Genomic DNA, 53,940 nt, shown 5'->3' with positions numbered 1-53,940 from the left:
CGTCAAAGCGAATCCGAAGCTCCGGGTTGAACTTGCGGAGGGGCAAGCGCTCTCACCGGCGCTGAACGGCTACATCGGAATCTTGTCAGTACTGATCCTTGTCGTCTCCGGTTTCATCTTGATGGCGAACTTCGACTTGTATTTACGTAAACATGCTGTTCAATTTGCGATTATGCGGACGCTTGGAGCAACGACCCGGCAATTGTTTCAGCTGTTCTTCGTTCAATCTGGATTGATTGTCTTAGCCGGAATGATGCTTACGATTCTAGGCAGTATTTTCTTCCCGTTACTCGGTCAACTCGTATGGCCGACAGAGGGTAAAATGATCGTCTCCCTCATGATTGAACAGGGAGCGTTTTTGATGCTCATCACGATCGGTAGTGCTTTGTTGATTCTGCTGTTGCTTGCGAGTACGGCTTATCGAAAACGGGATGTGTTACCACTCCACGTCTTGCGAGAAAATCTGAAAACGGCGTCACGACCGACTCGACGAAAACGTCTCGTCCTGTTCAGTAGTGGATTGACTGTCAGTTTGGTGTTGTTCGCTGAAGTGATTTCCAGTACGGATGGGTCACGGGCAATCGCCTGGCTCGGTGCAACCGTCGCCTTTTTACTGACGATGTACCTTGCGACGCCACTCCTCTTGAAGGGAGTGCTCCAGCGAGCGGAACCGATTGTTCGTCGGTTAGCGGGACCGACGAGTTTCGTTGCCTTCCGGGGCGTGTTACCGCAACTACGGAAAAATGCTTGGTTGATGCTGATCGTTCAAGTATTGATGATCATCGTCGTCATCGGCTCGACGTTCCTTGAGACGGTGCAACAAAACGAGCGGAAGTACATCATCAGCCAATATCCGACAGAAGTCGTCCTAAAGAGTCGTTTGGATGAAGGATCGCAAGGAAACCCGTTGCAATTGATTCGACAAATTGAAACCGACCTACCTGGCGCAAGAGCGACCTTCCTGTCGTCTCGCAATTCCTTCGAATACCAGTCGCCTCAAGAAGATGTCTCGATCGAATACGAAGTGACGGATTATCGTCGTCTTGATGTCTTAGCGGGAGAGCAGACGAGTGACACAGAAGGAATCATCGTCTCACGCGCCTTTGCTAAAACACACAGTCTTCAAAAAGGCGATATGTTGCCAATCGGGCGATGGGACGGGGAACAAGAACGAAACGTTTCGGTCGGTCAATTCCGAATCGTTGGAATTGAAAAGAAGATAGCACCAGACGTCCTCGTGGATTGGCGGAACGAGCAACTGCGGCAACCAAACGATCACATCTTGAATGTCTTTATCGACGTTCCGTCCGAGTTAACGAAGGCGCAAGTGACCACAACATTATTAGAGATCACAGAAAGTTATCCGACATTGCAAGTGAATCGACTATCTGACGCACTTCGCGATGCGGAGCAACAAACGACGGAACGCTGGTTCGTCTTCTTGATTGCGCTTGTCGTCATGAGTGGATCCGTCTGGTTCGGACTTGCAAACGCCTTACTCAGTTTCGTGAGTGGAAAACGAGGTGAATACGCATTGCTACGAACGATTGCGTTGACACGGAACAAGCTCCGTCAGCTTACACTCCTTCAAATGCTCTTATTCATTGGGAGCGGCATCACCTTTGGACTGATCAGTGGTCTTGGTGCGACCTTCTTCGTGACACGGATTGATGATGCGGGATCATTTTACTTCAACGTACCGACGATTGCCGGAACCATTGTCGGTTTAATAGTGCTTGTCATAAGCATCGCTTGGTTCGTCACCCGACGAAAGCAGGAAAACATCGTTCACGAATTGAAACAGTAAGTAAGGGCACGTGAACCGGGGGGATCGAAATGCGAAAAACGATCGGGGCGATTCTATTACTCGTAATAATTAGCGGTGTCGGCTGGTGGATGATCGCAGATGAACGGGATGCGACCTATGAACAGATTGTTGAAGTACAAGTCGTTCGACACGTGACGAAGCAGTTCGGACGCGATGATATCGCATCGGTCAAACCGTACTTCGTAGCGTCGGAATCATCGAAATCACGACGTCATCAGATTGCCGTTCAGCTGAAGTCGGCACCGACGGGAGAATACCGGATGTATCGTGTACTTCAAAATAAAGTCGAGTACATCGGTCGATCACGGACCGTTCGACCGAATTAATAGTAGACGTCACATCCGTTTGGGGGAATATAGGTGAAAACGAAAGCCGAACGCATCGCGTTCATTCAAGAAGAAAAGCGTCAACTCATCAAACCACGTTTGTACAGCTCGTTGCTGTACGGCGTCAGTATCTTATTAGTCGTCGCCAATCGTGACGTATACTGGCCATTGTTCTTTTTACTTGTGGCATTGGTCTGGATTGCGCGGATTCACTCACAAGAAGTCGAACGTGATATGGCATTAACGGTAGAACCACAGATGAAGAAAATCATTCAATGGCAGTATGTGACCGATTTTCTGTTCGTGATCTTAATGGGATTATTCTTCCCGCTGATCATCGTATTCGACTTGCCATTCTTCCTCAGTTTTGCCGTCTATGTCGTCCTTGCGATTGTTTTGCTCGTATCCGATATGTTGCTTGAACGAAACGGAAAACGTCTCGATGCTGAGCATCCGACGAAGAAGGAACTGCGGACGTATCCGAAATCGTGGAAAAAGATCTAATCCGTGGAGCCGGTCGATGAACCGGCTCCTTTTTGAGCATTCCGGTCGCCTCAGCTTGTTCGACTGCCGTATGATGAAGGGGCACATGAAGAAGGAGGTCCTCGAATGCTTGCAATCATCATTGGATTTATTATCGGTCTACTCGTACCGGTTCAAACGAGTGTCAATACACGACTACGGAGCGTCGTGGGATCGCCGTTCCTCGCTTCACTGATTTCCTTTTCGATCGGCTCACTCTTCTTACTGATTCTCGTGTTGCTCGTCGATGGGAATCTCACAGGTCTTACGGCTACTGCCGATGAACCGTTCTGGATTTGGGGTGGGGGGTTGCTCGGCGTCATCTATTTGACTGGGAACATCTTGTTGTTTCCGCGACTCGGAGGCGTCCAAACGGTCATCATGCCCATTTTCGGTCAGGTCATCATGGGACTGTTGATCGATCATTTCGGATTGTTTGAGTCAACGGTCACCTCACTTTCGCTGACACGAGTCATCGGCGCAGTGCTTGTGTTACTCGGTGTCGTCGGGACGGTCGCGCTAGGTGACTATTTCGCACGACGGCGCAAGCAACAGGTGACATCATCAGAAAACTCGTTGCTTGTCTGGCGTCTGCTCGGAATTCTGACGGGTATGATGAGTGCTGCCCAGACGGCGATCAATGGTCATCTCGGAAGTGTTCTCGGGTCAGCCGTCAAAGGAGCCTTGATTTCATTCGTCATCGGTACAATCACCTTGTTATTGCTGAATCTGATCCTCCGAACGAAGTGGCACATCGATCGTTCGCAATCCTTACCTGCTTGGATCTGGATCGGGGGATTGATCGGTGCACTGTTCGTTGCCGGGAATGCTTTCATCGTTCCACTCGTTGGTACAGGGCTCGCCGTCGTCATCGTTACGATTGGTTTACTGACCGGCAGCCTATTGATTGATCGTTTCGGTTGGTTCGGTGCAAAAAAACAACCGGTCACCGGTGTGCAAATCGTCAGTCTACTTGTCATGCTAGCTGGTATCGTGTTGATCCGCATTTAAAAACAGTTCGTTCGAACGTAAGGTTGCATACGTTGAGAACGAGCTGTTTTCAATCATTTCTTAAAAAACACAGGAAATGATTTCCTGATAGAGGAATTGAGGTAAACTGAAGCAAGAATCATCAAATAGAAAGTAGATGCGAGGGGAAACGAATGGATCAATCTGATATCGAACGACGATTACAGGAAGATTTGGAATTACAACAAATGCTAGATATCGTAGAACGACTAGATCTACCGGATTGGTGGATCTGTGCCGGTGTCTTACGTTCGAAGATTTGGAACATCGAACGACAGGCGACATCGGACATCGATATCGTCTATTTTGATCCTACTGATCTTTCGGAAGCCACGGAAAAACGTCATGAAGAACAGTTACGAAAATTATTGAATTTGCCGTGGTCTGTTAAAAATCAAACGCGAATGCATCTCGTCAATGGATTACCACCTTATCAGTCCGTAACGGATGCGATTTCGCGGTTCCCTGAGACCGTCACGGCAATCGGCGTAACGAGACGACCCGATTTTGAACTCTATCTTCCATACGGTGCAAGTGACTTTACTCATCGGATCATTCGACCGACGCCACCTTTTCAAATCGGTACCGCGCGTCATTCGATTTTTCAGCGACGAGTGATCGAAAAAGGATGGCAAGACGACCCAGGTCTACAAATATGTAAATGAAACAAGAAGGAGCTTATGTGATGAAACGAATCAGTTATAAAAAAACGATACCGCTTATACTAGTAGGACTCCTCTGTATCAGCGGGTGCGCACCGGAAAAGAATGTCGAGGTGAAAGAAAAGATTCACGTTGATGGTACGAGTTTGTTCGACAGTGGCTCCTATCCGACTGCTGTAGAGACGGCCGAACATCAGTTTAAATATGACTTGAGTGACAAGTCCACCTATACGTTAAAGCAAGACGATTTCCGAGTGGACGCTCGGTTCGGTGACTATAATTTACTGCTAGCAAGCGTCATCGATGGACGATTCGATTCGCTGATGATTTATGAAAAGAAGTCGAACTGGATGTTAAGCAGTTCTATGGATCTCATTCGGGATCAATCCACGAAAGGCGAGTCGATCGAAGGGAGTCTAGCGTGGGAAGGAAACAAGAAAAAAATGACGACGAAACTTGTTACGAATCGTCATTATACGGTAATTGAGACACGACTGAAAAGTGAGCAGATTCCGGCACGATTTGGAAAACGGGTACGTACCATCAACGGATTGAAGGTACACGTTCAAAAGCAAGGGAAACAGCTCAATCTTGCCTACCAAAACGGAAAAGACGTAATGTGGATCGTCAGTGATCGACCGGAAGAGACAACCATGCGATTGATTCAGAAATCACTAGACAGTCCGATTGACTCGCTTCTCACCGAGTAGAAAAAAAGAATGACGCGTCTTTTCACGCCCTTTCCTCAGGCGAGACACAAGACCCGCTTACCTGCTTTATTCAAGCAGGTAAGCGGGTCTTGTTTGTCTCTGACAGCGCAAAAATGCGCTTTTTCCTGTAGGAGTGGCGTGAAACGCGTCATTCTTTATTTACGCGATAAGGGTAGCAGATGATTGTTCTGCCACCCTTATCTTTGTAGAGACTGACTTTTGAGTCAGCCCCCTTATACTTACGAACGATAGACGGACTTGAGGTAATCCGCGATACGTTGCCAAGCCTGAAGCGCCGCGTCTAAGTCACCGTGGTGTGTAAAGGCATGAGCTTGACCAGCGAATTCCTGGTGTTCAACAGCGACACCTGCCGACTGAAGGCGTTTTGCATACTGCCGCGCCTCCTGCGCCAGCGAGTCGTGCTCCGCCGTCAGGACGAGCGTCTGTGGTAACGCATCGAGTTGAGCCGCATAGAGTGGCGAAGCGAGGTGGTGGTATGCGTCTTCCGATCGCGCGATGTACATCGCATTGAACTGCCGTGCTTGCTCAGCCGGTATCGCTTCCTCGAAGAACGGTTTGTCCGCGGGGTCCGTCGCGAGATCAAGCGGAGGATAGTCCAGAATTTGAGTGATGAGCGGCACAGGATCTGTCTGCTCAGCGTTCCATAACGATACGGCAGTCGCGAGATTGCCACCGGCACTATGCCCTCCGATTGCGATACGTGAAGCATCGAGGCGTAGCGTATCAGCATGTTGGAAAATCCACTGAACGACTTCATAGGCGACGTGGACCGGAGTGGGAAATGGATGCTCCGGCGCTAACGGATACTCAATATTGAGAACATGACAGTTGGCGGTCTCAGCGAGAAACAAATTCCATGGTTCATCCATCTCTGGCGTTCCGGTGATGAAACCACCGCCATGAAAACTGATGAATCCAGGTAACGGTTCTACTGCATCGATTGGCGAGTGGCACAACACTCGAACGTCTCCGACTGAAGTCGGCACTTGTAGCGTAGTCGTGGTCGCTTGCGGTGAATGAGGAGGTGTGACTTGAGGACGTTCCTCATCTGAGCGGATTTGTTTGGCAAGGTCAATCATCTCTTGGCGATTCATCGAATTCCTCCTTTAGGTCTATCTTCATCATACCGAACGGATGGGAGAATTTCTCTTCTAGATTCGTTTTCTTTAGTTGCAGGAAAAAACAGCCAGAGTTTGATACACTTTTGAAAGAAACTAGAAATCGAAAGGATGGAACAGATGCCAACACTTTACATGACGCGTCATGGCGAGACGGAATGGAACTTAGAAAAACGAATGCAAGGCTGGGAAGACTCTCCCTTGACAGCAAAGGGCAGGCAAAATGCGCGGGACCTTGGTCACCGCTTACGTGAAATGCACCTGGATCACCTCTATATCAGTCCGATTGGTCGCGTCCGAGAAACAGTTCGAATGATGGATCTCGATCCAGCGATTCCGGTCACCATCGACGATCGATTGCGTGAAATGCACATGGGAGCCTGGGAAGGGAGGACAGCAGCGGAAATTGAAGTCGCGCATCCACTTGCTCATGCTGCATTTTGGCAAACGCCGCATACGTACATACCGGAGAGTGGAGAATCCTTTGACGCGGTCCGCGAGCGCATCCTATCATTTTTGGAACAACTGGCTGACCATAAAGAAGACGAAAACATCTTAATCGTCACGCATGGCATCTTCCTTAACATCTTGCTGACACATCTTCAACGTAAGCCGTTCGCGACATTATGGGATCCGCCGTTCATTCATGGAACGAGTTTGACGATCGTCGAATATACGGATGGGGAAGCCATAATCCGATTAGAAGCTGACATGTCGCACGTCTTGACGGACTAAAAACAGCGGACTTTTTCTCGGTCCGCTGTTCTCCTTATCGTGATTTCGTCAAATAAATCAAAATCGCGCCTTCTTGTTTTCTGACCTTTAGGTGAGGGGAGGATAACGTGTCGATCGAGCGACCGATGATCGATTCTCCTGTCGTGTAGCGTTTGAGTAATAAGGGATAGAACGAAACATTCATCTGTTTCTGATCATTGAATTGACCGCTGTCAGTCTGGAGATTTTGAGGTAAGGTGTACGCCGTTTTCGTCTCAGGAATACCATTCTTCGCATCAAGCGAATACGTAAAGGCATGCGAATTATTGAGCAGGTTCAAATCATATGTCAACTGGAACGGCGTGCGATCGTATGTACCGGCAGGAATCGATTTGTCAATCAGCACCTCTGGTGGTTTTGTATCGTCAAATTGGACCGCTTTGAGCTGAAGTGGGCGATCGAGTGTACCAGTCAAGAAAAATGTCCGCTGTTGCTGCGACTCGTCCTTTGCGGTAGAGGGTGTAATCGAAAAGGAAGACTTCTTAATCTTGACGGTTTCTTTTGGAAGGACAGTTGCTTCCGTTGTGCAACCAGCAAGCAACAAGGGAAGGGTGAATAAAAGCGCATATTTCATGACGTGTTCCTCTTTTCCATAGTCATAGTAAATCGGGATAAAATTAAATATTCAAAAAATTAGAAATGATACCTAGATTATACCAACTATGTTCTCGCTAAATAAAGGAGGAAATCATGAACGGCAAATGGTTATTAGCAACCGTCCTGCTCGTCGGTTGTGCCTCGACGGGTGAAGAGGCCGAATCGACGGCAAAATCGTTATACGTCGCACCGAACGGCAGTGACGAAAATACCGGCACGTTGAAGCATCCGTTTAAAACGATCCGACAAGCGACGCAAAAAGCGACTGCGGGTACGACGGTCTACTTGCGAAAGGGAACGTATCACGAGGCACTGAACGTTAGACAGAGCGGAACGAGAGAACGCCCGATCTCCTTCCGAAACTATCAAGACGAGCAGGTCACGTTAAGCGGGAAAAACATCAAAGATCGGGACGCCACCTTACCAATCATCCAGATCAAGGATCGGAAATACGTAACAATTCAAGGTCTGACGATCGAAGCCGTTCAGTCGAAACGAACGGACGCGACACCGATCGGTATTTTGATTACAGGATCAGGATCACACATCACGTTGAAGAACAATACGGTCCGCCACATCAAAACGCTCGCGAAAGATGGGAATGCACACGGAATCGCCGTCTACGGAACGGGAGCGATTCGTCACCTGACGATCACCGGCAACCGAGTCGAGCAGAATCGCCTCGGTTTTAGTGAAGCTCTCGTCTTAAACGGAAACGTCAAACATTTCCGTGTGACGAAGAACGTCTTACGGGATAACGACAACATCGGCATTGATTTGATCGGATATGAAGGAATCGCTCGATCGAAGAAAGACGACTACGTCCGTGAAGGCGTCGTGTCGGAAAATCGTGTCTACCGGACGTCAAGCTACGGGAATCCTGCTTACGGGAAGGAATACAATGCAGCCGGCATCTATGTCGATGGTGGGAAAAACCTAACAATTGAGAAGAATCTCGTCGAAGCGAGTGACATCGGGATTGAGGTAACGAGTGAACATGCCGGACGGTACGCAGAAGATGTCATCGTCCGCCAGAATGATGTACGGAAAAACGTCTACACCGGGATTGCGATCGGTGGGTATGACACGAAGCGGGGCGGTACAAAACATGTCCGGATCGAGCAAAATCAGCTGATCGGGAATGATACGAAAGGGCTCGAGGGTGGTCAATTGCTCGTCCAGCATGACGTCCATGATAACACGATCATCAGAAACACATTCGACGGTCCTTTAAGTGTCGCCCATTACTTCAAGACGAGTTCGGGGAACCAGTTTGAAAAAAATACGTTCAAGCATACAAAACGTTTCATGTGGCGCGAGGCCTCCTATAAAACGGAACAAAGCTTCTTGAAAGCCGTTCGAAAGGTGGAATGAGAATGAAGCGATCGGAACGATTACTCGCTTACTGGATCCGGATTCCGAGACGCTGGCGACTCGGAATATTGACCGCCTTGATGTTAACAATTTGGACGGTGGAAGGCGTTCGTTTTTTAACAAGCTCAGCATTACGCCTACCAACCGTTACCGATGCAATCATCTTTCTCGTTCCGGCGATTCTATTGTTTGTGGTATGGAAAACAAAGAGCGCAAAATCACCTCTGAATTAATCGATAAAAACAAGGAATTCGTCTAGGTATTCTTGAAAAAAGGAGAGAACTTCAAATTAGTAAGGAGGAAGAAAGATGACGAAACTAACGATTCAAGCCGTGATTGATCGTCCGGTCGAGACCGTGTGGGAGATCTGGAACGCACCGGAAGACATCAAACGCTGGAACGCAGCGTCTGACGATTGGCATACGACGGCGTCAACGAATGATTTGACGGTCGGTGGTCAATTCACGAATCGAATGGAAGCAAAAGACGGTAGCGTGGGTTTTGATTTCACGGGTACATATGAGGCGATCGTTCCTTATGAGCGCATTGCGTATGTCCTTGAGGATGGTCGTCAGGTGACGATCGACTTTTCTCGGAACGGGGAACAAACCGAAGTCGTCGAATCATTTGATGCCGAAACGATTAACCCGCCTGAGATGCAACAAGCGGGTTGGCAGGCGATTCTTGATCGGTTCAAGGCGTATGCTGAGTCGAAGTAAGTCGTTCGCTTCGTAACTTCCGACCACGGCGATCCGTCAGGGCAGGAATACCGCCGCTCTCATAGCGCCGGACCCAGTTATACAATTGTTGATACGACACATCATGCCGCCCGGCGATGCGTTGGTAGTCCTTTGCGGCCGCCAAACAATCGAGGACGGCATTCATGCGTTGTTCAAGAGTGTTGATGGACATGAACGTTTTCCTCCTCATTAAATCGCCCTGGATTCGTCCATGGCATTAAACTAGTGCACATACAATCGATGGAAGCCATTGAATCAAAGAAAAATTGACGCGTCTCCTGTTGATTCGTTTTGACGATCAGTCGTTTTTCTAGTGTTGGTAAATGTACGAGAAACGAAATCTGATATTCAAGAGGTGGCAAGGGGATAGCAACAGATCGTTTTTGCAAGTGGATAGCTGCTGAATTCGCAGTGACGTATAAGATGTGTCGCTTCCATTCCTGTTCGTTGAAAAGTGAATCCATCTTCGTAATAAAAACTTGACCAGAGATGAAATGCATCGGACGACCTCCTTTCTTATAATGTGTATATCCTGTACATGTTTATTAAAAACCTATATTTCAAATATTACAAAAAAACCACCTCCAAAAGAGAGGTGGTTAACGTTACCCTGCTAGTTCAAGCATTTGGACGAACGCGACGTCCGGATCCGTCGTCTCGAATCGGTTCAACCAATCCTTGAAGTCACCTTCGTACAAAATACGACCTTGATGAAGGAAGATGACATGGGCATCGGTATGCAATAGATCGTGTAATTGATGCGTCGAGAAGAGGCACGTTTGACCGTTTGCGGTCATCTGCTCGAAGCGTCGCATGATATGGAGGCGGGTTGCCGGATCAACGCCACTTGTCGGCTCGTCAAAGATGTAGAGCGAACGTGGTACTGTCGTCAACAGGGTCACGAACAACCATTTCTTTTCCCCAGCGGACATCTTACCAATTTTCATTTCCCACAGATGAGCGAATAAATCGAGCTCTCGCGGCTGTTTCAGATGACGCGTATAGGTCTCTTGCTTGCGATGTGCTTTCAAACGAGCGAGCCGACCGACGAAGACAGCGACATCCTTACCCTTTAGTTCATCCGAGTAATAGATGAATTGCGTCAAATAGAGAATGTCCGAGATATCGGGTAAGTCCAGTTCTCCGGACGTGATCGGTAAGGCACCGGTCATGCAATCAAACAGTGTCGTTTTCCCGGCACCGTTCATCCCGATCAAGACGTTCAGTTTCCCGGGAACAAGCGAAAAGGAGACATCGTGTAACAGATCAGGTGATTTCGGATAGTTGAAGCGTACGTGTTGAACGTGCATCTGAATCCTCCTATCGGGTCAGTAATGACATGAGATTAAAGCGTTTGACAGAGAATAGACCAAGTAACAGATAAACAACGAGTACGACGGTCAAGATAAGTAACGATGCTCCCGTAACGTGCTCAGAGACGGCAAGACCAAGTGTTTTCATGACATAAAAAGGATTCAAGTAACTGTACCAGCGATCCGGTTGGCTATTCGCGAACAAGAACAGTGGATACATGACGATGTTGATTAATGTCGACATGCTCGAAATCTTTGCTGGAAGCATCGTCAAGGCAATGCTTGCAAAAGCAAGCGGGATGCTGAGCAACAAGACAAGATAAGCGAGTAACAACGTCAAAGGTGAGAAGAAGCCGAATACGAGCATCAGAATCGTCGTAAAGACCGTCAAACTAACGGCTGCAAACACGAGCTGAACGAGTACGAGTGCGAGAATACAACCGATCTTACTACCGGAAATCATGATATACGTCTTCATCAAGCCATGTTCCCGCATCCGGGCAAGTTGGAGACCAATGCCATTCACATAAATCGAAAGTAAGATATAACCCCAAAAGAGCGCGAGGAACGACAGGAAACTGCTCTCGGTGAAGTCGAGACGTGACCCGAAGACAAAGGCGAGAATCAACGGGAAAATCAACGACCAAAAGACCGGAATCTTATCGGTCAGCATGATTTTTAAGTAGAGTATGAAGTAGCTAGGAATCGAATACATATGTGCCTCCCGTCAAAAAATGATCAAAATATGATCCTGTATGTTTTTATACGATAGAAATGGAGAAAAGTTCCTGATGAAGTAAGTTGTTAATAAAAGTAACAATACCAGAAACGTACAAATATTGTAAACTGAAGCAAAGAACAGGAGGTGTCACGATGGACTATCTATTAACTTCAGGTGGGGTACAGAATCCATCGATTCATAAAGCGTTACGTGAGATGCTCGGAAAACCGATTGAAGAATGCCGTGCCATTGCAATCACGACAGCTTCCTACGCATTAGGCAGAGGAACGGACCTCGCTGTCAACTTCATTCAAGGAAAAGATGAGGCACCGATGGTCGATTTAGGATGGAAGTCAGTCGGTCTGTTGGAATTATCAGCGGTTTCGGTGATTGATCCAGCAATTTGGCAACCAGCGGTTGAACAAGCAGATGTCATCCTCGTTAATGGTGGTGATCCACTCTTTCTACATCACTGGTTCGTCGAATCGGGCTTCGATCGACTATTACCGCAACTGACCGGTGTTTATGTCGGGATGAGCGCTGGTAGCATGGTGCTTACGCCACGAATCGGAACGGATTTCGTTGGGTGGAAAAAGACGCCGGAGCAATCGGACGCAACGCTTGGTCTCGTTGATTTTTCAATCTTCCCGCATCTCGATCATCCGCAGTTACCAGACAATCACTTACAAGCTGCCAAGTCTTGGGCTGATATATTAACGAATCCAGCTTACGCAATCGACGACGCGACAGCGATCCGTGTCATCGGTTCGAACGTAGATGTAATTTCTGAAGGAACGTGGGTCCAGTTGCGATGAGGACGATCTATTTCGTTCGCCATTGCGAATCGATCAAAACAGGCAGTGATCGATGGCGGGGATTAACAGATGCAGGTCAGGAACAAGCGCAAGAACTCGTAGCGTTCTTTCAAGCGCTGCCGATTGACGCCATTTATTCGAGTCCGATGCAACGAGCGATGGACTCCGTTAGCCCGCTTGCTAAGCAACGAGATTTGAGAATCTACGAGGCAGCGTTTCAGGAACGGCGTTTTCAGGAAACAGACGAACGTTTATCACCTGAACGGCTAGAAGAACTGTTGAAGCGATCATTCCAAAATGACGATTACGCGCAAAGTGGTGGAGAGTCGAATCAAATAGCACGCAATCGTGTTCTAGTAGCCATCGATCATCTACGTAAAACCCACCCGCACCACCGAGTGGTCATCGCGACGCATGGACTTTTATTGTCGTTAGTGCTCGAACACTACACTGGACGACCAGCAAATGAGTGGCTTAACACGATGGCGAGTCCAGCAATCCATCAACTGACATTCGATGCAGGCGGGAAAACGTCTCATGAACAACTATTGTAAAATGATTAAATCTGCCTGCTGAAGATGAAACCGAGAAAGAGCAGTAGTAACACACCAAACGGAACGGCACAAGCGAGACTGACATATTTGAGGATTCCCGGTTCGCGTCGTTTGATGGCGACGATCCCGAGTCCGATTCCAAACAGATAAATGACAAGTCCGATTGGTATCGTAAGCATCGAGTTCGGTCCGAACGACCAGTTGAGCGGTGGGAAAATCATATAAGCGATGAGCAGACCGAACAGACTAAAGAAGATAGAAGCTTTAGCGTATGTCATATGAGAACTCCTTTTAATTAAGTATGTGAACAAGAATTCGGATTTAAAACGAGAATTCCTGCTTAATTTGATGATTTTCCCGTTTGCCTTTTGAAGGAACGGGAACTATATCTAAAAGATACTATCTTTTAGATATAGGAGGGACCGATGCCAAAAGAAAACATGACCCGTTATGCGATTCTTGGACTTCTTGCAAGCGGATGTACGTCTGGTTATGAGATGAAACACACGATCGATACGAGCTTGAATCACTTTTGGAAAATTAGCTTCGGACAAGTCTATCCGACGCTGAAACGGTTAGAGGCGGAAGGATTGATCGTTGAAGAGGTCACGGATGGGGAACGGAAACAATTCGCCCTGACGAAAAACGGGCATGCGGAGCTCGCGCGGTGGGTCGCTGAACCGTCCGTCGAACTGCCGGTGCAGCGGAACGACCTGTTGTTGAAGCTGTACTTCGCTCGACATGCTTCAAAAGAGGTCACCTTGCAGAAAATTCAGGAGCACGCGCGATTGCTCGAAGAACGGCTTGAGACGTATCAAGCGATCGATACGATGATTCGTTCCTATCCTGACTCGAATGATGCCGTCTATTGGTTATTGACGCTTGATTATGGCATTCGAAAGACACGGGCGTTACTCGACTGGTGTGACGCTTCCCTTGAGACCCTTGAAGGAGGAAATTGACATGAAACGGATCATTGCGACTCCGAACAAAGACGTCGTCGTGTTCATCATCGGTTTACGGATTAATCGTCTGCGTTCCGTCCGGCAATGGTTGCCGACGGTCCAGGCGATGGGACCGATGCTACAAGAGTGTTATGCAAACGATGTCGGTCTGATTTCGCATGAGTCACTTGTCGGTTGGCGTTCCGTGACGTTGATTCAGTATTGGCGTTCAACGGAAGAATTGATGGCATATGCCCATGGTTCCCGTCACTTGACGGCGTGGAAACGATTTAATCAGAAGGCACGGACATCAGAAGCGGTCGGGATCTTCCATGAGACGTTCGAAGTCAGCAATTATGAGTCGATGTATGTCAATCTTCCAACCCGAGGTCTAGCGAAAGCACTCGGAGAGTCGGCGATCAAGCCGCATCAAGAACAAGCAAAAGGGCGCTTAGCCGAGCGGCAATCACAAGAGACGATCTGAATAGACAAAAGACGGGTGCCGAGGCATCCGTCTTTTTATGTCGCGACTGGTTCGAGCATCTCCCCGCAGTTTTGGCAAATATGATCGAGTGTTTTCGTACACGGTTCGCAAAACGTACAAGCGTGCGAGCACTGATAGACCATCGTTTCAATCGTTTCTTGACACCGGACACAGGTTGATTCCATATGTATCACCTCCTGTAATTAGTATAAGAAAAGCATTTTGACGAGCACAGTAGGAGAACATAGTGAAAGGCTATATTTTCCTTTGATTCCATGTTAATTTGAAGAAAGTGGTTTTTAATTAAAAGGAGGATGGAAAATGGACCAGATTGATCAACAGATTGTCCGGATCTTGCAGGACGATGCACGTATCCCGTGGTCGGAACTCGGACGACAGATCGGGTTATCGGCACCTGCCGTCATCGAACGAGTCCGAAAAATGGAGGACGCGGGAATCATCGAAGGATTCCGCGCTGTCATTAATCCGGAAGCACTCGCGCAAGGGTTACTCGCGATCGTCATGTTCGAAGAGACACGCTGCGCAGGTTTGATTGAATTTTGTAAAGGACATCCAGAAGTCGTCGAGTGTCACCGCCTGACTGGGAGCTACAACTTCATGGTCAAGTTGCAAACGGCGTCCGTTACAACACTGGAACGTTTTCTCGATGACGCATCGGTCTACAGGAAACCATCGACCTGGATTCGACTGTCGACACCGGTGCCTTTTACGGGATATACGATATGATAGAAGATAAGACACTTTATTATTCCATTAATGATATAAAATGAAAACTTAAGTTAAAGATAAATAATTTCTTCTGTTGATTCTAATAACTGGTCTAGTTGTAAGTGAATTAAATTCCACTTGTCATCAATATGTTTTTGAACATAAGCATTCATTTTATAAGATTTATCATAACCATTCCATTTGATTTGCTTGAAGCTATATTTCGCAAAAATTATCCATTGAGGATAATTAATTGCTAATGGACTTTGTGTTAGATATACTTTTCCGGCATTTGCAGTAGTTGCAAATAAATGGGCAGTAAACAGCATTGTTTGGAGTTTAGGTTTTTTATTAGTGAGAGTATCAATAGGAATAGATTCTGTAAGTGACTTACCACTATTTAGATTTTTTATTAAATATAGAATTCGAACTAAAACTTCAATGATTAATACAGGGATTGACATTGATAAAAAATGAGAAAAATCATAACCACTTGCATACATTGATCTGCTAATTTGTCCTATAGTATATTTCTGCTTACCAAATTCGCCTATCTGTAAAAGTTGTATTAATGGCATTAATGGTGCAGGAATACCCGATTTTGTACATATATCAGATTTAAGGTGACCAAAAACTCTTACAATAGCTTCAAAAATATTCATTCCTAAGATATTTTTTTCTTCGGAGTTTATTGATTGAATAATTAACTTTCCGTTTTTATCTATAGAAGTCATTTCACTGTGCAAAATATCTCTAACACCGAATATGAAACCTAGAATCGGATCATGTCCCAAAGTTTGAAATCTATGAGTTCTTGGACCTAAACCATCTACTTTTTCTGCCAAAGATTTTGAATGAGATGAATCATATGGAACCCAATTGTTTTGTTCAAGCGTTCTAATTTCTTTATTTGTTAAAGAGTTTGATATAGTTTCTTTGATGTAGTTTGATAGTGGTCCACCTTTAACTGCTTTTTCTCCTAAAAAACCAGGACGTTTCGGCATTTGTATAAGGAGAATATCTACTAATGCAGATGTTACTCCTGTTAATCCTGCAATTGCCCAATCAATCTTATCAAGTCGATGTAAAGCTTTAAAATCTCCTCGTAATTGATCTAAAGAATTTTTTACTCCAGAAATTTCTTCAGCGGATAAAATTAAAGAAATATCAAGTTTATCATGACCATTTTCATCCACTTCAGTAATTAATTCTTCCCATTTTTTTTGAACTTTGATTTTTAATTCATTGTCATTCAACTTATACTGATTATTTTTATATGTGCTCAAGTCAATGTTAAATGACTCTATTAACTTTTCGCTATCGGCAACTGAGTTGTCTAAATCTTGATTAACTACATTCAATGAATTTGATATAGATGATAAATTCTTAGAATGATTAACTAAAACTTTCAACTTTTCTTTATACCGAGTATCTTCTTCTTTTTTCATACAGATAAATCTGCTTTTAAATCATTAATTATCGACTGTAAAATAACATTTAATGTTTTTAAATATTCTGTTCTATCTTTAGTACTTTTAAGATCTTTCTTTAATTCTTCAATTAGAGCATTTTGTTTTAGTATTGCTTCTTGAAGAAGGGCTTCCTTAGTTTGCTCTAATTTTTTTTGTTGGTAACTTGTTACTAATGCATATCCTCCAACACCCAATAAAACAGCTGGAGCAGCTAGCACACCTATTCCAGCTACCATTCCTCCTCCAACAATTCCTCCAGCAGTAGCCAAACCAGAGGTTATTCCAGCCGCTGCAACACCTGGAACACCTAATGTTGTTAATAATGCAAATCCTATTCCACCACCAACCCCTGCACCTACTCCAAGACCTGCAAAAGGTCCAATAATATCTTGTATATCTGATGTTTTGAAAGTTTTAGACTTGTTTTGAATAGCGTCACCAGCTTCGTTAATTACTCTGATAATTGGAGTTAAAGCTTCGGCATTTTTATAAATTTTTTTATCTTTCAATTCATAACACCCTTTCTTTTTTAAACATTTTAAATTTACAATATAATTCATTTAACTGAGTATGATGTTAAATATTGTGTTACAAAATAATTCTACAGTTTAATTTTTTATCCTTCTACAATATAATATCAATTTAATTTTAGTTAGTAATAGAAAAACAAAAATTATTGACATGAAAAAAACGAGATGATATATTTATCTCGAATTAAAGATATATGAATTAAAGATACAAAAAGAGGTGAACGAAATGGCACGACCGAATCCGAACTTGAAAGCATTGACGGTCATGGTGCGCGCAGTTGATGCGTTACATGAAGTCATCAAGAAGGACGTTGCACAGTGGGGATTGAACCCGACGGATTTTTCAGTCCTTGAGTTGCTGTTTCACAGGGGCAGGCAACCGATTCAATTGATCGGGAAAAAAGTCTTGATCACGAGCAGTAGCATCACCTACGTCATCGATAAGCTTGAAAAGAAGAATTACGTGGTCCGCAAAGCATGTCCAGAGGATCGGCGTGTGACATTTGCGGAACTGACACCTGAAGGGCAACAATTGATGGAAACGATTTTTCCAAAGCACGAGCAAGCGATTAATCAAGTATTTCAAGGAATAGACCCGTCAGACCTCGAAGCATTCATCGAGACAGCCAAAACGATCGGCTATCAAGCAAAAAAACAATAAAATTTTTTAGACTGATATCTCGAATTCGAGATAATAACCATTAAAGGAGCGATTTTTCATGAATGAACTAAAAGGAATCCACCACGTGACGGCGATTACGAGCAGTGCCGAGAGAAACTATGACTTCTTTACGAACGTCCTGGGGATGCGATTGGTCAAGAAAACCGTCAATCAGGATGACATCCAGACGTATCACTTATTCTTCGCCGATGATAAAGGATCTGCCGGCACGGATATGACGTTCTTTGATTTCCCTGGTATCCAAAAAGGATCACACGGAACGAATGAAATCTTCAAGACAGCGTTCCGTGTTCCAACGGATGCGGCACTCGAATACTGGATTAAACGCTTTGACAAATACGACGTCAAGCACCGTGGTATCAAAGAACAATTCGGCAAGAAGACGCTCTCGTTCGTCGATTTCGATGAGCAACAATACATGTTGATCTCTGACGAGCATAATCAAGGTGTCGCTTCCGGCACACCGTGGCAAAACGGTCCGGTACCCCTCGAGTTCGCGATCACAGGACTCGGTCCAATTCACATCCGGATCGCGGAATTCGACAATTTAAAAGCGGTACTCGAACAAGCGATGTTGATGCGCGAAGTCGATCAAGCTGGTTCACTGCACTTGTTCGAGATGGGCGAAGGCGGAAACGGTGCCCAAGTCATCGTTGAGCACAACGTCGTTCTACCAAGCGGACGTCAAGGATTCGGAACAGTCCACCACGTCGCTTTCCGCGTTGAAGATACGGCTGCCTTACAGGAATGGATCGAGCGGATGCAACAGCTTCGCTTCAACACATCCGGTTACGTCGATCGCTTCTTCTTCGAGTCCCTTTATGCCCGTGTCGCGCGCGGTGTCTTGTTCGAGTGGGCAACGGATGGTCCTGGTTTCATGGGTGATGAGCCATACGAAACGGTCGGGGAGAAATTGTCATTACCACCATTCCTCGAGCCACAACGAGCACAAATCGAACAAATGGTCCGTCCAATCGATACGGTCCGGAGTACGCGCAACATCGAAAAAGAATATCTTTAATAGGAAAGTGAACTGACAGCATCTAAATAAGAGGAGGAAATAAAAATGGAGAAATTAAACATTGGTATCATCTTAGGATCCACACGTGAAGGACGTCTCAGCCCACAAGTCGGGAACTGGGTCAAACAACTCGCCGATCAACGGGGGGATGCAAACTACACGATTCTTGATATCGCTGACTACAAATTACCGCTTCTAGGTGAAAAGGATGGGGCTGCGTCGGGGGCTGCGGATTGGTCGAAGGATGTCGCAGCACAAGACGGATTCGTCTTCATCGTTCAGGAATACAACCACTCAATTGCAGCGTCACTCAAGAACGCGCTCGATTATCTACGCGTTGAATGGAACAATAAAGCGGCAGGGATCGTCTCTTACGGTTCTGTCGGTGGAGCTCGGGCGGCAGAACACTTGCGTGGCATCCTCGGTGAGTTATTGATTGCCGACGTCCGGGTGCATCCGGCGTTATCCTTGTTCACTGATTTCGAGAATGGATCGGTCTTAAAAGCGGCAGCCGTTCAAGAAACATCGGTCAACCAAATGCTCGATCAAGTCATTCCGTGGGCAACGGCGTTAAAAACGATTCGCTAATTCGTGATTGATCAGAAAACCCCCTCATTTCGCTGAAATGAGGAGGTTTTCTATCGTTGTCATGTACAACACGACGTGACGCGGCGCAGATCCTTTTCTTGAATGTAAAGCGTGTGTTGGCGGACTTTATAAGGAATGTCAGCCGCTTGAAGACGTTCGAGATAGTGACCCGTCGGAGCGACCGTCCATTTCACATATGTTGTTGCGGCATTCGGTGAAGCAAGACAGATGAGTAGCAAAAGCGGAAGGATCCATTTTCGAATCTTCAATCGTATACCTCCTTCATTATTTCAAATACTGTATTAATGATTTTATTGTTTAAATCAAAAACTAAAAATCACGACTCACGTCAACAAAAAATAACTGACCATCAAGCCGACCAACAGACCACTAAAAGCAAGTCGATAGACGGGTGAACGATGGGTTCCTTTATTTCGTTTGACTTGATAGACGATGAAATAGGTCACACTGGTCACCATGACGAGGATCGCCATTGTACTGAGTAAAGTAGACATCAGCATTCCTCCTTATCGTAAGATTTTAGCTAACGCTTTTCCTTTCGCCAACTCATCGACGAGTTTGTCGAGAATCCGGATGTTACGAATGTGCGGATCCGTTAGATTTTCCACACGAATCCCGCAGATGACGCCAGTGACTAAAAATCGGCGTTCGTTCAGGTCAGGTGCGTGCTCGAAAAAGGCTGCGACAGTTTGGGTTTGTATGGCTTGTTCAAGAGTTGATTGCGTGTGTCCGGTCAACCAGAACAGCACGTCATCGAGTTCCTCTTGTGTCCGTTGCTTACGCTCGACTTTTTGACGGTATACCTTATACAGCTGCAACATTGGCATTTGAAATACTTTTTCGTAACTCATCTGAATCGCCTCCTTTCATGGTAACATATGGGAAAAGATCTTGTGTCACGGATTTCAATTCGGTTTGGAGGTGCAGGATGAAATGAGACATCGAATCATTGGAATGACTTTTTTGACGTACCTAGTCCTATTTTTAGGCGTCGTAGGTGTAAAACTATCGTATCAAGCATTGATCGATCCACCGATTGATCAATCGACAGGGAACTGGGTACATATTCCGAGCAAGATCTTACCGACTAAAAAAGTCATCTATGTGAAAGAAGAACAAATCATCAAACAACCGGATTCTTCAAAAATTGGGCACGAAAGATATCGGAAGGAACCTAAAAAGAAAAAACCGATTGAGCTTGGGGAAGGTTTCTTGACAGATGCGATCAATCAAATCGCACGTATGACTCCTTGGATGGTCGCTCTAGTCATCATCTACCTGTATCGTCGACAACGATTCAACCGTATGCAGTGGTCATTCCCATCAAGTCATCAACCGAAACGAACCGCTCTATCGCTTCCGCTAACGCCTGAAGTCCAGTCCTCATCTAAAGACAGTATTCTTGATTCAAAAATTCGTGAAGCGGTGCGCGCGTTCAATCGATCACTTGCTCCAGTGCAACAACGGCGGACATATGAGACGCTGACGGAGTGGTTTACACGCTTAGAGGTCACGGTCCCGCATGAGATCTATCAGCTCGTTCGGTATGCCGACGTGGCAGAGCAGACACTCGATCCCTCGCGACGGACTGCTTTCCTCGAACAGCTTGAGCAAAATCAGACACGGCTTGTGTAATCAGCCGTGTCTTTTTTGGTGTCCACGATACTTATTAAGAGCAAGCATGTTCAACAGGAACAAGGCTGCTCCATAGAGGAATAATCCAAGCCAGTACGGCCAGATGCTTGACCACCCGTTGCCGTAGACGAGCACCTCCTTGATCGCGCTCGCTCCGTAGAAGATCGGGGTGATATATCCGATGTTACCGAGTCCATACGGGATTAAATCAAGCGGAATCAAGCCCGAGAAGAAAATCTGCGGAATGATCGTAAAGGGAATCAACTGGACGACCTGCAGCTCAGACTGAGCAAAGATTGAAATCGTTGCGCCGAACAAGACTGCGACGACGGCAAGTCCAAGCATCGTCAGAAAGACCCAGATGATCGAGCCTTCAGATGGTAAGTCAAGAACGGTCGTCGCGTACAGGACGACAAGAATTGCCTGGATGGAAGCGAAGACGCTATAACCGAGCGTATAGCCGAAGATGACGTCGGTTTGGCGAATTGGTGTCATCATCAATCGCTCGAGCGTGCCGCCACTGCGTTCCTTGACGAGTGCCATTGCCGATAAGATAAAAACGAAAAAGAAGGAGAACAAAGATAAAAAGACGAAACCAAGCGCATCAAACGTCGATTGATCGACATTTCCGTAAAGATAGTTCGTCTCGAGTTGCATCGTCGGCTGAAGGGTCGCCAGTCCAGATTGAATCTCACGTAACGCTTTTGAACTTTTCGTTGAAGGTTCGCGGAGGTTCAACGCTAGCTGATTGTCTTTCATATCTAAGACGACGTCGACCGTTTCATGATTCTTGAGATAGGCGTCAGCATCGCTGCCGTTATACGTTTTAATCGACAGATCCTGTTTTTCGATCGCTTGAGAGACTGGAGCCGGTACATCTTGACTGATGGCGACGACAGGCGTGTAATCATCGTTTCCAAGTAGGAAATAGATTAAGGTGAAGATTAATAATGGAGCAAGCAAAATGAGTCCGACGCTTCGTTTATCGTTCAACGTTTGACGGATGACCCGTCGTGCGAGTTGCCACATTACGTCACGTCCTTTCCAGCGAGCAGGAACAGTTCCTCGACCTGACCGTTTTCAGTCTGCGCAAGTAAACGGTCGAGCGGATCGTAGGCGATGATCCGACCGTTATAGATCAGTGCGGCACGGTCGCATTCGTTGATTTCATCCATGACGTGGGTTGAAACGACAATCGTCGTGCCTTGCGTACGGATCGTTTGGAATTGATTCCAAATCTGGCGGCGTAACACGGGATCGATCCCGACGGTCGGCTCATCCAGAAATAGGACGCTAGGGCGATGCAGGATCGAGATGGCGAGGGATAATCGTTTCTTCATCCCGCCGGAATAATGGCGAACGAGCTTTTTTTGATCATTTGTTAAATCGACGAGTGTCAAGACCTCGTCGATTCGTTTTGCTAAATCCTGACGGGACATGTTGTATAAGGAACCGAAAAATTGCAGATTCGCAAGGCCAGATAAATCCTCGTATAAGGCATCATTTTGTGGCATGAAACCAATCTGCGATAACATCTTGAAGTTTGGTATCGAAGTGTCGCCAATCTGAATCGAACCTGCGTCTGCTTGGATTGCACCAATCATCAAACGAATCAATGTCGTCTTTCCGGAACCTGACGGACCGAGCAAACCACAAATTTCACCGGATGGAATCAAAAGATCAATCTGTTGGAGGACGTTCTGTTGATGAAATGATTTTGATACACCTTGTAATCGTAAATCCATCGTATTCTTCCTCCTTTTATGAAATAATTATTGAACAACGTGTTGCTTAATTTCATTATAAAAGGGAGAGAAACTGGGAGCAATGACCAGTTGACGTCCATCTGTCGCTTAAGCGACACATCCCGACAATCTGTTGAAGAAAGAGGCGATTTCGATGAAAAAACAGGATTTACGCGTTATCCGGACCGACCGGAGGATACGCGAGACGTTCCTTCAGCTGATCGACGAAGTCGGATTTGACGCCGTGACAATTAAGTTGTTGACGGAACGAGCGGAAGTCAATCGCGGGACGTTCTACCATCATTACGCGGATAAATACGAACTGCTCGAGCGGATGACGAATGAGGTTTTTGAAAAGATCGAAGCGACGTTCGAACGCGAGATTCCATTCGTCCTGATCAACAAAACGGAGGACTCACCATACCGACGAATCATCCCGTTTCTAACGTTTCTTTATGAACACCGGACGCTGATGCGTATCTTACTCAGTCCATCGAGTGACGGGATGTTTCGGAAGCGGGTCCGTGATTACATGCAACAGATTCTGTTCTCGGGACTACCGGAACAAGGAGAACGGCTTGTTCCAGAAAATTATCTCATTGCCTATCTCTCAGCCGCCCATCTCGGTGTCATCGAATCCTGGTTGAGCCACCCAAACGAGACATCACCGGATGAAATTGCTCGAATTGTCTTTACGATTTCGATGGAAGGACCGTTTCGAGCAGCGGGGTTCCGGCGATGAGTCTTGAGCAAGTCTTAGAAAAAGTCGTCGTTTGTTTGCAGCGAGAACGGATTCATTTTGGTATCGGTGGTTCATTATTGTTGGCGCAGCATGGACTACCAGTTGTACCGCGCGACATCGATCTCGTCGTCGCGTTAGCGGACGCCGAACGAGCAGTCCAACTGTTGGCGGACATGGGGACTGTCGTCGAACAAGACAAGACGTCACTTTATGCGACGGAAGTGTTCCAGAAATTTATCATCGAAGGAATCGATATCGATTTAATGAGCGGACTGCAGATTCGTCATGGTGAGGGCGTGTTCATCTATCCGTTTGATGAACAATCGATTGATTCAACTGGACGTCCGTTCATGTCACTCGTTGATTGGTACGTCATCTATCAACTGATTCCAGGACGGGAACAAAAGGTCGCAATGATTGAGCAATGTCTTGCTAAGCAGGAAGCGGACCGAGAACGACTGGAACAGCTGAGACGACTCGTTCTTCCAAAAGCAATAAGGAATCGGATAGATCAATGGCTGAACTAACTCATAAGTCGCGCAATAAAACGACTTCGTTCGTTGCCGGTAAGTAAGCATGAACGGAGTCGAGTAGTCCGCAGAGGACGTACTGATCGAGCGCCTGGTCGAAGACATAATATGGCTTTAATGTCAGATAAGGCATGAGTGCGTCACGTATAACTTCTTTGGGCACGCTATTAGGCAACGGTTGTGACGAGTCATGGTAGAGCGCGATAATCGACTCGTTATCAACGATTAGGCTGACTTCATAAGTTTCTTCAATCAGGAGAATCGTCAAACGACGTTTATGAGCGAGATTTGGGTCGTCACGAGTCCGGCGTACTTTCACGTTAATGAATGGAAAATCCCGATAGATTTCCTGAATCGTCCACGCTCCTGACTCCTCAGGATACTCCGCAGCGATGAGGTCTACAGCAATCGACTTACAAGTCATCAATGTCCCATCGGTCAACGGTCGGTAATCCGGGTGTGGCGTTAGAGCTTCGGCATCGCGTGCCGTGACGGTGTCTCTCCGCTTAATCAATTTGCGCGTGTAGGAGAACGTAGATGGTTTGTCCCATGTCACGATCTCGTTCATGGCAACGGACGAAGTGTCTGGATCACTAAAGGGATAGGTGAGCGAGTCGTTTTGAGAAACAAAGATTTCCTCGATTGTATGCGCCTGTATTCGTTGTTGATCACCAGGAGCTGAAAAGAACCGTATCTGTTCTGTAATGATCGGTGTGATTTGAACAGGTGACAGTGAAAACGATTCAGTCGGATACTTGTTGCTCAGGGCGGGGGTTCCATACACACTGAAAAAATCAAGCGCTCCGTCGTCCGTCAATTCAAGCGAAATGAAAAAACCAGGGAAGAGGCGAATTCCGTTTTGGCAGCTGACATACTGATACAGCGAATCTTGGTGCTTCAGTAACATGAACTCCTGGTCGAACGTCATTCCTAACTCTTGCTCTAGCCAGGAAGTCTGTGTGTCTGAATCACGCAAGTCCTCTGGAAGAGAATAAATTGTGACATCACCATGTTTGTTGATTGATGTCGTTCGTCGTGTAACTGTATCGACTTGGATCTCAATCGTACCGTCTGGATAACTCTCGTCTTCAGACCATGGACCGTGATTGATGGGGAACCAACATGTCTCAAACGAATACTGCGTTGCACCATGAAATTTTTCGCGGTGATAGAAGGATTCATGTAAGACATAATCGTTCAGTTGATATTTATCTTGAATATGGGAGATTAAATCTTTCGTTAATGGATGCAACTCGTTCACTCCTTCGTATCTATCTTCACTTTATAGATTGCGCAATAAAACGACTTCATTTGTTGCCGGTAAGTAAGCATGGTTCGAATCAAGCAAGCCACAAAGAACGTATTGACCTTTTGAAGCGGCAAACACATAACGCGGCGTGAGTAAAAGGTACGGACGTAATGCGTTGAAGATGATGTCTTGCTGCTCATCCTCGAGCTCCGGTGCGCTAACGGAATCGAACACGGTATGGAGTTCCTGATCGTCGGTCAAGCTAATCCAGTGAAGCGTCTTTTCGTCAAGGAGAATCGTGACGCGCCGATGCTGATCAACATAGGACGTCGGATGCGCGCGTGACAATTTGACAGCAAGGTAGGGATGTTGCCGGTAAATGTGACGAATTGTCCATTGTCCGGACTCGCCAGGGTATACGTTTTGGACGATTTCTTGAATCGCAATTCGACAGGCGTTCACCGTCTCTTGCTGGATTGGACGAAAATCCGGATGTTCGGATTGCGTGATCACATCCTCTGCTGTCACGCTTGCTGCTGATTGGATAGGATGGCGTTTGAGAATTGAAGATGACGGATTTGTCCACGTTAAGATGTCATTTCGATCGAGTGATGACGTGAAATCCAGTTTACTAGGCACAAGGATAGACCCTTCTTGCGTCACGATCGTCTCGACGACAGTATGCGCGTATTGATGTCCTGGTTTTGTATAGGAGAACCACTTTATTTGTTGTTTAGCTAGCGAGTCGATGTCCTCGAGCGTTAAAGTGAAAGGTTCCTGTTTCACATGATGATCACTCGGATGAGGACCATATAGGAACAATTCATCGAGCTGACCGTTTTCCGTTAACGTCAGATGAATGAAACAACCGGGAGACAGCCGAATCCCTTCATGACAACTCACATAACTGAAAAACGTTTCGTCGTCTTCTTCGAGCATGAAATGCGTGTCATGGATCATGCCGATCTCTGACTCGAGCCAAGCGATCCGAGTGGTTGTATCACGTAAATCGTCAGGCACGGAATGAAGAGAGGTCGGACCATGTAAGGATAACGTCGTCGTGTGCTTCGTGACAGGATTTATCGCGATCTGTACAGTTCCTTCAGGAAGCATCGTGCCATCTTCTTCCTCGATAATCGATGTACCGCGCGGAATCCAAAACGTTTCAAAAGAGTAGGCGGTTTGATCGTTCTTTTTGTTTTGCGTGTAGGACGATTCATGAAGCACATAATCGGTTAAACGATATTTCTCGAGCATATATTCAGTCAGTTGTTTCGTTAAAGCATCCAAGGGATTCACTCCTTTTCTTGTACGTCTTCAGTAGCGTCATCTAAAGTCGGAACGACGAAGTCAGGTAAGGTTTGGAATAAGTGATCGGCTGTCTCAAAAAACGGTTGATTCGAGACAACATTCACGACATCTGCATCGTAGCTGAACGCAAAGACGGACATGTTTTCCTGCATGGAGATAATGACCGTTTTTTCTGGTCGTTCGGAGTGGTAGTGCGTTCGGTATTCAATCCGAAAGACATTTGGTTTGGTCGACCAGATAACGAGATCATTCCAACTCGCGTGGGGATGGATGTAAGAATACAATCGTTGAAAGTCTTCGGCATGCTTCAGTTCAGCGACGATGAAACGTTTGTCCGCAAGTGGTGTCAAATCGTTGTATGTAATTGAACAAAAGCGACATAACGCTTCAAACTCTTCTTCGTCATAACGATTCACCTCTACACAGACGAATAGTGGGAAAGCTTGTAATCGATGAAACCACTTTTCAAGAAATGAACTTTCAAACGAGGAGGATTCATCGTCTGGATTCGTAAAGATGCTAAAAGCTGACGTGTAGTCTTGTTCGATGACGAAGCGCAGATTATCAGGGTCTGAAAAATCATTTGGAATCAACTGAAGATCATCATCGTAATAATAAGGCATGTACTCAAATGTTAATTGCAACGTATTCACCTCTGTTTCGTACGTTCAGTGTAACGTGAATCTATTAAAAATGAAGGGTTATTGAAAATTATTACATAATTGTAAGACAGGAAAATTTAGACTATTGCATTACTATAGTAGATTAAACATAAGACGCATTGAAACATAAGTGAAAACAACATGTCAGGTTTTAATCTAGCTATAAACGTGTCACTCGGAAGCGTCCATATCATTCTCATGGCGATGGCGGTTCCATCGATCATCTACGCGCTCTATCTATTACGAAAAATCGCTAACAAATGAATGCAGGGATTTATTGGTAATAACAAGAAGGTAGTTAAAGTACCTACGCATCATCAAAAGGAGGCGATGACATGTCATTTTGGACATGGTTTGCAATCTTATTTGTGTTAGCGGTTAGTGTCTACGCATCTTCTCAGCCGAAACGTTCGAAGAAATAAAAAAGGCGCGACTTCCACAATGGAAGTCGCGCCTTTTCGTTTGTTCAGTTTTGCGTATCGAGCCAAGCGATCGCGTCCGTCAAGTCGTCGGCAATGTAGTCAACGTTTGCTTGTTCCACCCGATCAGCGTAATCACGAATCGAGCACTCTCCGGCACCGGTTCGGACTAAGATTTTGATACACCCGGCATGCGCAGCTGCCACCATATCACTCCAGCGGTCCCCGATGACGACACATTGCTCGAGTCGGAGATTGTGTTTTGTTTGTGCTTGCCATAATAAATTTGGTGATGGTTTGCGACAAGTGCAGCGATCTTCCGCTGCATGCGGACAAATCAGCACGTCATCAAAGCCGAAGTTCTTTAATTCTGTCCGGAAATCCTTTTCACGCGCGAATCCTTTTGAGATACCGGGTTGATTCGTAAACGCAATCAGTAGAACCCCTTGATTGCGTAAGCGTTCGATTAGCGAAGGAACGTAAGGAAATAACGTAAACGTTCCAGGGTAGTGGACGGTGGCATCTCCACCAATCGTCCCGTCTCGGTCAAGAAATATTACTTGAATAAAATTCATGTTTACAACTCCTTAGTTTACGAAGCATCTTTGAGTTCTTGGTACGGTTGAACACGTGCGGCCAGTTGTGCTGGGATGAAAGCAGCGATGACACCGAACAGAATCGGTAGGGTAAGCGACACGCCAATCAATAAGGGTTCATTCCACGGTACGAGATCGTACAAGACATAAATCGTCGAATAGGCAACGATCAGTCCAATGATTCCGGAAATTAAACCGACGAGGAAGCCTTCGAGGACAATCAACTGACGGATCGCTCCGTTCGTCCAGCCGAGTGCTTTTAAGACAGCGAGTGAGGCGCGGCGATCGGTGACGTTTTGCCACATGATCTCACCAGTCGTTAAGATAGCGATCGTGATCGCAATACCCATCGTCACGTAATGCATTGGTCCGACTTGCAGGGCAACGAACTGACCGAGCCACGAAGTGTAAAGAACACCCTGTAAATGGAACGTCACGAACAGGAAGAACGTCAAGAGCGCCGTCGGTAGAGCAATCGAGAGGACCGACAAACTGTTCCGCTTCCATTTCCCGATTAGTTCTTTTAGTGCGAGTGTCGCGGTCGAACGAAGCTTCAGTCCGACACGAGCTGCTTTCGCGTATTCACCGGTCTTAATCGCTTCGTACGGTGAGATGCGACGAATCGTCCACGCTGACCACGTCGCACCAGCCAGGTAAATGACGAGACTGAACAGCGCGATCCAAAGAAGACTCCAGCCGTTCATCGCTTCGTTACGGACATACGAGAAGATCCCTTCGACAATTAAGGCAACCGTAGAGACGAATCCAGCGAGGATCGCTGCCTCGATCAAGACGATTTTGTAGAGGTCCTTCGTCCGCCAGCCGAGTGCGAGTAAAACAGCGAATTCTTTTCTGCGCGCGAGCATCGAAACATAACTCGTCGCGAGGACATAGACGATCGCGACGGCGAGCATTGCGAAGATGACACCGGAGAACCCGACGCTCGTCTCGCGGAAAATCGTCATCGCAGCACCGATATGAACCCATGGTTGTTCGATCCAACCGAGTGTTTTGCCTTGTTCGACGACTTTCGTGACGACGGGTTGCGGGGAAGAGCCCTTAGTGATCGTAGCGACAAGACCAGGATCTCTCTCGATGGTTGCTTTGATTTGTTGTAAGAGCTGATCTGACTTTTCGTTGAGTGTTTCGCCACCTTTGATTTTTAGACGAATCGATGAGATCGATTTGTTGCCTCGATATTGCTGTGCACTGTCTAGAGTCGTCAACATATTCGGTGAGTTAGTCAGTAATCCGACTGGGTCGCCTGAAGTATTGATAGATTTAGCTGGATTGATTGGTTTTCTATTTGCATCTAAGACCAGATCAGCTGAAGAAGGGCGATATGTCTCCATCGGTAACTCATTAAGTGGATCTTTTGATACACGAATTTTGTTAGGATCATAAAGTCCGATGACATTCATTGAAAAGCCGGGAGAATAATAAATATCATTCCCGCTACCCATAGTGTCTTTTACTTTTTTTTCTAACGAATGCGTGGAACGATATCCGGTTTTAGGTAAAGCGTTCGTATCCTTTAAAAATGGATTCGTGACTTGAATTTTCTGACTCTCAACTTGGTAGGCATTTGACCAACGCGCGGCAAACGGACTTTTTTCAGATTGGTACGTTAGCGGTCCAGTCGTGATTTCGAGTTGTAAGTAATCAGAAATCGTTGCATCATCTAATCGTGATGATTGAGTATTTTTGGTTGGAGTATTCGTTAAAGTGCTAAAAAATTTTTGCTCAACATCTTTTGAAGAGATCTTAAATTTTTTGATTGTTTTACTTGGAATCTCATTCAACATCTCAAACGCAGGTGTAAAATCCTTTGGAATCTTTGAAAAAAATGTATTTTGTTGTTTTTGTGTATCGAATGGAACATCTAGTCGTTCGATTGAATACTGAAAAATCCCTTGATTAAATGAATTTGGATTTAAAAGAATGGGAATGGTATTTGAATTTGCTTTTTCGGTAGCTTTATCATTTTTAGTAAAATAGCGACTATTTCCTTTTGAAGGAATGATGCTACGGTCAAGAGCCACTAACTTGGCTTCAGCTTCAGGATCAATTGCTACAAGCAAGCTGAATGTTCGAGGATATATGATTCGCGACGTAGACTTAGTTGTAAAGACTCCTGGTATATCAGCAATACGTGCGTTTTTATTGCCATTGAAACTATAAACGGCTTCGTCGCTTAGGATTTTTTTCCCGAAACCATTAGGTGATGTCAGCGTTTCTCTCAAACGGTAAAAGCCAGGTTTATTGGGAACGTCCCATTGCTCATCAACGCGTAAGCCAAGTTTGACATAACCCATCACGGCGACGGGTGCAGCAATTTCAATGTCCTGCATTTTCTTGATGGTTTCGTATTGTTTGAAGGAAATTCCACCATCGATTCCATTCAAATAGTTCGGTTCAAGTAAATCATTCGACTTACTTGCAAGCTGACTTGCCTTCGGTCGTACGACGATGTCGTACGCAGACGACCATTTCTTTTGTAATGTTTGTTCGACCGTCCCTTTACTGGAGTCGGTGAGGTTGAACATCAAACTGAGTCCAGCACTAATGATGAGCGCACCGACGAGCGTCAGGATGAATTTTCCGCGCTGCCGACGCCAGTGATTGATGACGAAACGAAGCATATGTAGTCTCCTTTGTATGTTATTGGGAGAGCTGCGTCTTTAAATAACGCGTAAGATCTTGTTCAAAATGGTGAATCGCTTGTGCATCGAGTGCTTCTATTTCTGCTTGCGCCGCGTAGCGAGTGACGAAATAAGGGGAGAGTGGCGTCACCAGATGAATGCGCTCTGTCCAGTCTGTCAATGATTCATGGCTTCGCCGTCTGAGGGCACGTGGTAAGCGTTGATTAAAATCAAATAGCATCAGACGCAATGATTCTTCAGGCGGAGTAAGCACCGATTGAAGATTTATTTGTTGGACATAACTTTCAGGAGATGGTTGGACCCAATGGTTTGCTTCACTTTCAAATTCTCGTGATTGTGATGAACGTCGCTGACGACGAAGAATCCGGTATGCTACGAAAGCAACGAGTACAAGTACAGCGGTGAAGAATAGAAGTTTATTGGAGGAGGATGTGCCTTCTACAACATTCAAAACAGAAAATGGAGGAAGATCCTTTACTTTTCGACCGCGTGGCGTTCCTCCCGTATTTTTACTTTGTTCATCGGACGTTCCCAGATAGACGCCGTCTTCTTTTTCATCAATTTTGTCATCGAAATTACAACTGTTTTTTGTGAAGAATAAATTGGATAAGTCGTTATGATTACATCCCCGAACGATCGTCGTCTCCTGTTCCGAGAAGTCCGCATTCTGAAACGCTTCATACGCGGACTGCGTCGATACCGATAGCAACAGAAAAACGACAATTGAGCCGATGAAGCTCACAATCAGTTTGCTGCGAAACGTTTGCAACGCGAACACCTCCTAAGAGAATGAAACTTAGACACTTTGCACCGTGCGCTTTCGGCGGTCTTCGACGATCCGACCATCCTGCATGAAGAGAATCCGGTCAGCACGTTCCGCGAGTTCCAAATCGTGTGTGACAAATAAAACGCCACACTTGGCTTCACGATGGAGCTCTAGTAACAACTCAAAAATTGCATCACCGGTCACGGAATCGAGATTACCGGTTGGTTCGTCCGCAAGAATCCATTGTGGATGATGAAGCAGGGCACGGGCGATCGCGACCCGTTGTTGTTGACCACCGGATAATTGAGCAGGTAAAGCATTCCGTTTGTCGTCGAGTCTAACCCGTTCGAGTAACTCGAGAATCCGCTCCTCTTGATTGAAGGATGTCTTTTGCTTTAACAAGGCGACCTTTAAGTTCTCAGATACCGTCAGTGCCGGTAATAAGTGAAACTGCTGGAAGATGAAGCCGATCTCTTGCGAGCGGAATTGCGATAACCGTTTGTTCTTCCAAGACGTGATATCCTGCCCGTCATAAAGAATCTGCCCGGACGTCGGGCGATCAAGCGAACCAAGGAGACTCAGGAACGTTGATTTTCCAGACCCGGATGGACCGACGAGTGCCGTTACCTCACTGTGCGAAAACTGACCGTTTAGTTGATGCAAGACATCGGTCCGGACACCGCTTCGTTCGAATGTATGCGAAATATCTTGAAAGGTAATATCCATATGACCACTCCTTTTACATAATTTGGTTATGTTCAGTGTATTATTTTTAGAAAATTTTGTCTATTGCGTTTTTATTTCTGATCCAACCACTTTTTTAACATTTATTCATAGTTGGTTCATAACTTCTCCTTATGATCGGATTAATACCAATCAAGGGAGGCATTTAACATGAAACGAACACGCAAGAAATGGTTATGGATCAGTGGAGGGGTCATCCTGGTACTCCTATTAATCGGTTCCACGCTCTTTTTAGGACGAGGAGAGGCACAAGAAACGAAGGAGGTCGTCGAGTCGAAGACATTACAAACATTCTTCTACTTCTCAGGCACGCTTGAAGCGAAAGATCGACAGACGGTCATCAGTGATCGTGATGTCCGTGTCACTGACGTTCGATTTGAAGAAGGGGATACCGTCAAGTCGGGTCAAACGATCATCAGCGTCGAAGGAGGAGAAGATTTCAAGGCACCACGCTCCGGACAACTCGTTCGTCTTGACGTCACGGAAGGCGAAGCGTATGCCCCGAATACCGTCCTTTTCGTTGTTGCAGACAACAAAGCGTTGATCGCTCGTCTGAAAATTGATGAACAAGATATCGAACGGATTGAAGTTGAAGATACGATTGAACTACAGACGGATGCATCTGATAAGACCATCAAAGGAAAGGTCGAATCGATTAGTCCGGAAGCTGTGACGGAAAATGGGAGTACGTATTTCAATGCAAAAGTGTCGGTACCGAGCTCTTCAAACTGGTTACCCGGCATGACGGTCGAGGGACGTTTACCGTATCAACTCGCACAAGATGTACCTGTCTTATCGCTCGATGTCATTTCGTATTCGAAGTCGGATCGTCCGTATGTGTATGTGAAAAAAGACGGGGAAACGACTCGTCAATACATCGAGACGGGCGTGACGGACGGACAAGATATTGAAATCAAGGACGGATTGTCTGCCGGAGACGAAGTCTTCCTGCCGAGTGATGACGGTGGTTCTGGTCTTCTTCCGACTCCACCAGGAGGTGCGTCCTGATGCCGGTCGTTGACTTGCAAGAAATCCAAAAAACTTACGGCGATGGAACCAATCGTCACATCGTCCTCGATCGAGTATCGCTGACGATCGAGGCTGGTGAATATGTGACGATCCTCGGACCTTCGGGTTCAGGAAAATCAACGCTGATGAATATCATCGGATGCCTCGATGTCGCTTCAAACGGCGTCTATCGCTTGCAGGAGCAGCTCGTCCACGATCTATCCGAGGATCAGCTAGCGACGATTCGCAATGAAGAGATTGGCTTCATCTTTCAACAGTTCCAGTTGCTGCCGCGCATGAGCGTCTTACAAAACGTTGAATTACCGCTCATCTATGCCGGCGTCTCGCGCAAAGAGCGCCGCGCGCGCTCGCTTGAAATCTTGGAACGTGTCGGATTGACAGATAAAGCCGATGCCTTACCGAGTCAACTGTCCGGTGGTCAACAACAACGGGTTGCGATCGCACGGGCGCTCGTGACGCGACCGACGATCTTACTCGCCGATGAGCCGACCGGAGCGCTCGATCAAAAGACAGGGAAACAAATCATGGAGTTGTTCGAGAGCCTCTCGGAGGAAGGGAAGACGATCATCATGATTACACACGATGTCAATATTGCTAAGCAAGCCCGCCGGATTATCCGGATCGAGGATGGTCAGGTGACGGAGGTGACGACATGATTCGCGAAACGTTACGGATGGCATGGTCGAATATCTGGCATCATAAGATGCGGTCGTTCTTGACGACGCTTGGTGTCATCATCGGTGTCGCGTCGATCATCGCCTTGATTTCAATCGTCAACGGCGCGACGGCCTCAATCAATGAAGAGGTCGCGTCGTTCGGTGCCAATAAATTAACGGTCCAAACGACAGAGACGCCGTTGAAAGAAGGATTATCACCTGCACAACTGGAAGAGTTAAACACGATTAAAGGAACACGCGGTGTCTCACCGACCGTTTCGACGGTTCGGGACGTCCGTTTCGAAAATCACACGCTCGACCAGGTGACGATCGAAGGACGAAACCACATCTATTACCGGGAATCAGAAGATGTCCCGCAAGGACGTGGTATCGTCATCAGTGATGTGAAACAACAGACGCATGTCGCCGTCGTCAGTCCGTCCGTCGCCCGGACGCTCTATCCGGGTCAGGTCGCGATTGGGGAGACGATCAAGCTCGATGGACTCGATTACCGGATCGTCGGTGTCAGTAACGCGGATGGCGATCAAATCGTCATTCCCTATATGACGGCATTGCGGACGCTTGGGGTGACAGCCGTTAAGCAAGTGGATATCTTCAAGACGGACGCAGCAGACGTCGCGACCGTTAAACGGGATGTCTCGGCAAAGCTGTACCAGTTCTATAACGGACGCGACGATACGTATGACGTCGTCAGCTTAGATGAAGCACTCGATTCGATTGACCAAATCAATACGATGCTCTCGCTCTTGTTGACGGGTATTGCGTCGATTTCCTTGATCGTCGGCGGAATCGGCATCATGAACATGATGCTCGTCTCGGTCACGGAACGGACGACGGAGATTGGCTTACGAAAAGCACTCGGTGCAAAACCACGTACGATCCGCCTTCAGTTCCTCTTGGAATCGATCCTGCTGTCCTTGATAGGTGGGGTGATCGGGATTCTTGTCGGAGCGATGCTCGCATTTGGCGTCAGTCTGATGATCAGCACACCGTTCACACTCTCCGTGAGCACGATTCTGCTTGCAGCCGGATTCTCAATCGGGGTCGGTGTCTTATTCGGTTATATGCCAGCACGGAAAGCGTCCCGTCTGAACCCGATCGAAGCCTTACGAAATGTTTAAGTGAAGGAGGAAGACGATGGTAACGATCTTGATTGCCGAAGATGACCGGAATGTCCGTCTACTATTAGGTGAGACACTCCGGTCCGCCGGCTTTACGGTGATTGAAGCGAGAGACGGAAAAGTCGCCCTCGATCAACTCGATCAGAAACACGTCGACCTCGTCGTGACGGATGTGATGATGCCGCACGTCTCAGGAATCGAACTGGTTGAGCTGCTACGTGAATCCGGGTACGAACAACCTGTCTTGATGTTGACAGTGCTGGATTCCTTTCAGGATAAGGAAGCCGGATTCACGACCGGTGTCGATGATTATATGGTCAAGCCAGTTGATTTGGACGAGCTCTTACTGCGGATCCGAGCGCTGTTACGCCGTTCAAAGATCGTAGCAGCACAAGAATTAATCGTTAATTCCCTGCAACTACGGATGACGGATGCGACGGTCGTAACGCCTCGTGGTGAGATACCGTTGCCACAGAAGGAGTTTCAACTGCTCTATCGCTTGTTGGCACATCCGAAGCAGATTTTTACACGTCAGCAGTTGATGGACGAGATTTGGGGATATGATGTCGAGACCGACAGTCGGACGGTCGATGTCCACATCAAGCGGTTGCGTGACAAGTTCAGCACTTATGATGATTTTACGATCGAGACGGTCTGGGGACTCGGTTATAAAGTAGTGATCCAGTGAAGCGCTTCATCCGCTCGATCTCCGGTCGCTTTTTCGTCATCCTATTCGGTTTATTGTTACTACCACTGCTGTTACCTTTCATCATGACGGTCTGGTTCCAGTTCCAAGAAATCGATCAAGATCTGAATAATCAATTGCAACAACGAACGGATCAGATTGAACGATTGATGCAAGACCAAAACCTGTCGTTCGCTGAAGCGAGTCAATACATGGATCAGTCTTTGATTCAAACGACACAATACACGTCGCTCAATCAAGTACAGTCATTATCGGCGTCAGAACGTAACCAGTTACAGCAAAAAGGAGAAATTACGATCGATGGGGCGTGGCTCGAACCGTCGCAATACATTCGCCAAACGGAGACAGGATATCTCGTCTCGACACCGATTGCCGGACAACGCATCCTTGACGGATTACGAACGTCAGCTGGAATCGGTATCGTCATCACGATCGGCGTCGCCTTCATCCTGACCTGGCTTGCCGTCACGCTCGTGACACGACGGATTCGTAGCATCAGTGAAGCGGCGATTGAAGTGACGAACGGGAACTATGATGTCTCGATCAAGGAAGGTGGAAATGATGAGGTCGCACTCCTCGTTGAAAACTTCAACCACATGACCGAAGCACTACGACGAAACGACCATCTCGCAAAAGATCTCGTCGCCTCGATCTCACATGAGCTGAAGACACCGATTGCTTCGATTCAAGGATTTTCTAGGTTGTTACAGACAGAAGAAAACTCGGATAAACGGCAGCAGTACTTGACGATCATGGAGCAAGAGAGCACCCGTCTATCACGCTTGACGTCAAATCTCGTCCGCTTATCGCGGCTTGATCATCAGACGATCATCGAGCGGAAACGGTATCGCCTTGATGAACAACTTCGGACATGTCTTTTACTACTGGAACGACAGTGGACGGAGAAATCACTTCGACTGGAGCTTGATTTACCAGAAGTGTCCGTCGAGTGGGAAGAGGAACTGATGCAGCACGTCTGGCTCAATCTGCTTGAGAACGCGATTCGGTTTTCGCCGGAATCGGGAGTGTTAGAAGTGACCTTAAGCGAAGGAAAAAACATTCGCGTCACGATCCGCGATGAAGGACCAGGAATCGCAGAACAGGATTTACCGTACGTGTTCGATCGCTTTTATCAGGGCGAACAGTCACGAGCGAATGAAGGACATGGTCTTGGATTATCGATCGTTAAACGAATCATTGATTTACATGACGGTGAGTTAACGATTAGGAATCATTCGGAGCAAGGCGCAATCGTGACCGTTACGTTGATGGTCCACGAGACGCGTGAATGATGTCAGACGAAAAGGAGCGCAGACTTACACGATGTTATCGTGAAGTGTGGCGCTCCTTTTCATTTGGTTACGTCATCAATTTGAATTCAGCTTAGTTGTCTAGCGTGATATGAATTCTTTGTAATTGTTTTTGTAAAATTGTTCTTTCCAAATAGTCGCCCGCGTCTTGCATGGTTTTAAAGGCATGAGGACTAAAGATTTTAGCACCGTCCTTGAGCCAGTTCGAGCGATACAAGTCGTGTGCTTCACTTCTTGATAAGAAGATACCATCCTCGATTTCGACATCATCGTCTACTCCGAACTGAAAGCCGCAACAAGAACAAAGTTCGAACGAAGCGTCACCATTTTCATAATAAGCAACGTCGTCCATTCGGTCATATCCGCAGACGGGACATGTGTATTTCATGAAAGCACCTCATTGCTCAAGAATCTTTTGATACTAGTATCCTTTTAAGATATCTGTTTGATCCGTATAGGTCCAGTCAGCGATGGACTGGTCGGGATGCGACTCAAAATAATGATTGAGGATATCACGCCCTAACATGTAGTTACTCCAGCGAGGAATCTCTTTTTGTTCGTTACCTAGAACGAAGTCGAGTTGTGATACTTCATGGCTGTTGACGAGATGCACGACATGTTTCTTTGTTGCTTCATCCATCTCGACATTCCAAGGAATGGAAACGTCTTTGACGATTCGCTCGGCAAAGGCATCTGCCTTTCCTTCGACAATGACGGAATTAAGAGTCGTATTTAAACTAAAATCGGGTGTATCCATGAGGACTAAGTGATGATATTCATGTGCCGTCGTATATGCTAAGACGTCTTGATCGTAGTTTGGATCCAGGTAGAGAATGAAAGCATCTTTATAGGCGGCTCCTGTAACACCTTTCATCGGCTGAATATCGAGAGAGGATTCAGGATTAATGGGGGCGACAATAATGGTACTTTTCTTTTTGGGAAGGATCTTATGTGAAGCGATGTAGTTTTTTTGGATGATTTTTTTAATGTTGTCCTGCTGTTTCATCAAGTTCTCGATTTTATCGAGTAGCTCTTGTTCGTATACGGTTGATTGCAACATCAGAGAACCTTTTAAGTCGGCTGTCGCGAACTGCTCCTTGTCGCCGACTTTGTCGATATAGCTTAAGACATACTTCGCATAATTCTTTTTATCTACTTCAGGATCATTGTTTTTTAAGGACGCTTGTAGATATTTTTTGTACGGTTCATAGAGAAAAACAATGTTCACTTTACTGTCATCATCAATTTTTACAGATTCGGATTGTATTTTTTCACTCTTTGACATTAGTTGAGTAGTAGGCTGTGATGTCTTTTGCTCTTCTGTACAAGCGGATAAAAGCAGAACGGGAGCAGTTAAAAGTATTATCAGTGATTTTTTCAAAAGACGTTCATCCTCCTCTTTTTTATGGTGTAACAACATCTGTTGTTCAATTAATCTTCTTTCGCCGTATGATCAATGATGATCGGATCACTGTAGGACAAAATGTAAAAATCCTGTTCATGTGTTCTAATGGCAAATAAGTGTAAGTCTCCCCGTTCCGTATAAATTTCCTTCGTTTTCATATACTTTGCAGCAAAGTCACCGAACATCGATTCTTTGGACTTCACGACTGGATACGGATTTCGAAGTTTCTCGTCGATGATGCCGTGCTCTTGCAATGTCCCGAGGAAAACGGCGTACTTTTCAAAACGCATCAAAAAGTAATCGCGCGAAGGATCGTCAATCAAGAGCTTAAATGTTTCGTCAGCGCCATAAAAATAGAAATCAATCGCGTAATGGTCGTTCGCCTTTAACGACATCGTATCCAGTTCAAGATCGTAATCTTCAGTCGTCAGTAAAAAATCGAGATCAATCATCTTCAAAGAAATCACCCCTTTATGATGAACATGGACATTGAACGTTATTTTATCGAGGATTTATCGGTGAACCACTTCTGCCCATGTTCGGCGATGAAACGGTATTCCGCTCTATAATGTGTATCGTGACCGTCTGCTTTCATCTTGATGAAGGCAGCATCGCCGTCCGCAGCTCTTTGATCAATCAACAGATACAGGGCTTCGACACGCAACAATAATAGGGATCGCAGTTCGGAACGCGGTCCTTCATAACCATACGCATCAAGGAATCGACTCACCCGCTCGGAGAAGCTTGCGTCATCTTGCTCTGGTGAATAATCAAGAACGAATCCGTCAGGTGCTTGCCGTCTGCTGCTGAGCGGAACGAACGTATAGAGAGCATAGACGATATCCCACGCACGCGGACCGGGTGCCGCGAGATCAAAGTCAATCACGCCACTCAGTTTTTGATCCTCAAAAATTGTATTGTAAACGGCAAAATCGTTGTGACACATGACTTCGTGTGGACTCGGGGTATTGAGCAACGGTGCCCAGTCCGGTGAGACGTCAAAGTCGACCGTCGCGTCATGGTACTTGCGCATCAGACGCGCGACATCGTCTAGCACGTCGTCTTGCCACATGTATGCCTTTAGCGGATAATCTGCCGTTTCCCCAGGAAGATAGGTTAATATTTCTCGCCCTTGTTCGTCGATGCCGATAAAGCGGGGAACACCAGATAACTGTTTAACTTCCAAGTGGCGCAATAATCGTTGGACGTTTTTGCTGTTCTCTTTTTGTGAGCGATAGACATAGTTTCCTTTTTTATAGACAGCGGAGACATTTCCGCCAGTCAATCGTTGTTCTTCAGACATCATCGTTCCTACTTTCTTTGTTTCATTTGTGATTGCTTACCTATTGGCTCGTCATTATGAATCCGTTTAAAAGAAGCGGATTGTCTTTGCCACGAGACGGGAATCGACTATCAAAAAGCCGAAAGAAGGTCGATTCTCATGCTGGCGTTTTTCATCGTATTTAAGAATATGTACCACGTGCTACGAATCCTCTTTAAGCAACAGGAACAGCAAGCCGTCATGGGGTCCGTCGTCTTTTTACTTGCGATCGGGATGTTCTTTTATCATGGCGTCGAGTCACTTGGGTATCTCGATGCGCTCTATTTGTCGGTCATGACGTTGACGACGGTCGGGTACGGTGATCTACACCCCGTGACACCGCTCGGTAAGATTTTCTCGATGGGATATGTCTTACTTGGGATCGGCATGATCAGTGCCTTGATTGCGAACTTCAACCGTGCGTTACGTCAACATCATGGTGTCGACACACCACCAAAAAAAGAATCAAACGAGTGATTCGTGATGTGTTCGAGGAATGCTTCGACGTCTTCCGTCGAACGAAGATGAACGATTTGGTCGGCCTCATGGGGAGCTGGCGGCTCAATCCGTTGTCGTTGATAGATGTCATGGTACGACGCATTGCTACGAATCTCCCGTCCATCACGTGTCGAATGGGTTAGTCGATCTGTAAGGGTAGTTTCAGGTAAATCGAACCAGGCGAGGATCGAGCGGAACGTCGAACGGGGAAATTGATCTAACAGTTGCTGACGTCCGGTGCGCAAGGCGTTGGCATTACATAAGATGATCGTCTCGAGGGAAGAAGCGACTGCTTGTTTAATCAACCATCCCGTCAAGTCATGTTTGACGTGATTCGGTCCTTCTGTCGGAACAAGTTCCGGATAATGATCGAGCAAAAAACGCGCCTGGAGATCCTGATCAATGACAAGGCTTGTTGGTAGCCGCTGAGCAAGCTGTCGGGCGAACGTCGTTTTCCCGGCATGAGTCGGACCGATCGTCAACAGGACGGTCCTCATGACGTCAGTTGTTCTTCCGGTAAGCGATCGGCAAGAATCTGCGCGAGCCAGTCTTCCTTCGTTCCGAAGCAGGGAGTCGTTTGGCCAATATGATAAAACGTACTCGCTAACGGTCCAGTGAAGTAGGTCGCGTCTGGCATACATAAGTAGACGGGGCGATTCGTCGCGAGCGCAATTCCAAGTTCGACATGGCTACTTTTTCCTGCCGGCAACACGAGGACAAAGACATCTGCTTGCTGCACGGCTTCGAACTCCGCAAGACCGATTTGACGAAGTGCTTGAGGATCCTCTGCCCGATCATTCATCGTCCAGTCATATGTTAAGTCGTGACCACGCAAGCGGAGTTCATCGCGGAGCCAGCGAACGGTCAACGTGTGGTCAAAGCGAGAAGCGATATAGAGTTTCATTCTCCGTACATCCTCCTTTTTTATCTCTCTGTGTCCCATCCTATCGAATTCATTCATTCAAGAAAAGGGAATTATAAGAAAAATTTGAAAAAAATGAAACTTTTTAAATGTGTCGCGTATCTAATAAGGAAGTGATTGCAAAAAAGGAGGATGCCGATGTGTTTCGAAAGTCAGGTCCAGCATTATCGGACGCTGCTTTTGAAGCAGCTTTATTCGCAGAAGAAGACTATGTGTACCGTATTTCCTTCATTTATCTGAAAGAGGAGGCGGCAGCGCTTGAGAACGTGCAAGAGGTCGCGTACCGGGCATGGCGCGCGCGAAAGAGTCTACGGGATGCTGCGTATTTTAAGACATGGTTGACGCGCATCACGATGAATTGCGCTTTCCAGCAACATCGAGCGTCGTTTCAGCCGCTCGCGATCGAATCCAGTCAAACGACGTCGTTTGAAGAGCGTCTTGTTGATCGATTGTACCTGGACGATTTACTAGAAGTCCTCGAGCCGACCGAGCGCTCGATCGTCTACTTCCGGTATGAAGAAGATTTGTCACTGCAAGAGATTGCGCAAACCTTCAATGTGCCACTGAGTACGATCAAAAGCACGTTGTACCGCGCACTCGAGAAAGTACGACGACAGAAGGGGATGAGTCTATGAATCACGATCCAAAAATCTTGATCGACGTACCGTCATCTGTCAGGCAACGGACAATTCAGGGCATCCGTAAAGCAAAACGGCGCCGGCGCTCGTTACAAGCTGTTTGCCTTGCTGCCGGTCTAACGATCATCGGCTTTAGTTCCTTGCATGAGACCGTTCCCGAACAATCGTCGCAATCGATGAGGGTCGGCATGTATTATGATGAACACTTTTACAAAGTAGCAAAAGAGATGACGAATTTAGACTGGCAACAGCTGAAAGGGAAACGACTTGGTGTCACGGATGATGTCTTGACCGATACGCAACTAGAACAGGACACATCTGATTTTGCGTCGAACCTCGATGCGTTTACCGTCTATCAAGTCAAGAATGATCCGGTATCTGAGCACGTGTTAGTCGTCGGTGAGGAAGAAGGTCGAGAACGGGTGATGATTCTGTCGCCCACACGATAAGGAGGAAGAGAAAGATGAACATCCGGTCTTGGACAGAAGACGATCTACCGCAATTGGTGGGATTGATGACGCAACTCGGTTATCCGGCAAGCGAGAACGAGTTACGCGAACGATTTTCGCGAATCACCCGTCACCCGGATTATGGATTGCTTGTACTAGAAGAAGACAGGATCCTTCTCGGTTGCGTCGGTCTGTTTCAGGCACAAGCGTTCGAGCATGATACGACCTATGTCCGAATCGTGGCGTTCGTCGTCAACGCGAAACATCGTCGGCAGGGAATTGGACGCCGTTTGATCCAAGCAGCGGAAGACTGGGCCAAAGTGAGAGGCGCAACTGCCGTCTTACTGAACAGTGGCAATCGACCGGAACGCGAAGCAGCCCATCACTTTTATCAAGCGATGGGCTACGGCGTGACGAGTACGAGTTATTCGAAATCATTGTCTTCATCGTGATTGACGGAACCCATGGAAAACGCGGAAACCTTGCTCTTCATAAAAAGAAGCAGATTGACGAGTTGCCAGTAAATCAATTCGTGTCGGATAAGTGTGCTTCAGATGATTGAGTAACTTTCGTCCGTAGCCACGCTTGCGTGCGTCGCGACTGACGAGGAGCTCACAGACGAACGTCGTCACCGAACCGTCCGTCAAAGCGCGGATATAAGCAAGGATTTTTCCGTCAGATTCAAGGACAAAAGCCGCATTCGAATTCCTCCAGGCGTTGCGCGTCCGCTCTTGATCAGCGACGAGATCCTGCCACCCTTCTAATGCGTTCAATCGATGAATCTGCTCAAAATCGTCAAGTTGGAAACGACGGATCTTTTCAGTCATGGCTGGTTCTCCTTTCGTATCAGGTCTTGGAGTGGAGCAGGTAACTGGCGCCAGTCCGAAAATTGCGTATCGGTCAACGGAACATCGCCTGTGCGCTTCCATATCGCCTGCATGCCGAGGGCGCGTGCCGGTAAGATGTCGTGGTCGTAATGGTCGCCGACATAAAGGACTTCGTCCGGGCGAACACCTAAACGGTCCGTTAGTCGCAAGAAAAATGCCGGATTCGGTTTACGGACGCCTTCTTGTTCCGAGATCCCGATCTGTGTAAAGGAGGGAGACAGTCCGATCGCGTCACAGACGGCACGTTGGAACGTCGTCCGACCGTTCGACAGTAAACCGATGGGTAGCTCGGACGATAATTGCGCAAAAAAGTCGTCGACTCCCGGAAAGCTCCTTGCGAAGATCGGGTAACGCGTCACGTAGTCCTGTAGCAGTATTTCAACAGAAAGCGACAACTGGAAGTGAGTAATCATTTCGGCATAGACGACATCTTTCCAGACCCGTCCGACTTGATCAAGCGTCAAGAACGTCGCGATGTAGTCGGTGATTGGAACATGCGACACTTCACGAAAACGTTGATGCTGATCCCGAAGGAAATGTGGGAGAGAACCGGACCGGTTATGTAACGTCTCGTCTAAATCAAACAATAGGGCACGAATCAAGGTAAACACCATCTTTCAAAGTATAGAGGAGTGATTATAATGGAACGATGTATTCAAGTACAGGGAAAACAAGTGACGTATTATGATGACGGTTCGACAGGACGACCGTTGTTACTATTGCCATCCCTCGGTGGGACATACCAGGACTGGTCAGACATTCTGACGAGACTAACGCCGGATTACCGGGTCGTCAGCTTCCATCCGCATGAGTGGTCGGAAGATTATATGAACGGGACGACCGGCATCTTACGGCAAATCGAACAGTTACTTAACGTGGCGGACATCACGACTCCGGTCACGCTCGTCGGACATTCTTACGGTGGACTCGTCGCGCAAGCTTTCGCCTTACAATATCCGGAACGTGTAGCTGGACTCGTCCTCGTGGATGCGACATCCGTTGATTTAGCAGAACTCGATCAGCTCGATACACCGACACTCGATCAAGAAGGGGATGACGCAGTCTGGATCGACCGGTTCGCGGAACTAGCGAAAGCAACCGACTTGCGCGATCGTTTCCCGGACGGGGATGACCGTACGGATTGGAACCCAGCGTATTACCGGTCGATGCATGCGATCATCACGCAGTGGAAAGCTGATGCGAAAGATCTTCAACCACTCGTACGCGATCTCGGTGTCCCGTTAACGGTTCTTGGACGGGACAAAGCGCAGTCGATCGAGACGATGATGGCTGCTGGTTTTCCGAAAGATGAACTGGAGCGGATGGAAGAAAAATGGCAGGAATTGATTCAGCGACAGGCGAATCTATCTTATCAGGCGAACGTGACGTTCGTTCCGGGCACGTCACACATGATGCATCATGATTGTCCGGACGTCATCGCAGAAGCGATATTGACACTACATCAATTTAAGGAGTTTACCGTATGACACGTATGTACGTATTACATGGATTAATGGGGACGGCAGCGACGCACTTTGCACCACAGCTATCCGCTCTTGCGGATGAGTTTACGTTCATTCCGATTGATCTGCCTGGTCACGGAATGACGACGGAACCGGCAACGGAAGATTACTTATCACAAGCAACAGATGCCATCCGCGAACGAATGGCACAGGAAGGTCCAGGATGGATTCTCGGGTTGTCGCTTGGCGCGACGCTTGCGATGCAATTGGCACTCGACCCACCGGACGAACTTGAAGGTGTATATATCACGGGTTTTTCACCATTCATTCCTAAAGCGATGGAACCGCTGATGCGCGAACAACGAGAGTTTTTCCTCAATCTCGAACAGCAGGCACCGGAAATTGCCGAACAGTTCGAACAGTTGCACGGTCATGCCTGGAAAACGACGGCGCGTGCGGTGCTTGATTTGATGACGTTCCGTTTCCCGGCACTGACGGAAACGATGCTGCAGTCGATCACCTTACCGGTCGTTATGCTAAACGGAACAAATGAAACATACGAAGTCGACGCAACCGCGTTCGTTGCGGAACACGTGCCGAACGTCATCGTCTTACCGGTCGAGGGAGCCGGGCATACAGCGAATCTCGATCAACCGGAACGCTTCAACGCCTTACTGCTTCGGGCTCACCAATCAATGCTGACGACTTAAGTGTTTGTTCATCTTCTCTTGATACATCTGCTCATCTGCCTCATGCAGGACGTCGTCGATACGGCGTCCTGTTGTCGTATGAACAGCGCCGATTGCAAGGCCAATCTCGTGCGTCGCGAACGTTGAGCGAACGTGTTCGACGAACGCTTCAAACGTCTCAATAGTCGGACTCTCATCAATCAAGACGAATTCATCGCCACCGATTCGGTAGCCCTGATTCGTTAAACGGCGGATGCAAAGCCCTGTTTGTTCAAGCAAGGCATCACCGACCGCATGACCGAACCGATCGTTCAGTTCTTTTAGTTCATTCAAGTCAAGCAGAATCAGACCATATGTCGTTTCCGCTTGATCAAATTTGCGAACAGCCTCATTGAAGGCGTGTCGATTACCGAGCCGCGTTAAGGAATCAATCCGGTATTGATTGAGCAATGCCTGTTGTGATTTCAACTGCTCGTCAATGTTGCGGATCACACCTTGAATGGCAACGATCTGTCCATTTTCGCGAATCGGCGTCGCATATTCTTCGAACCAGACATACGTTTCGTCATTCGTCCGCCAGCGTTGCCGAAACGGCTGCTCGTAGTCACAATCGCCCGAAATCTTCGACATCAAGACTTCGACGTCTTCCGGATGAATGCGTGCGAAACACTCGTCTGGATCCATGTAGCTGGCTGCTGCCACGCCTTTCCCCATATGGTTATCGAGGGAAGGACTGATATAACGAAACCGATATTCCGGCTGCACTTCGAACACGTAGAAGATGTCTTTACACAATGAGATCGTATCCGGCTGTTGCTGGCGGAATAACCGGAAACTGATCAACATTAGAAGACCACCTACAATCAATCCCAATACAAATATGACGTCCACCTCCTCTACTCATCGACCATCATATCATAATTGGGTTTTATTACCTATAATTTACAAAAAACACGCTACTCCAATCGTAGCGTGTTTTTTTGATTAGTCTAGCTCAATGAAGACACGAAATCCTCGGCTTGCATAATAGGAATCCGCCCCGTTGTGATAGATGAACGTTGTCTCATAACGACGGTCTCCGAACAAGGCACCGCCTTTATGACGAATTGCGTCCGGTGTCGCAAGCCAACTGGAGGTTTTTTCGTCAAACGAAAACTGCGTCTGCAATTCTTGATACTGCTCTGGTGTTAAGAGGTGCACCTCTAGCTTCTCAATCATCGACTCGACACTTGCTGCCGGCGTATTTTTCTTTCGACCGAGTCGAGCGGACTCATCCAAACAGACACTTCGGCGACCTGAGGGACTTTCTTTGGCAGTGTCGATGATGACGAATCTTCCTTCCATTTTTAAGACGTTCGGCTTGCCGCCCGTCTCTTCCATCCAAGCAAGTGCTGCTCGTTTCGATGACGTCAGACGTGATTCGACCTCGTCATACGAAGGACCATCGTGCAGGTCAGAAGTAGCTTCAAAGCGGTCACGAAACATCGTTAATGGTTCCTCCATCGGTAAAACCTCACTTTCCTAGTTCCTTTTTCCCATTATTCAATGAATTCGCTTCCAATGCAATCGTACAGAGACTGAATAAGTCAATCTGAAGACAATTGACAAATGAAATCGGACTGCCTACACTAATTGTACATATCCGGTTTCTGTCGCGATCGCGCGCACAGGAATGACATTTAGGAGAGGAGCCAACCGTATGCGCTGGATCAGTTATGCGGCTGTCGTGACGATTCTTTCGTTCTTAGCGTTCACGGCGTATTCGTTCTTGACGACGATCGATTTTGAAATCGTCTATCAGTTCGGAACGTTTGCGATGACGTTATCCTATTTTATCTTTGGTTTACCGATGTTATGGATTGTTCGCCACTATCCGTTAACTCTTCGTCTACTCATTTACGTGACGACGAGTGCCGTCGTCTTGTTTCTATTCATCGGTCTATATGAAGCGTGGCACGAAGCTTCGCTATCTCCCTTACCACCGATCGGCAGCATGATTCAGTTCACGGCTCTTGCCTGTCTGTTGTTCGTTTTACCGTACGAGATCATCTATCGCAAAAATTTCGTTTCCATTCAACCACGTGTTTCTTGACAGTATTCTTGTTCCTCAAGAATACTGTTTTTTATTTCCTTTAATTTTGAAGGAATTCCCAATAAATTCTTGAATAGTACGTTATCACGAATAAATGGAGGGTTACATATGGAAGGCACATTTCAATGTAAACAGATGGGGAAATCATTTTCAGGAGACGGTGTCGAGACACATGCGTTACAAGATATCGACGTGACACTCGAAGCGGGTGATTTTATCTCGATTATCGGACCATCTGGTTCTGGAAAGTCGACGTTACTCAGTCTAATCGGAACGCTCGATCGTCCGACGAGCGGAGAGTTGCACTATGACGGGAAACCGATCAACAAATTAAACAGCAAAGAATTATCCGACTTCCGGTTCGAAAACATCGGCTTCATCTTCCAGCAGTTTCATTTGATTCCGACGCTGACGGCGCTTGAGAATGTCATGGCACCACTGTTCGGTCGAAAAGTACCATACGATAAAAAAGAACGCGCTGAGCAGTTACTCGCGCAAGTGGGTCTCGCCGATAAAACGGGCAGTTTGCCGTCGCAACTCTCTGGTGGACAACAACAACGGGTTGCTGTTGCCCGCGCACTTGTCCATGAACCGAAATGGTTACTTGCCGATGAGCCGACAGGGAACCTCGATACGGATACGGGGGAAATCATCTTCAATCTCTTACGGTCGTTGAACGAAGAGAAGGGCTGCGGCGTCTTGTTCGTCACCCACGATCCGGCACTTGCGGAACGAGCGAACCGGACGATTGAGATGCGAGATGGCGTCATCATCGAAGATCGTCTCGTTCGTGTCTGAGCCTCGTTTTTGAACTCCTTTCCATCACCCTTTACACTAATAGGGTAGAGGAGGAATGTGTGATGCGACTTGGAATACTCGATCAAGTACCGTTACATGAAGGCGATACGGTCGAAGCGACGATGGAAGCGACGGAACGACTCGTCTCAGAAGCCGAGCGACTCGGTTATGAACGGTACTGGTTCGCAGAACATCATAATACGAACGGGTTGCTCAGTGCGGCACCGGAACTGTTCATCGCCCGAATGGGTGCGCAGACCAAGACAATCAAGCTTGGATCAGGAGGGATACTGTTACCGCAATATCATCCGCTGAAAGTCGCCGAGAGTTTTGCGACACTTGATGCGTTTTATCCGGGACGGATTGAACTTGGGATCGGCAACTCGCCAGGTGGAAGTGAGCGGACACGACTTGCCTTGACGGATGGAGAAGAAAACCGAGCGGCTGAGTTTAGTCGACTTGTCAATGAAACGGCGGGCTTCTTGACAGACAGTCTATCGAATCGACACCCGTACCGGATCGTCAAGACGACACCGCGTGACCGACAACCGTCGCCAATCTCGATCCTAGGTCTGTCGCCACGTAGTGCGCGGATTGCAGCCGAACAAGACCGTGGTCTCGTGTTTGGTCACTTCATTAATCCGGATCGTTGGGAAGAGACGCTTTCGACATATCGCGAAGCAGGCGGGAAGAACGTCATCGTCTGTGTCTTCGTCATCTGTGCCCCGACACAAGAAGAAGCAGAGCGTCTCGCTCGGACACAAGATGCCTGGATTCAAGGCGTCCGACTCGGGAATTCAATCGTTCCGTCGTTTACGACGACAGAAGCAAAGGTCTGGAATGATGTGCAAACGGAGCGGATTCGCAAAGATCGCCGGCGAGCAATTATTGGGACACAAGACGTCGTTGTGCGAGAACTTGAGGCATTAGCAACCCGATATCAAACGGATCAATTTTTACTGATCAATAATGCCTTTGATCAAGAAAAACGATTGCAGTCGTACCAGCTCATCGCGGAACAACTACTCTAAACACAACAGGACCCCTCATTAGCCAAACGGCTAACAAGGGGTCCTGTCTACAAATCTAGATTCAATTAACGTTGAGCGGTTGGACGGATCAAAATCTCGTTAATCGCGACATCCTCTGGCTCGTTAACGGCATAAGCGATGGCACGCGCAATCGCACTCGCATCGATGGCTTTTAAGTCACCGATTCCTTGTTTGATCTCTTCATCCGAGATATGGTCCTTCAGTTCTGTATCGACCGCTCCCGGTGAGATGATTGTTGCGCGGATATGATTGTCGACCGATTCTTCCTTGCGGAGACCTTCCGTGATCGCACGAACGGCGAATTTCGTACCGCTATAGACGGCGCTTGACGGCATGACTTCATGACCTGCGACGGACGAGATATTGATGACGTGTCCGCTTTTTTGCTCACGCATGTACGGCAAGACTGCGCCAATCCCGTGAAGGACACCCTTGATGTTGACGTCGACCATCGTGTTCCATTCGTCTTGCTGATTCTTATGGAGGTGTGATAGTGGCATCAATCCAGCATTGTTGATAATGACATCAACAGAACCGAACTTGTCTTTCGCAAGTTTAGCGAGTGCATCGACTTGCTCGCGATCAGTGACATCCGTCACTTGATAAACGGCTTGACCACCTTCTGCTTCAACGGCTTTGACGAGCTCTTGCAAACGATCTTCCCGGCGTGCGGCAAGAACAAGTTTTGCACCTTGTTTTGCGAGTTCCTTTGCCGTTGCTTCACCAATCCCGCTTGATGCTCCTGTGATGATGACGACTTTATCTTGAATCATCTGAACTCCTCCTTCTGAATATCGTACTCCTTGAGAGGTATTTCCGCTTTTGTTGTTTTAAAAACATGTTGTAGGAGGTTTGCCTATGAAACGTTATTTATTTATCGGATTGATAGTGATTGCAATCGGATGGTTTTTGTCGCTCGATCCATTTCGGCATCAACCATCAGAACCTAACGCGACCATCGAAGATCGTGAGGTGAAGGTGTATACAGGTACTTATAGTTGGTCAGGGATGTTTCGCGGAGAAACAGCCGATGCGAAGTCGGAGGCCGTCGATTTAGTAAAAGGTGATCCGAGTACGCCAGCAAATCCTGAAGATCAATTGACGATTCGTTTTAAAGAGGGACCAGCTTCGAAGTCTGTCACGATCGTCTTATGGTCGGTCGAAGATAATAAAAAAATTAAATCATATAAGAAGACCGGGCAGATTACTGTCCCCTCGACTCCCGGAAAGTATGTCTATCAGATTACAGCCGATTGGAAAGAAGGTGATGGCGATTTCGCCTTTCCGATTGAGGTGAATGAAAGGTAAGATAAAAACATATTGACAGGATATATGTTTAATGATAAATAAATGGATCGCTGACCTCTTATTTAGTTGAAAGAGGTCTTTTTTCATGAAATACAGTAAATAATCCACTTGATTAACGGTTTTTAGTCTGAATAATCAGAATAAATAAACATTTTAATAGAAGTGTATTTAAATGTTTCGGGTTCAAATGAACGGGAATAAACACATCATACACATAATAGTTCATGTGTTGAATCACCTAGGTGAAAGAAATTAACAATCGTAAAGGAGAGGTGCAGATGAATGGGTTCAATCGATTCTTACTCGTCATCATAGGCATACTCGGACTCGTCAGTGTCGGGCTGCTTGTGCTCGGTGTGTATGATGTTCCACGCCTCAGTTCATTGATTGAGCAGTGGCAGGATCAGCAATGGTATAGCTATACCGTTCTATCCATTGGAGGATTTTTAGCATTCGTATTCGTCATTCTATTATTCACTGGATTATTCAGCCGCTCGAAAGGTCAACGTCTGTTGATCCAAACGGGTGATGGAACGATCACGATTTCGAAGGAAACGATCGAACGGACGGCGTTAGAGTCGATTCGTGGGATTGGTGGCGTACGGACACCGCGTGTCCATGCCGATATCCATTCGAAAAAAGAGACGGTCGCCTTGAAAGTCGACTGCTCGGTCTTCGGACAAGAAGGATTACCAACGATTGCGAAGGATATTCAAGAACGTGCTAAACAATCCGTCGAATCCTTACTTGAGTTGCCGGTAACGAGTACGAAAGTCACGATCAGTGACACGAAAACGAAAACATCGGAACGTGTCGTCTAAAGGAGGAGAGGGAACATGAAGACAAGAGAAGCACTCTATCCGTATCGGTTTCGACTGATCGGAGGACTTGCCGGTCTGATCCTCGCCGTCTTATTCTTGACGATCGGCTTCGGTCCGACAATCCTTATCGTAGCCTTCGCGGCGATCGGATTCTTGATTGGAAAATGGCGCGATGGTGCGCTCGATATTGAAGGGTGGATTCAGTTCTTTCAACGGGACTGATTCATATATAACTTACTAAACATTCAAAAGGAGAGATTTCAAATGGCAAACGAAGTAAACACAACAACTCAAAACGAAGTGGTACGCGAAAATAAATTGACGTTCGAAGATCAAGTCATCAAAAAAATCGCTGGGATTGCGTCAAACGAAGTGACAGGTATCTTGTCAATGAGTGGTGGATTCATGAGTGGATTGACGGATCGTCTCCGGAGCACGGAAGACATTACAAAAGGAATCGGCGCTGAAGTCGGCGAACGCCAAGTCGCACTCGATTTAAAAGTCATCGTTGAATACGGTAAAAACATTCCGTCGATCTTCCAAGAGACGGTCGCTAAAATCAAAAAATCAATCAGCGACATGACAGGTCTTGAAGTCGTCGAAGTCAATATGCACGTCGAGGACGTCATGACACGTGCTGAATTTGAAGCAAAAAATAAATCAAACAATGAACAAGAAGAAAAGAACCGCGAATTGCAATAAGCAAGTCAAAAGATCCGACAAACTCGTCGGGTCTTTTTTCATGTATTCATCAACTAACGTAATTCTCATAAGGAACGGTTAGATGGGGTACGATCGATATAGGAATGATCATTTGTTAAGGAGGCATCACATCTTTGAATCAAAACGAATCGTATTATATGTGTTCTGTATGTGGATGGGATAAACTCGAAAACCCGCCATATTATGAACACTTTGCGGGGAGTAATGAAATTTGTTCATGCTGTGGTTTCGAATTCGGTGTAGATGATTTCGACTGCGTAGAAATAGACATGAAACAGTTGTCAGACGAAGACATCGTAAAACAAGCACACGAAATCTATCGACACAACTGGATTAATCATCATTTTAAATTATTTAATCCGAGCATGTTCCGAGGATCTGTGAAAACCGGGCAGCAACTAAACGCTGACGTCGCGATGAACCAATTACAACGTACGAGCTATAAGACCTGACGAACTCGTCGGGTCTTTTTTTCATGGAATCGACACGACGTTTGATGTATTTGATGATGAGAACGGGAATAGTTTAATATCACGAAAGACGAAAGGATGATGCACGATGCGACTAACAGGAAAAACGATCATCGTCACTGGTGCCGGCTCAGGAATGGGAGAAGCAATGGCTAAATTGTTTGCACTAGAAGGCGCGCGAATCGTCGCGGCGGACATCCATTTAGAAACTGTCGAACGGGTTGTTTCTGACATCAAGGCAGCAGGTGGAGAAGCAATGGCTGTTGTAAGTGATATCGCCAATCCTAGCGCGGCAAGAGAACTAATCAAACAAACAATCGATGCGTACGGAAAATTGGACGTTCTCGTTAACAATGCCGGTATCATGGACGGAATGGAGGGAGTGGAAGACATCTCGGATGAGCGCTGGGATCACGTCTTTGCGGTCAATACGACAGGAACGATGCGTCTGATGCGTGAGGCAGTCAAGCATTTCAAGGAAGTAAAAGGTGGCGTCATTTTGAATAACATCTCGATTGGTGGTCTGAACGGTGCTCGAGCAGGTGCAGCCTATACGGCTTCCAAACATGCCGTCATCGGTCTGACGAAAAATACTGCCTTCTTTTATGCTGGAGAGGGGATTCGGTGTAACGGGATCGCACCCGGAGCCGTCGAGACGAACATTGGGCAATCGATGACGAATCTGAATGAATTCGGGATGGGACGAGCAATGCTTGGTATGGGTCTGAATCCACGCACCGGTCAGCCGGATGAGATCGCGAAATTGGCATTGTTCCTCGTGTCTGACGAGGCGAGTTTCATTAACGGGGCAATCGTCGTTGCGGACGGCGGATGGAGCGCGTATTAAAAATCATATCTTATTTACTGGATTACAGTTTAAAATGGCAGGAACTTGTCGATATAAGGGATAATATGACAATAGGC

At 46.7% G+C, this 53,940-nt stretch carries 74 protein-coding genes (1 of these 74 running past the window's edge); 41 read left to right on the top strand and 33 right to left on the bottom strand.

What is annotated here, in order from left to right; translation table 11 throughout:
• The 6 genes from L985_RS09310 to L985_RS09285 all read left to right on the top strand — a co-directional run.
• Positions 1-1,807, top strand: the 3' portion of a protein-coding gene (locus L985_RS09310; RefSeq protein WP_047394717.1) for an ABC transporter permease. The gene continues 638 nt to the left of window position 1, outside the view; only the last 1,807 of its 2,445 coding nucleotides appear in the window; its start codon lies off the left edge, out of view; its stop codon occupies positions 1,805-1,807.
• 29 nt (positions 1,808-1,836) lie between these two features.
• A complete protein-coding gene (locus L985_RS09305; RefSeq protein ID WP_047394714.1) occupies positions 1,837-2,154 on the top strand; it encodes a hypothetical protein in 318 nt (105 codons plus the stop codon).
• A 33-nt stretch (positions 2,155-2,187) separates the two neighbouring features.
• Positions 2,188-2,658, top strand: coding sequence for a hypothetical protein (locus L985_RS09300; protein ID WP_047394710.1), 471 nt, complete (start codon positions 2,188-2,190; stop codon positions 2,656-2,658).
• 105 nt (positions 2,659-2,763) lie between these two features.
• Positions 2,764-3,687 carry a DMT family transporter gene (locus L985_RS09295; protein WP_047394708.1) on the top strand — a complete coding sequence of 308 codons (924 nt, stop codon included), beginning with the start codon at positions 2,764-2,766 and terminating at the stop codon, positions 3,685-3,687.
• Between the two features lie 152 nt (positions 3,688-3,839).
• Complete coding sequence (locus L985_RS09290; RefSeq protein WP_047394705.1) at positions 3,840-4,370, top strand: nucleotidyltransferase family protein; 531 nt, start codon at positions 3,840-3,842, stop codon at positions 4,368-4,370.
• A 20-nt stretch (positions 4,371-4,390) separates the two neighbouring features.
• Positions 4,391-5,077 (top strand): hypothetical protein, encoded by a 687-nt coding sequence (locus tag L985_RS09285; RefSeq protein ID WP_148662030.1) that lies wholly within the window; start codon positions 4,391-4,393, stop codon positions 5,075-5,077.
• A 239-nt stretch (positions 5,078-5,316) separates the two neighbouring features.
• Here L985_RS09285 and L985_RS09280 read toward each other — a convergent pair whose 3' ends face one another.
• Positions 5,317-6,192 (bottom strand): alpha/beta hydrolase, encoded by an 876-nt coding sequence (locus L985_RS09280; RefSeq protein ID WP_047394698.1) that lies wholly within the window; start codon positions 6,190-6,192, stop codon positions 5,317-5,319.
• 144 nt (positions 6,193-6,336) lie between these two features.
• On the opposite strand from L985_RS09280, the gene L985_RS09275 reads away from it, so the two are divergent.
• Positions 6,337-6,951: a histidine phosphatase family protein gene (locus L985_RS09275; RefSeq protein WP_047394694.1), complete on the top strand. Its 615-nt coding sequence runs from the start codon at positions 6,337-6,339 to the stop codon at positions 6,949-6,951.
• Positions 6,952-6,985: 34 nt separating this feature from the next.
• On the opposite strand, the gene L985_RS09270 is transcribed toward L985_RS09275, so the two are convergent.
• Positions 6,986-7,564: a hypothetical protein gene (locus tag L985_RS09270; protein ID WP_047394690.1), complete on the bottom strand. Its 579-nt coding sequence runs from the start codon at positions 7,562-7,564 to the stop codon at positions 6,986-6,988.
• A gap of 116 nt (positions 7,565-7,680) precedes the next feature.
• Between L985_RS09270 and L985_RS09265 the strand changes: the two genes are divergently transcribed.
• The 3 genes from L985_RS09265 to L985_RS09255 all read left to right on the top strand — a co-directional run bounded on the left by L985_RS09265 (position 7,681) and on the right by L985_RS09255 (position 9,680).
• The gene (locus tag L985_RS09265; RefSeq protein WP_047394686.1) at positions 7,681-8,961 is read left to right on the top strand and encodes a right-handed parallel beta-helix repeat-containing protein; all 1,281 of its coding nucleotides are present in this window, start codon (positions 7,681-7,683) and stop codon (positions 8,959-8,961) included.
• Between the two features lie 2 nt (positions 8,962-8,963).
• Positions 8,964-9,194, top strand: coding sequence for a hypothetical protein (locus L985_RS16890; protein WP_047394682.1), 231 nt, complete (start codon positions 8,964-8,966; stop codon positions 9,192-9,194).
• 75 nt (positions 9,195-9,269) lie between these two features.
• Positions 9,270-9,680, top strand: coding sequence for an SRPBCC family protein (locus tag L985_RS09255; RefSeq protein WP_029341816.1), 411 nt, complete (start codon positions 9,270-9,272; stop codon positions 9,678-9,680).
• Here the strand turns inward: L985_RS09255 and L985_RS09250 are convergent.
• The 4 genes from L985_RS09250 to L985_RS09235 form a co-directional block, all read right to left on the bottom strand.
• Entirely contained in the window at positions 9,655-9,873 is a 219-nt protein-coding gene (locus L985_RS09250) for a helix-turn-helix domain-containing protein (RefSeq protein ID WP_047394678.1), read from the bottom strand. The genes L985_RS09255 and L985_RS09250 overlap by 26 nt on opposite strands.
• Positions 9,854-10,201, bottom strand: a complete 348-nt coding sequence (locus L985_RS09245; protein WP_047394673.1) for a hypothetical protein — start codon at positions 10,199-10,201, stop codon at positions 9,854-9,856. The genes L985_RS09250 and L985_RS09245 overlap by 20 nt, the downstream gene beginning before the upstream one ends.
• A gap of 105 nt (positions 10,202-10,306) precedes the next feature.
• Positions 10,307-11,011 carry an AAA family ATPase gene (locus L985_RS09240; protein WP_047394669.1) on the bottom strand — a complete coding sequence of 235 codons (705 nt, stop codon included), beginning with the start codon at positions 11,009-11,011 and terminating at the stop codon, positions 10,307-10,309.
• Between the two features lie 10 nt (positions 11,012-11,021).
• Positions 11,022-11,729 carry a hypothetical protein gene (locus L985_RS09235; protein ID WP_047394665.1) on the bottom strand — a complete coding sequence of 236 codons (708 nt, stop codon included), beginning with the start codon at positions 11,727-11,729 and terminating at the stop codon, positions 11,022-11,024.
• 158 nt (positions 11,730-11,887) lie between these two features.
• Between L985_RS09235 and L985_RS09230 the strand changes: the two genes are divergently transcribed.
• Both L985_RS09230 and L985_RS09225 read left to right on the top strand, forming a co-directional pair.
• The gene (locus tag L985_RS09230; RefSeq protein ID WP_047394661.1) at positions 11,888-12,550 is read left to right on the top strand and encodes a Type 1 glutamine amidotransferase-like domain-containing protein; all 663 of its coding nucleotides are present in this window, start codon (positions 11,888-11,890) and stop codon (positions 12,548-12,550) included.
• On the top strand, positions 12,547-13,104 hold the full coding sequence (locus L985_RS09225) for a histidine phosphatase family protein (protein ID WP_047394658.1): 558 nt from the start codon (positions 12,547-12,549) through the stop codon (positions 13,102-13,104). Before L985_RS09230 ends, L985_RS09225 begins: the two co-directional genes overlap by 4 nt.
• Before the next feature lie 5 nt (positions 13,105-13,109).
• Here L985_RS09225 and L985_RS09220 read toward each other — a convergent pair whose 3' ends face one another.
• Positions 13,110-13,382 (bottom strand): hypothetical protein, encoded by a 273-nt coding sequence (locus L985_RS09220; RefSeq protein WP_047394654.1) that lies wholly within the window; start codon positions 13,380-13,382, stop codon positions 13,110-13,112.
• A 147-nt stretch (positions 13,383-13,529) separates the two neighbouring features.
• On the opposite strand from L985_RS09220, the gene L985_RS09215 reads away from it, so the two are divergent.
• Both L985_RS09215 and L985_RS09210 read left to right on the top strand, forming a co-directional pair.
• The gene (locus tag L985_RS09215) at positions 13,530-14,066 is read left to right on the top strand and encodes a PadR family transcriptional regulator (protein ID WP_047394651.1); all 537 of its coding nucleotides are present in this window, start codon (positions 13,530-13,532) and stop codon (positions 14,064-14,066) included.
• A gap of 1 nt (position 14,067) precedes the next feature.
• On the top strand, positions 14,068-14,532 hold the full coding sequence (locus tag L985_RS09210; protein WP_047394648.1) for a DUF4188 domain-containing protein: 465 nt from the start codon (positions 14,068-14,070) through the stop codon (positions 14,530-14,532).
• A 35-nt stretch (positions 14,533-14,567) separates the two neighbouring features.
• Here L985_RS09210 and L985_RS16885 read toward each other — a convergent pair whose 3' ends face one another.
• On the bottom strand, positions 14,568-14,717 hold the full coding sequence (locus L985_RS16885) for a DUF1272 domain-containing protein (protein ID WP_071908802.1): 150 nt from the start codon (positions 14,715-14,717) through the stop codon (positions 14,568-14,570).
• A 136-nt stretch (positions 14,718-14,853) separates the two neighbouring features.
• Between L985_RS16885 and L985_RS09200 the strand changes: the two genes are divergently transcribed.
• The gene (locus tag L985_RS09200) at positions 14,854-15,279 is read left to right on the top strand and encodes an Lrp/AsnC family transcriptional regulator (RefSeq protein WP_047394643.1); all 426 of its coding nucleotides are present in this window, start codon (positions 14,854-14,856) and stop codon (positions 15,277-15,279) included.
• A gap of 53 nt (positions 15,280-15,332) precedes the next feature.
• Here L985_RS09200 and L985_RS09195 read toward each other — a convergent pair whose 3' ends face one another.
• Both L985_RS09195 and L985_RS09190 read right to left on the bottom strand, forming a co-directional pair.
• Positions 15,333-16,709 (bottom strand): hypothetical protein, encoded by a 1,377-nt coding sequence (locus L985_RS09195; protein ID WP_052169476.1) that lies wholly within the window; start codon positions 16,707-16,709, stop codon positions 15,333-15,335.
• Positions 16,706-17,293 (bottom strand): hypothetical protein, encoded by a 588-nt coding sequence (locus L985_RS09190; protein ID WP_052169475.1) that lies wholly within the window; start codon positions 17,291-17,293, stop codon positions 16,706-16,708. The genes L985_RS09195 and L985_RS09190 overlap by 4 nt, the downstream gene beginning before the upstream one ends.
• Before the next feature lie 196 nt (positions 17,294-17,489).
• Between L985_RS09190 and L985_RS09185 the strand changes: the two genes are divergently transcribed.
• Genes L985_RS09185 through L985_RS09175 form a run of 3 tightly spaced genes read left to right on the top strand, consistent with a single transcriptional unit; the run spans position 17,490 to position 19,554 of the window.
• Entirely contained in the window at positions 17,490-17,924 is a 435-nt protein-coding gene (locus L985_RS09185; RefSeq protein WP_047394636.1) for a MarR family winged helix-turn-helix transcriptional regulator, read from the top strand.
• Positions 17,925-17,982: 58 nt separating this feature from the next.
• On the top strand, positions 17,983-18,966 hold the full coding sequence (locus L985_RS09180) for a ring-cleaving dioxygenase (protein WP_047394632.1): 984 nt from the start codon (positions 17,983-17,985) through the stop codon (positions 18,964-18,966).
• A 45-nt stretch (positions 18,967-19,011) separates the two neighbouring features.
• Positions 19,012-19,554: an NADPH-dependent FMN reductase gene (locus tag L985_RS09175; protein ID WP_047394627.1), complete on the top strand. Its 543-nt coding sequence runs from the start codon at positions 19,012-19,014 to the stop codon at positions 19,552-19,554.
• A gap of 59 nt (positions 19,555-19,613) precedes the next feature.
• On the opposite strand, the gene L985_RS09170 is transcribed toward L985_RS09175, so the two are convergent.
• From L985_RS09170 to L985_RS09165, 3 genes are all read right to left on the bottom strand, one after another.
• On the bottom strand, positions 19,614-19,823 hold the full coding sequence (locus L985_RS09170; protein ID WP_029341800.1) for a hypothetical protein: 210 nt from the start codon (positions 19,821-19,823) through the stop codon (positions 19,614-19,616).
• Positions 19,824-19,898: 75 nt separating this feature from the next.
• Entirely contained in the window at positions 19,899-20,069 is a 171-nt protein-coding gene (locus L985_RS16965) for a hypothetical protein (protein WP_158513344.1), read from the bottom strand.
• Positions 20,070-20,081: 12 nt separating this feature from the next.
• On the bottom strand, positions 20,082-20,426 hold the full coding sequence (locus tag L985_RS09165; RefSeq protein WP_029341799.1) for a DUF2200 family protein: 345 nt from the start codon (positions 20,424-20,426) through the stop codon (positions 20,082-20,084).
• Positions 20,427-20,508: 82 nt separating this feature from the next.
• Here L985_RS09165 and L985_RS09160 point away from each other — a divergent pair, with 82 nt between their 5' ends.
• Entirely contained in the window at positions 20,509-21,210 is a 702-nt protein-coding gene (locus L985_RS09160; RefSeq protein ID WP_047394624.1) for a hypothetical protein, read from the top strand.
• On the opposite strand, the gene L985_RS09155 is transcribed toward L985_RS09160, so the two are convergent.
• Together L985_RS09155 and L985_RS09150 are read right to left on the bottom strand one after the other, a co-directional pair.
• Positions 21,211-22,239: an ABC transporter permease gene (locus L985_RS09155; RefSeq protein WP_047394621.1), complete on the bottom strand. Its 1,029-nt coding sequence runs from the start codon at positions 22,237-22,239 to the stop codon at positions 21,211-21,213.
• Positions 22,239-22,955 (bottom strand): ABC transporter ATP-binding protein, encoded by a 717-nt coding sequence (locus L985_RS09150; RefSeq protein WP_047394617.1) that lies wholly within the window; start codon positions 22,953-22,955, stop codon positions 22,239-22,241. Before L985_RS09150 ends, L985_RS09155 begins: the two co-directional genes overlap by 1 nt.
• A gap of 154 nt (positions 22,956-23,109) precedes the next feature.
• Between L985_RS09150 and L985_RS09145 the strand changes: the two genes are divergently transcribed.
• The gene (locus L985_RS09145; RefSeq protein WP_029341795.1) at positions 23,110-23,697 is read left to right on the top strand and encodes a TetR/AcrR family transcriptional regulator; all 588 of its coding nucleotides are present in this window, start codon (positions 23,110-23,112) and stop codon (positions 23,695-23,697) included.
• The gene (locus L985_RS09140) at positions 23,694-24,224 is read left to right on the top strand and encodes a nucleotidyltransferase family protein (protein ID WP_052169474.1); all 531 of its coding nucleotides are present in this window, start codon (positions 23,694-23,696) and stop codon (positions 24,222-24,224) included. The genes L985_RS09145 and L985_RS09140 overlap by 4 nt, the downstream gene beginning before the upstream one ends.
• 1 nt (position 24,225) lies before the next feature.
• On the opposite strand, the gene L985_RS09135 is transcribed toward L985_RS09140, so the two are convergent.
• The 7 genes from L985_RS09135 to L985_RS09105 all read right to left on the bottom strand — a co-directional run bounded on the left by L985_RS09135 (position 24,226) and on the right by L985_RS09105 (position 32,619).
• Positions 24,226-25,479 carry a hypothetical protein gene (locus L985_RS09135; protein WP_047394613.1) on the bottom strand — a complete coding sequence of 418 codons (1,254 nt, stop codon included), beginning with the start codon at positions 25,477-25,479 and terminating at the stop codon, positions 24,226-24,228.
• A gap of 30 nt (positions 25,480-25,509) precedes the next feature.
• The gene (locus L985_RS09130; protein WP_029341792.1) at positions 25,510-26,766 is read right to left on the bottom strand and encodes a hypothetical protein; all 1,257 of its coding nucleotides are present in this window, start codon (positions 26,764-26,766) and stop codon (positions 25,510-25,512) included.
• 5 nt (positions 26,767-26,771) lie between these two features.
• Positions 26,772-27,431, bottom strand: a complete 660-nt coding sequence (locus L985_RS09125; protein ID WP_071908800.1) for a hypothetical protein — start codon at positions 27,429-27,431, stop codon at positions 26,772-26,774.
• 484 nt (positions 27,432-27,915) lie between these two features.
• Positions 27,916-28,443, bottom strand: coding sequence for an HAD-IIIA family hydrolase (locus L985_RS09120; protein WP_029341790.1), 528 nt, complete (start codon positions 28,441-28,443; stop codon positions 27,916-27,918).
• 17 nt (positions 28,444-28,460) lie between these two features.
• The gene (locus L985_RS09115; protein ID WP_047391328.1) at positions 28,461-31,106 is read right to left on the bottom strand and encodes an ABC transporter permease; all 2,646 of its coding nucleotides are present in this window, start codon (positions 31,104-31,106) and stop codon (positions 28,461-28,463) included.
• Positions 31,107-31,125: 19 nt separating this feature from the next.
• A complete protein-coding gene (locus tag L985_RS09110; RefSeq protein WP_047391331.1) occupies positions 31,126-31,896 on the bottom strand; it encodes a hypothetical protein in 771 nt (256 codons plus the stop codon).
• Between the two features lie 27 nt (positions 31,897-31,923).
• Positions 31,924-32,619: an ABC transporter ATP-binding protein gene (locus L985_RS09105; RefSeq protein ID WP_047391335.1), complete on the bottom strand. Its 696-nt coding sequence runs from the start codon at positions 32,617-32,619 to the stop codon at positions 31,924-31,926.
• 168 nt (positions 32,620-32,787) lie between these two features.
• On the opposite strand from L985_RS09105, the gene L985_RS09100 reads away from it, so the two are divergent.
• From L985_RS09100 to L985_RS09080, 5 genes are read left to right on the top strand one after another with little or no spacing between them, the layout of a single operon-like run.
• Positions 32,788-33,645, top strand: coding sequence for an efflux RND transporter periplasmic adaptor subunit (locus tag L985_RS09100; RefSeq protein ID WP_029341786.1), 858 nt, complete (start codon positions 32,788-32,790; stop codon positions 33,643-33,645).
• Complete coding sequence (locus L985_RS09095; RefSeq protein WP_047391338.1) at positions 33,645-34,322, top strand: ABC transporter ATP-binding protein; 678 nt, start codon at positions 33,645-33,647, stop codon at positions 34,320-34,322. The genes L985_RS09100 and L985_RS09095 overlap by 1 nt, the downstream gene beginning before the upstream one ends.
• A complete protein-coding gene (locus tag L985_RS09090) occupies positions 34,319-35,464 on the top strand; it encodes an ABC transporter permease (protein WP_047391343.1) in 1,146 nt (381 codons plus the stop codon). Before L985_RS09095 ends, L985_RS09090 begins: the two co-directional genes overlap by 4 nt.
• 16 nt (positions 35,465-35,480) lie before the next feature.
• Positions 35,481-36,152: a response regulator transcription factor gene (locus L985_RS09085; protein ID WP_047391347.1), complete on the top strand. Its 672-nt coding sequence runs from the start codon at positions 35,481-35,483 to the stop codon at positions 36,150-36,152.
• Entirely contained in the window at positions 36,149-37,462 is a 1,314-nt protein-coding gene (locus tag L985_RS09080; RefSeq protein ID WP_051656273.1) for a HAMP domain-containing sensor histidine kinase, read from the top strand. The genes L985_RS09085 and L985_RS09080 overlap by 4 nt, the downstream gene beginning before the upstream one ends.
• 91 nt (positions 37,463-37,553) lie before the next feature.
• Here L985_RS09080 and L985_RS09075 read toward each other — a convergent pair whose 3' ends face one another.
• The 4 genes from L985_RS09075 to L985_RS09060 form a co-directional block, all read right to left on the bottom strand.
• A complete protein-coding gene (locus tag L985_RS09075; RefSeq protein ID WP_029341781.1) occupies positions 37,554-37,868 on the bottom strand; it encodes a hypothetical protein in 315 nt (104 codons plus the stop codon).
• A 33-nt stretch (positions 37,869-37,901) separates the two neighbouring features.
• Positions 37,902-38,708 carry a DUF2268 domain-containing putative Zn-dependent protease gene (locus L985_RS09070; RefSeq protein ID WP_235609824.1) on the bottom strand — a complete coding sequence of 269 codons (807 nt, stop codon included), beginning with the start codon at positions 38,706-38,708 and terminating at the stop codon, positions 37,902-37,904.
• A gap of 203 nt (positions 38,709-38,911) precedes the next feature.
• Positions 38,912-39,343 (bottom strand): hypothetical protein, encoded by a 432-nt coding sequence (locus L985_RS09065; RefSeq protein ID WP_047391352.1) that lies wholly within the window; start codon positions 39,341-39,343, stop codon positions 38,912-38,914.
• 38 nt (positions 39,344-39,381) lie between these two features.
• Positions 39,382-40,188 carry a phosphotransferase gene (locus tag L985_RS09060; protein WP_047391424.1) on the bottom strand — a complete coding sequence of 269 codons (807 nt, stop codon included), beginning with the start codon at positions 40,186-40,188 and terminating at the stop codon, positions 39,382-39,384.
• 138 nt (positions 40,189-40,326) lie between these two features.
• Between L985_RS09060 and L985_RS09055 the strand changes: the two genes are divergently transcribed.
• Positions 40,327-40,683: a potassium channel family protein gene (locus L985_RS09055; protein WP_029341777.1), complete on the top strand. Its 357-nt coding sequence runs from the start codon at positions 40,327-40,329 to the stop codon at positions 40,681-40,683.
• Here L985_RS09055 and L985_RS09050 read toward each other — a convergent pair.
• Positions 40,641-41,201 carry an AAA family ATPase gene (locus L985_RS09050; RefSeq protein ID WP_071908799.1) on the bottom strand — a complete coding sequence of 187 codons (561 nt, stop codon included), beginning with the start codon at positions 41,199-41,201 and terminating at the stop codon, positions 40,641-40,643. The genes L985_RS09055 and L985_RS09050 overlap by 43 nt on opposite strands.
• Entirely contained in the window at positions 41,198-41,608 is a 411-nt protein-coding gene (locus L985_RS16960; protein WP_047391361.1) for a TIR domain-containing protein, read from the bottom strand. The genes L985_RS09050 and L985_RS16960 overlap by 4 nt, the downstream gene beginning before the upstream one ends.
• Positions 41,609-41,766: 158 nt before the next feature.
• Between L985_RS16960 and L985_RS09040 the strand changes: the two genes are divergently transcribed.
• The 3 genes from L985_RS09040 to L985_RS09030 are packed head-to-tail and all read left to right on the top strand — an operon-like array spanning position 41,767 to position 43,165.
• The gene (locus L985_RS09040; RefSeq protein WP_047391364.1) at positions 41,767-42,261 is read left to right on the top strand and encodes a sigma-70 family RNA polymerase sigma factor; all 495 of its coding nucleotides are present in this window, start codon (positions 41,767-41,769) and stop codon (positions 42,259-42,261) included.
• Positions 42,258-42,713 (top strand): hypothetical protein, encoded by a 456-nt coding sequence (locus L985_RS09035; RefSeq protein WP_047391368.1) that lies wholly within the window; start codon positions 42,258-42,260, stop codon positions 42,711-42,713. Before L985_RS09040 ends, L985_RS09035 begins: the two co-directional genes overlap by 4 nt.
• A gap of 14 nt (positions 42,714-42,727) precedes the next feature.
• Positions 42,728-43,165, top strand: a complete 438-nt coding sequence (locus L985_RS09030; protein ID WP_047391371.1) for a GNAT family N-acetyltransferase — start codon at positions 42,728-42,730, stop codon at positions 43,163-43,165.
• Here L985_RS09030 and L985_RS09025 read toward each other — a convergent pair.
• Entirely contained in the window at positions 43,157-43,540 is a 384-nt protein-coding gene (locus L985_RS09025) for a GNAT family N-acetyltransferase (protein ID WP_047391374.1), read from the bottom strand. The genes L985_RS09030 and L985_RS09025 overlap by 9 nt on opposite strands.
• On the bottom strand, positions 43,537-44,202 hold the full coding sequence (locus tag L985_RS09020) for an HAD family hydrolase (protein ID WP_052169390.1): 666 nt from the start codon (positions 44,200-44,202) through the stop codon (positions 43,537-43,539). Before L985_RS09020 ends, L985_RS09025 begins: the two co-directional genes overlap by 4 nt.
• 39 nt (positions 44,203-44,241) lie before the next feature.
• Between L985_RS09020 and L985_RS09015 the strand changes: the two genes are divergently transcribed.
• The gene (locus L985_RS09015; RefSeq protein WP_047391377.1) at positions 44,242-45,087 is read left to right on the top strand and encodes an alpha/beta fold hydrolase; all 846 of its coding nucleotides are present in this window, start codon (positions 44,242-44,244) and stop codon (positions 45,085-45,087) included.
• Positions 45,084-45,773 carry an alpha/beta fold hydrolase gene (locus L985_RS09010; protein WP_052169391.1) on the top strand — a complete coding sequence of 230 codons (690 nt, stop codon included), beginning with the start codon at positions 45,084-45,086 and terminating at the stop codon, positions 45,771-45,773. Before L985_RS09015 ends, L985_RS09010 begins: the two co-directional genes overlap by 4 nt.
• Here the strand turns inward: L985_RS09010 and L985_RS09005 are convergent.
• Both L985_RS09005 and L985_RS09000 read right to left on the bottom strand, forming a co-directional pair.
• The gene (locus L985_RS09005) at positions 45,756-46,598 is read right to left on the bottom strand and encodes a sensor domain-containing diguanylate cyclase (protein ID WP_052169392.1); all 843 of its coding nucleotides are present in this window, start codon (positions 46,596-46,598) and stop codon (positions 45,756-45,758) included. The two genes, L985_RS09010 and L985_RS09005, sit on opposite strands and share 18 nt — an antisense overlap.
• A 138-nt stretch (positions 46,599-46,736) precedes the next feature.
• Positions 46,737-47,255, bottom strand: coding sequence for a DUF4256 domain-containing protein (locus L985_RS09000; RefSeq protein ID WP_029341766.1), 519 nt, complete (start codon positions 47,253-47,255; stop codon positions 46,737-46,739).
• Positions 47,256-47,451: 196 nt separating this feature from the next.
• Here L985_RS09000 and L985_RS08995 point away from each other — a divergent pair, with 196 nt between their 5' ends.
• The 3 genes from L985_RS08995 (at position 47,452) to L985_RS08985 (ending at position 49,673) form a co-directional block, all read left to right on the top strand.
• The gene (locus L985_RS08995) at positions 47,452-47,844 is read left to right on the top strand and encodes a hypothetical protein (protein WP_029341765.1); all 393 of its coding nucleotides are present in this window, start codon (positions 47,452-47,454) and stop codon (positions 47,842-47,844) included.
• A gap of 108 nt (positions 47,845-47,952) precedes the next feature.
• A complete protein-coding gene (locus L985_RS08990) occupies positions 47,953-48,642 on the top strand; it encodes an ABC transporter ATP-binding protein (protein ID WP_029341764.1) in 690 nt (229 codons plus the stop codon).
• 62 nt (positions 48,643-48,704) lie between these two features.
• On the top strand, positions 48,705-49,673 hold the full coding sequence (locus L985_RS08985) for an LLM class flavin-dependent oxidoreductase (protein ID WP_047391382.1): 969 nt from the start codon (positions 48,705-48,707) through the stop codon (positions 49,671-49,673).
• Between the two features lie 65 nt (positions 49,674-49,738).
• Here L985_RS08985 and L985_RS08980 read toward each other — a convergent pair whose 3' ends face one another.
• Positions 49,739-50,467 carry an SDR family oxidoreductase gene (locus tag L985_RS08980; protein ID WP_047391386.1) on the bottom strand — a complete coding sequence of 243 codons (729 nt, stop codon included), beginning with the start codon at positions 50,465-50,467 and terminating at the stop codon, positions 49,739-49,741.
• A gap of 85 nt (positions 50,468-50,552) precedes the next feature.
• On the opposite strand from L985_RS08980, the gene L985_RS08975 reads away from it, so the two are divergent.
• From L985_RS08975 to L985_RS08950, 6 genes are all read left to right on the top strand, one after another.
• Positions 50,553-51,002 (top strand): hypothetical protein, encoded by a 450-nt coding sequence (locus tag L985_RS08975; protein WP_047391389.1) that lies wholly within the window; start codon positions 50,553-50,555, stop codon positions 51,000-51,002.
• A gap of 278 nt (positions 51,003-51,280) precedes the next feature.
• Positions 51,281-51,823, top strand: coding sequence for an alkaline shock response membrane anchor protein AmaP (gene amaP / locus L985_RS08970; protein WP_047391391.1), 543 nt, complete (start codon positions 51,281-51,283; stop codon positions 51,821-51,823).
• 15 nt (positions 51,824-51,838) lie between these two features.
• On the top strand, positions 51,839-52,045 hold the full coding sequence (locus L985_RS08965) for a DUF2273 domain-containing protein (RefSeq protein ID WP_029341760.1): 207 nt from the start codon (positions 51,839-51,841) through the stop codon (positions 52,043-52,045).
• 42 nt (positions 52,046-52,087) lie between these two features.
• Positions 52,088-52,525: an Asp23/Gls24 family envelope stress response protein gene (locus tag L985_RS08960; protein WP_047391392.1), complete on the top strand. Its 438-nt coding sequence runs from the start codon at positions 52,088-52,090 to the stop codon at positions 52,523-52,525.
• A 290-nt stretch (positions 52,526-52,815) separates the two neighbouring features.
• The gene (locus L985_RS16880; protein WP_148662028.1) at positions 52,816-52,998 is read left to right on the top strand and encodes a hypothetical protein; all 183 of its coding nucleotides are present in this window, start codon (positions 52,816-52,818) and stop codon (positions 52,996-52,998) included.
• Between the two features lie 106 nt (positions 52,999-53,104).
• The gene (locus L985_RS08950) at positions 53,105-53,863 is read left to right on the top strand and encodes an SDR family oxidoreductase (protein ID WP_029341758.1); all 759 of its coding nucleotides are present in this window, start codon (positions 53,105-53,107) and stop codon (positions 53,861-53,863) included.
• Positions 53,864-53,940: the final 77 nt, after the last annotated feature.

Source organism: Exiguobacterium sp. ZWU0009 (genome assembly GCF_000798935.2).
Classification (GTDB): domain Bacteria; phylum Bacillota; class Bacilli; order Exiguobacteriales; family Exiguobacteriaceae; genus Exiguobacterium_A; species Exiguobacterium_A acetylicum.
Note: the sequence above shows the minus strand (reverse complement) of the source record. Positions and strands in the feature narration are given on the sequence as shown.

Bases quoted from the DNA above. Each gene is read 5' to 3' on its own strand.
- L985_RS09010 (WP_052169391.1), top strand. From the start codon at position 45,084: ATGACACGTATGTACGTATTACATGGATTAATGGGGACGGCAGCGACG.
- L985_RS09290 (WP_047394705.1), top strand. From the start codon at position 3,840: ATGGATCAATCTGATATCGAACGACGATTACAGGAAGATTTGGAATTA.
- L985_RS08975 (WP_047391389.1), top strand. From the start codon at position 50,553: ATGAAACGTTATTTATTTATCGGATTGATAGTGATTGCAATCGGATGG.
- L985_RS09200 (WP_047394643.1), top strand. From the start codon at position 14,854: ATGGACCAGATTGATCAACAGATTGTCCGGATCTTGCAGGACGATGCA.
- L985_RS09265 (WP_047394686.1), top strand. From the start codon at position 7,681: ATGAACGGCAAATGGTTATTAGCAACCGTCCTGCTCGTCGGTTGTGCC.
- L985_RS09150 (WP_047394617.1), bottom strand. From the start codon at position 22,955: ATGGATTTACGATTACAAGGTGTATCAAAATCATTTCATCAACAGAAC.
- L985_RS08965 (WP_029341760.1), top strand. From the start codon at position 51,839: ATGAAGACAAGAGAAGCACTCTATCCGTATCGGTTTCGACTGATCGGA.
- L985_RS09225 (WP_047394658.1), top strand. From the start codon at position 12,547: ATGAGGACGATCTATTTCGTTCGCCATTGCGAATCGATCAAAACAGGC.
- L985_RS09305 (WP_047394714.1), top strand. From the start codon at position 1,837: ATGCGAAAAACGATCGGGGCGATTCTATTACTCGTAATAATTAGCGGT.
- L985_RS09155 (WP_047394621.1), bottom strand. From the start codon at position 22,239: ATGTGGCAACTCGCACGACGGGTCATCCGTCAAACGTTGAACGATAAA.
- L985_RS09000 (WP_029341766.1), bottom strand. From the start codon at position 47,255: ATGGAGGAACCATTAACGATGTTTCGTGACCGCTTTGAAGCTACTTCT.
- L985_RS09245 (WP_047394673.1), bottom strand. From the start codon at position 10,201: ATGCATTTCATCTCTGGTCAAGTTTTTATTACGAAGATGGATTCACTT.
- L985_RS09145 (WP_029341795.1), top strand. From the start codon at position 23,110: ATGAAAAAACAGGATTTACGCGTTATCCGGACCGACCGGAGGATACGC.
- L985_RS09215 (WP_047394651.1), top strand. From the start codon at position 13,530: ATGCCAAAAGAAAACATGACCCGTTATGCGATTCTTGGACTTCTTGCA.
- L985_RS09285 (WP_148662030.1), top strand. From the start codon at position 4,391: ATGAAACGAATCAGTTATAAAAAAACGATACCGCTTATACTAGTAGGA.
- L985_RS09085 (WP_047391347.1), top strand. From the start codon at position 35,481: ATGGTAACGATCTTGATTGCCGAAGATGACCGGAATGTCCGTCTACTA.
- amaP (WP_047391391.1), top strand. From the start codon at position 51,281: ATGAATGGGTTCAATCGATTCTTACTCGTCATCATAGGCATACTCGGA.
- L985_RS09185 (WP_047394636.1), top strand. From the start codon at position 17,490: ATGGCACGACCGAATCCGAACTTGAAAGCATTGACGGTCATGGTGCGC.
- L985_RS09210 (WP_047394648.1), top strand. From the start codon at position 14,068: ATGAAACGGATCATTGCGACTCCGAACAAAGACGTCGTCGTGTTCATC.
- L985_RS16885 (WP_071908802.1), bottom strand. From the start codon at position 14,717: ATGGAATCAACCTGTGTCCGGTGTCAAGAAACGATTGAAACGATGGTC.
- L985_RS09270 (WP_047394690.1), bottom strand. From the start codon at position 7,564: ATGAAATATGCGCTTTTATTCACCCTTCCCTTGTTGCTTGCTGGTTGC.
- L985_RS09230 (WP_047394661.1), top strand. From the start codon at position 11,888: ATGGACTATCTATTAACTTCAGGTGGGGTACAGAATCCATCGATTCAT.
- L985_RS09015 (WP_047391377.1), top strand. From the start codon at position 44,242: ATGGAACGATGTATTCAAGTACAGGGAAAACAAGTGACGTATTATGAT.
- L985_RS09140 (WP_052169474.1), top strand. From the start codon at position 23,694: ATGAGTCTTGAGCAAGTCTTAGAAAAAGTCGTCGTTTGTTTGCAGCGA.
- L985_RS08995 (WP_029341765.1), top strand. From the start codon at position 47,452: ATGCGCTGGATCAGTTATGCGGCTGTCGTGACGATTCTTTCGTTCTTA.
- L985_RS09055 (WP_029341777.1), top strand. From the start codon at position 40,327: ATGCTGGCGTTTTTCATCGTATTTAAGAATATGTACCACGTGCTACGA.
- L985_RS09240 (WP_047394669.1), bottom strand. From the start codon at position 11,011: ATGCACGTTCAACACGTACGCTTCAACTATCCGAAATCACCTGATCTG.
- L985_RS08950 (WP_029341758.1), top strand. From the start codon at position 53,105: ATGCGACTAACAGGAAAAACGATCATCGTCACTGGTGCCGGCTCAGGA.
- L985_RS09025 (WP_047391374.1), bottom strand. From the start codon at position 43,540: ATGACTGAAAAGATCCGTCGTTTCCAACTTGACGATTTTGAGCAGATT.
- L985_RS09120 (WP_029341790.1), bottom strand. From the start codon at position 28,443: ATGAATTTTATTCAAGTAATATTTCTTGACCGAGACGGGACGATTGGT.
- L985_RS09005 (WP_052169392.1), bottom strand. From the start codon at position 46,598: ATGTTGATCAGTTTCCGGTTATTCCGCCAGCAACAGCCGGATACGATC.
- L985_RS09075 (WP_029341781.1), bottom strand. From the start codon at position 37,868: ATGAAATACACATGTCCCGTCTGCGGATATGACCGAATGGACGACGTT.
- L985_RS09100 (WP_029341786.1), top strand. From the start codon at position 32,788: ATGAAACGAACACGCAAGAAATGGTTATGGATCAGTGGAGGGGTCATC.
- L985_RS09095 (WP_047391338.1), top strand. From the start codon at position 33,645: ATGCCGGTCGTTGACTTGCAAGAAATCCAAAAAACTTACGGCGATGGA.
- L985_RS09115 (WP_047391328.1), bottom strand. From the start codon at position 31,106: ATGCTTCGTTTCGTCATCAATCACTGGCGTCGGCAGCGCGGAAAATTC.
- L985_RS08990 (WP_029341764.1), top strand. From the start codon at position 47,953: ATGGAAGGCACATTTCAATGTAAACAGATGGGGAAATCATTTTCAGGA.
- L985_RS09050 (WP_071908799.1), bottom strand. From the start codon at position 41,201: ATGAGGACCGTCCTGTTGACGATCGGTCCGACTCATGCCGGGAAAACG.
- L985_RS09250 (WP_047394678.1), bottom strand. From the start codon at position 9,873: ATGTCCATCAACACTCTTGAACAACGCATGAATGCCGTCCTCGATTGT.
- L985_RS09180 (WP_047394632.1), top strand. From the start codon at position 17,983: ATGAATGAACTAAAAGGAATCCACCACGTGACGGCGATTACGAGCAGT.
- L985_RS09030 (WP_047391371.1), top strand. From the start codon at position 42,728: ATGAACATCCGGTCTTGGACAGAAGACGATCTACCGCAATTGGTGGGA.
- L985_RS09255 (WP_029341816.1), top strand. From the start codon at position 9,270: ATGACGAAACTAACGATTCAAGCCGTGATTGATCGTCCGGTCGAGACC.
- L985_RS09280 (WP_047394698.1), bottom strand. From the start codon at position 6,192: ATGAATCGCCAAGAGATGATTGACCTTGCCAAACAAATCCGCTCAGAT.
- L985_RS09060 (WP_047391424.1), bottom strand. From the start codon at position 40,188: ATGTCTGAAGAACAACGATTGACTGGCGGAAATGTCTCCGCTGTCTAT.
- L985_RS16880 (WP_148662028.1), top strand. From the start codon at position 52,816: ATGAAACAGTTGTCAGACGAAGACATCGTAAAACAAGCACACGAAATC.
- L985_RS16890 (WP_047394682.1), top strand. From the start codon at position 8,964: ATGAAGCGATCGGAACGATTACTCGCTTACTGGATCCGGATTCCGAGA.
- L985_RS09275 (WP_047394694.1), top strand. From the start codon at position 6,337: ATGCCAACACTTTACATGACGCGTCATGGCGAGACGGAATGGAACTTA.
- L985_RS08985 (WP_047391382.1), top strand. From the start codon at position 48,705: ATGCGACTTGGAATACTCGATCAAGTACCGTTACATGAAGGCGATACG.
- L985_RS09220 (WP_047394654.1), bottom strand. From the start codon at position 13,382: ATGACATACGCTAAAGCTTCTATCTTCTTTAGTCTGTTCGGTCTGCTC.
- L985_RS09295 (WP_047394708.1), top strand. From the start codon at position 2,764: ATGCTTGCAATCATCATTGGATTTATTATCGGTCTACTCGTACCGGTT.
- L985_RS09090 (WP_047391343.1), top strand. From the start codon at position 34,319: ATGATTCGCGAAACGTTACGGATGGCATGGTCGAATATCTGGCATCAT.
- L985_RS08980 (WP_047391386.1), bottom strand. From the start codon at position 50,467: ATGATTCAAGATAAAGTCGTCATCATCACAGGAGCATCAAGCGGGATT.
- L985_RS09160 (WP_047394624.1), top strand. From the start codon at position 20,509: ATGAGACATCGAATCATTGGAATGACTTTTTTGACGTACCTAGTCCTA.
- L985_RS09175 (WP_047394627.1), top strand. From the start codon at position 19,012: ATGGAGAAATTAAACATTGGTATCATCTTAGGATCCACACGTGAAGGA.
- L985_RS09035 (WP_047391368.1), top strand. From the start codon at position 42,258: ATGAATCACGATCCAAAAATCTTGATCGACGTACCGTCATCTGTCAGG.
- L985_RS16960 (WP_047391361.1), bottom strand. From the start codon at position 41,608: ATGAAACTCTATATCGCTTCTCGCTTTGACCACACGTTGACCGTTCGC.
- L985_RS09235 (WP_047394665.1), bottom strand. From the start codon at position 11,729: ATGTATTCGATTCCTAGCTACTTCATACTCTACTTAAAAATCATGCTG.
- L985_RS09105 (WP_047391335.1), bottom strand. From the start codon at position 32,619: ATGGATATTACCTTTCAAGATATTTCGCATACATTCGAACGAAGCGGT.
- L985_RS09165 (WP_029341799.1), bottom strand. From the start codon at position 20,426: ATGAGTTACGAAAAAGTATTTCAAATGCCAATGTTGCAGCTGTATAAG.
- L985_RS08960 (WP_047391392.1), top strand. From the start codon at position 52,088: ATGGCAAACGAAGTAAACACAACAACTCAAAACGAAGTGGTACGCGAA.
- L985_RS16965 (WP_158513344.1), bottom strand. From the start codon at position 20,069: ATGTCTACTTTACTCAGTACAATGGCGATCCTCGTCATGGTGACCAGT.
- L985_RS09195 (WP_052169476.1), bottom strand. From the start codon at position 16,709: ATGAAAAAAGAAGAAGATACTCGGTATAAAGAAAAGTTGAAAGTTTTA.
- L985_RS09190 (WP_052169475.1), bottom strand. From the start codon at position 17,293: ATGAATTATATTGTAAATTTAAAATGTTTAAAAAAGAAAGGGTGTTAT.